This is a genomic window from Streptomyces sp. RKAG293 (assembly GCF_023701745.1).
Lineage (GTDB): Bacteria > Actinomycetota > Actinomycetes > Streptomycetales > Streptomycetaceae > Actinacidiphila.
This window is the reverse complement of record NZ_JAJOZB010000001.1, coordinates 6366498-6424168: the sequence shown is the minus strand read 5'-3', so window position 1 is coordinate 6424168 and position 57671 is coordinate 6366498. Positions and strand designations below refer to the sequence as shown.

The 57671-nt window shown below is 71.2% G+C and carries 51 protein-coding genes, 1 pseudogene and 1 riboswitch (2 of these 53 cut by a window edge); of the genes and pseudogenes, 13 read left to right on the top strand and 39 right to left on the bottom strand.

Annotated features, from left to right (window positions below; genetic code table 11):
• On the bottom strand, positions 1-179 hold the beginning of the coding sequence (locus LNW72_RS28625) for a DUF4190 domain-containing protein (RefSeq protein ID WP_250977984.1). It extends 847 nt beyond the left edge of the window; 179 of the gene's 1026 nt are visible here — the first part of the coding sequence; the start codon lies at positions 177-179; its stop codon lies off the left edge, out of view.
• A gap of 121 nt (positions 180-300) precedes the next feature.
• Between LNW72_RS28625 and LNW72_RS28620 the strand changes: the two genes are divergently transcribed.
• Together LNW72_RS28620 and LNW72_RS28615 are read left to right on the top strand one after the other, a co-directional pair.
• Positions 301-1344, top strand: a complete 1044-nt coding sequence (locus tag LNW72_RS28620) for an adenosine deaminase (protein WP_250977983.1) — start codon at positions 301-303, stop codon at positions 1342-1344.
• Positions 1335-2093: a glycerophosphodiester phosphodiesterase gene (locus tag LNW72_RS28615; RefSeq protein ID WP_250977982.1), complete on the top strand. Its 759-nt coding sequence runs from the start codon at positions 1335-1337 to the stop codon at positions 2091-2093. The genes LNW72_RS28620 and LNW72_RS28615 overlap by 10 nt, the downstream gene beginning before the upstream one ends.
• Here LNW72_RS28615 and LNW72_RS28610 read toward each other — a convergent pair.
• Both LNW72_RS28610 and LNW72_RS28605 read right to left on the bottom strand, forming a co-directional pair.
• Entirely contained in the window at positions 2035-3207 is a 1173-nt protein-coding gene (locus LNW72_RS28610; RefSeq protein WP_250977981.1) for a spermidine/putrescine ABC transporter substrate-binding protein, read from the bottom strand. The genes LNW72_RS28615 and LNW72_RS28610 overlap by 59 nt on opposite strands.
• 158 nt (positions 3208-3365) lie before the next feature.
• A complete protein-coding gene (locus LNW72_RS28605; protein ID WP_250977980.1) occupies positions 3366-4802 on the bottom strand; it encodes a gamma-aminobutyraldehyde dehydrogenase in 1437 nt (478 codons plus the stop codon).
• Between the two features lie 189 nt (positions 4803-4991).
• On the opposite strand from LNW72_RS28605, the gene LNW72_RS28600 reads away from it, so the two are divergent.
• The 5 genes from LNW72_RS28600 to LNW72_RS28580 all read left to right on the top strand — a co-directional run bounded on the left by LNW72_RS28600 (position 4992) and on the right by LNW72_RS28580 (position 10155).
• Positions 4992-5480 (top strand): Lrp/AsnC family transcriptional regulator, encoded by a 489-nt coding sequence (locus LNW72_RS28600; RefSeq protein ID WP_250977979.1) that lies wholly within the window; start codon positions 4992-4994, stop codon positions 5478-5480.
• A gap of 2 nt (positions 5481-5482) precedes the next feature.
• Positions 5483-6844, top strand: coding sequence for an aspartate aminotransferase family protein (locus LNW72_RS28595; protein ID WP_138356727.1), 1362 nt, complete (start codon positions 5483-5485; stop codon positions 6842-6844).
• 242 nt (positions 6845-7086) lie between these two features.
• Entirely contained in the window at positions 7087-7815 is a 729-nt protein-coding gene (locus LNW72_RS28590) for an ABC transporter ATP-binding protein (protein WP_250977978.1), read from the top strand.
• A complete protein-coding gene (locus LNW72_RS28585; RefSeq protein WP_250977977.1) occupies positions 7797-8948 on the top strand; it encodes a hypothetical protein in 1152 nt (383 codons plus the stop codon). Before LNW72_RS28590 ends, LNW72_RS28585 begins: the two co-directional genes overlap by 19 nt.
• 73 nt (positions 8949-9021) lie before the next feature.
• Complete coding sequence (locus LNW72_RS28580; RefSeq protein WP_250977976.1) at positions 9022-10155, top strand: LOG family protein; 1134 nt, start codon at positions 9022-9024, stop codon at positions 10153-10155.
• 6 nt (positions 10156-10161) lie between these two features.
• Here the strand turns inward: LNW72_RS28580 and LNW72_RS28575 are convergent, their stop codons facing one another.
• From LNW72_RS28575 to rpsB, 9 genes are all read right to left on the bottom strand, one after another.
• Positions 10162-11202, bottom strand: a complete 1041-nt coding sequence (locus tag LNW72_RS28575; RefSeq protein ID WP_250977975.1) for an ABC transporter ATP-binding protein — start codon at positions 11200-11202, stop codon at positions 10162-10164.
• Entirely contained in the window at positions 11203-12816 is a 1614-nt protein-coding gene (locus LNW72_RS28570; protein WP_250980349.1) for an iron ABC transporter permease, read from the bottom strand.
• A gap of 95 nt (positions 12817-12911) precedes the next feature.
• A complete protein-coding gene (locus LNW72_RS28565; RefSeq protein ID WP_250977974.1) occupies positions 12912-14009 on the bottom strand; it encodes a thiamine ABC transporter substrate-binding protein in 1098 nt (365 codons plus the stop codon).
• A riboswitch (TPP riboswitch) is annotated at positions 14004-14123 on the bottom strand. It overlaps the preceding gene by 6 nt.
• A 63-nt stretch (positions 14124-14186) precedes the next feature.
• The gene (gene rlmN / locus LNW72_RS28560; RefSeq protein ID WP_138356734.1) at positions 14187-15293 is read right to left on the bottom strand and encodes a 23S rRNA (adenine(2503)-C(2))-methyltransferase RlmN; all 1107 of its coding nucleotides are present in this window, start codon (positions 15291-15293) and stop codon (positions 14187-14189) included.
• Between the two features lie 30 nt (positions 15294-15323).
• Entirely contained in the window at positions 15324-16304 is a 981-nt protein-coding gene (locus LNW72_RS28555) for a phosphatidate cytidylyltransferase (protein WP_250977973.1), read from the bottom strand.
• Between the two features lie 118 nt (positions 16305-16422).
• Positions 16423-16980 carry a ribosome recycling factor gene (gene frr / locus LNW72_RS28550; protein WP_250980348.1) on the bottom strand — a complete coding sequence of 186 codons (558 nt, stop codon included), beginning with the start codon at positions 16978-16980 and terminating at the stop codon, positions 16423-16425.
• Between the two features lie 102 nt (positions 16981-17082).
• Entirely contained in the window at positions 17083-17880 is a 798-nt protein-coding gene (gene pyrH, locus LNW72_RS28545; RefSeq protein WP_250977972.1) for a UMP kinase, read from the bottom strand.
• Between the two features lie 154 nt (positions 17881-18034).
• On the bottom strand, positions 18035-18871 hold the full coding sequence (gene tsf / locus LNW72_RS28540) for a translation elongation factor Ts (protein ID WP_250977971.1): 837 nt from the start codon (positions 18869-18871) through the stop codon (positions 18035-18037).
• A 98-nt stretch (positions 18872-18969) separates the two neighbouring features.
• Positions 18970-19914 (bottom strand): 30S ribosomal protein S2, encoded by a 945-nt coding sequence (gene rpsB / locus LNW72_RS28535; RefSeq protein ID WP_250977970.1) that lies wholly within the window; start codon positions 19912-19914, stop codon positions 18970-18972.
• Positions 19915-20187: 273 nt separating this feature from the next.
• Between rpsB and LNW72_RS28530 the strand changes: the two are divergent.
• A pseudogene (locus tag LNW72_RS28530) lies at positions 20188-20802 on the top strand (M23 family metallopeptidase); the annotation flags it as partial.
• 103 nt (positions 20803-20905) lie between these two features.
• Here the strand turns inward: LNW72_RS28530 and LNW72_RS28525 are convergent.
• From LNW72_RS28525 to proS, 18 genes are all read right to left on the bottom strand, one after another.
• A complete protein-coding gene (locus tag LNW72_RS28525; protein ID WP_250980347.1) occupies positions 20906-21529 on the bottom strand; it encodes a TetR/AcrR family transcriptional regulator in 624 nt (207 codons plus the stop codon).
• 50 nt (positions 21530-21579) lie between these two features.
• Positions 21580-22416 (bottom strand): RNA polymerase sigma factor WhiG, encoded by an 837-nt coding sequence (gene whiG / locus LNW72_RS28520; RefSeq protein ID WP_250977969.1) that lies wholly within the window; start codon positions 22414-22416, stop codon positions 21580-21582.
• A gap of 267 nt (positions 22417-22683) precedes the next feature.
• Entirely contained in the window at positions 22684-23829 is a 1146-nt protein-coding gene (dprA, locus tag LNW72_RS28515; protein WP_250977968.1) for a DNA-processing protein DprA, read from the bottom strand.
• Positions 23829-25439: a YifB family Mg chelatase-like AAA ATPase gene (locus LNW72_RS28510; RefSeq protein ID WP_250977967.1), complete on the bottom strand. Its 1611-nt coding sequence runs from the start codon at positions 25437-25439 to the stop codon at positions 23829-23831. Before LNW72_RS28510 ends, dprA begins: the two co-directional genes overlap by 1 nt.
• Positions 25439-25798 carry a YraN family protein gene (locus LNW72_RS28505; protein WP_250977966.1) on the bottom strand — a complete coding sequence of 120 codons (360 nt, stop codon included), beginning with the start codon at positions 25796-25798 and terminating at the stop codon, positions 25439-25441. Before LNW72_RS28505 ends, LNW72_RS28510 begins: the two co-directional genes overlap by 1 nt.
• Positions 25799-25915: 117 nt before the next feature.
• On the bottom strand, positions 25916-26242 hold the full coding sequence (locus LNW72_RS28500; protein ID WP_250977965.1) for a DUF2469 domain-containing protein: 327 nt from the start codon (positions 26240-26242) through the stop codon (positions 25916-25918).
• Positions 26243-26281: 39 nt separating this feature from the next.
• Positions 26282-26761, bottom strand: coding sequence for an NUDIX hydrolase (locus LNW72_RS28495; RefSeq protein WP_250980346.1), 480 nt, complete (start codon positions 26759-26761; stop codon positions 26282-26284).
• Positions 26761-27492 carry a signal peptidase I gene (gene lepB / locus LNW72_RS28490; protein WP_250977964.1) on the bottom strand — a complete coding sequence of 244 codons (732 nt, stop codon included), beginning with the start codon at positions 27490-27492 and terminating at the stop codon, positions 26761-26763. Before lepB (LNW72_RS28490) ends, LNW72_RS28495 begins: the two co-directional genes overlap by 1 nt.
• A gap of 65 nt (positions 27493-27557) precedes the next feature.
• Positions 27558-28280, bottom strand: a complete 723-nt coding sequence (gene lepB / locus LNW72_RS28485) for a signal peptidase I (protein WP_250977963.1) — start codon at positions 28278-28280, stop codon at positions 27558-27560.
• A gap of 73 nt (positions 28281-28353) precedes the next feature.
• Positions 28354-29628, bottom strand: a complete 1275-nt coding sequence (gene lepB, locus LNW72_RS28480; protein WP_250977962.1) for a signal peptidase I — start codon at positions 29626-29628, stop codon at positions 28354-28356.
• Positions 29621-30331: a signal peptidase I gene (lepB, locus tag LNW72_RS28475; RefSeq protein WP_250977961.1), complete on the bottom strand. Its 711-nt coding sequence runs from the start codon at positions 30329-30331 to the stop codon at positions 29621-29623. Before lepB (LNW72_RS28475) ends, lepB (LNW72_RS28480) begins: the two co-directional genes overlap by 8 nt.
• 33 nt (positions 30332-30364) lie before the next feature.
• The gene (gene rplS, locus LNW72_RS28470) at positions 30365-30712 is read right to left on the bottom strand and encodes a 50S ribosomal protein L19 (RefSeq protein WP_138356441.1); all 348 of its coding nucleotides are present in this window, start codon (positions 30710-30712) and stop codon (positions 30365-30367) included.
• 134 nt (positions 30713-30846) lie between these two features.
• The gene (gene trmD / locus LNW72_RS28465) at positions 30847-31659 is read right to left on the bottom strand and encodes a tRNA (guanosine(37)-N1)-methyltransferase TrmD (protein WP_250977960.1); all 813 of its coding nucleotides are present in this window, start codon (positions 31657-31659) and stop codon (positions 30847-30849) included.
• Positions 31659-32237, bottom strand: coding sequence for a ribosome maturation factor RimM (rimM, locus tag LNW72_RS28460; RefSeq protein WP_250977959.1), 579 nt, complete (start codon positions 32235-32237; stop codon positions 31659-31661). The genes trmD and rimM overlap by 1 nt, the downstream gene beginning before the upstream one ends.
• A gap of 147 nt (positions 32238-32384) precedes the next feature.
• Positions 32385-32624, bottom strand: coding sequence for an RNA-binding protein (locus LNW72_RS28455; protein WP_138356444.1), 240 nt, complete (start codon positions 32622-32624; stop codon positions 32385-32387).
• Positions 32625-32626: 2 nt separating this feature from the next.
• Entirely contained in the window at positions 32627-33085 is a 459-nt protein-coding gene (rpsP, locus tag LNW72_RS28450) for a 30S ribosomal protein S16 (RefSeq protein ID WP_250977958.1), read from the bottom strand.
• A 195-nt stretch (positions 33086-33280) separates the two neighbouring features.
• Complete coding sequence (locus LNW72_RS28445) at positions 33281-33877, bottom strand: hypothetical protein (RefSeq protein ID WP_250977957.1); 597 nt, start codon at positions 33875-33877, stop codon at positions 33281-33283.
• A gap of 296 nt (positions 33878-34173) precedes the next feature.
• Complete coding sequence (gene proS, locus LNW72_RS28440) at positions 34174-35586, bottom strand: proline--tRNA ligase (protein ID WP_250977956.1); 1413 nt, start codon at positions 35584-35586, stop codon at positions 34174-34176.
• A gap of 152 nt (positions 35587-35738) precedes the next feature.
• Here proS and LNW72_RS28435 point away from each other — a divergent pair, with 152 nt between their 5' ends.
• The 3 genes from LNW72_RS28435 (at position 35739) to LNW72_RS28425 (ending at position 41536) form a co-directional block, all read left to right on the top strand.
• Positions 35739-36563 (top strand): SAM-dependent methyltransferase, encoded by an 825-nt coding sequence (locus LNW72_RS28435; RefSeq protein WP_250977955.1) that lies wholly within the window; start codon positions 35739-35741, stop codon positions 36561-36563.
• Positions 36564-36992: 429 nt separating this feature from the next.
• Positions 36993-39470: an excinuclease ABC subunit UvrA gene (locus tag LNW72_RS28430; RefSeq protein ID WP_250977954.1), complete on the top strand. Its 2478-nt coding sequence runs from the start codon at positions 36993-36995 to the stop codon at positions 39468-39470.
• 119 nt (positions 39471-39589) lie between these two features.
• On the top strand, positions 39590-41536 hold the full coding sequence (locus tag LNW72_RS28425; RefSeq protein WP_250977953.1) for a family 20 glycosylhydrolase: 1947 nt from the start codon (positions 39590-39592) through the stop codon (positions 41534-41536).
• A 32-nt stretch (positions 41537-41568) separates the two neighbouring features.
• Here LNW72_RS28425 and LNW72_RS28420 read toward each other — a convergent pair whose 3' ends face one another.
• The 6 genes from LNW72_RS28420 to LNW72_RS28395 all read right to left on the bottom strand — a co-directional run bounded on the left by LNW72_RS28420 (position 41569) and on the right by LNW72_RS28395 (position 49853).
• On the bottom strand, positions 41569-42084 hold the full coding sequence (locus LNW72_RS28420; protein WP_250977952.1) for a GNAT family N-acetyltransferase: 516 nt from the start codon (positions 42082-42084) through the stop codon (positions 41569-41571).
• A gap of 71 nt (positions 42085-42155) precedes the next feature.
• Complete coding sequence (ffh, locus tag LNW72_RS28415) at positions 42156-43697, bottom strand: signal recognition particle protein (RefSeq protein ID WP_250977951.1); 1542 nt, start codon at positions 43695-43697, stop codon at positions 42156-42158.
• 121 nt (positions 43698-43818) lie between these two features.
• A complete protein-coding gene (locus LNW72_RS28410; RefSeq protein ID WP_250977950.1) occupies positions 43819-46299 on the bottom strand; it encodes a [protein-PII] uridylyltransferase in 2481 nt (826 codons plus the stop codon).
• A 59-nt stretch (positions 46300-46358) separates the two neighbouring features.
• Complete coding sequence (locus LNW72_RS28405; RefSeq protein WP_138356455.1) at positions 46359-46697, bottom strand: P-II family nitrogen regulator; 339 nt, start codon at positions 46695-46697, stop codon at positions 46359-46361.
• Entirely contained in the window at positions 46694-48046 is a 1353-nt protein-coding gene (locus LNW72_RS28400) for an ammonium transporter (protein WP_250977949.1), read from the bottom strand. The genes LNW72_RS28405 and LNW72_RS28400 overlap by 4 nt, the downstream gene beginning before the upstream one ends.
• A 280-nt stretch (positions 48047-48326) precedes the next feature.
• Positions 48327-49853 (bottom strand): hypothetical protein, encoded by a 1527-nt coding sequence (locus LNW72_RS28395; protein WP_374117343.1) that lies wholly within the window; start codon positions 49851-49853, stop codon positions 48327-48329.
• A gap of 213 nt (positions 49854-50066) precedes the next feature.
• Here LNW72_RS28395 and LNW72_RS28390 point away from each other — a divergent pair, with 213 nt between their 5' ends.
• Positions 50067-50750 (top strand): bifunctional DNA primase/polymerase, encoded by a 684-nt coding sequence (locus tag LNW72_RS28390; protein ID WP_250977947.1) that lies wholly within the window; start codon positions 50067-50069, stop codon positions 50748-50750.
• Positions 50751-50860: 110 nt separating this feature from the next.
• Here the strand turns inward: LNW72_RS28390 and ftsY are convergent, their stop codons facing one another.
• The gene (ftsY, locus tag LNW72_RS28385; protein WP_250977946.1) at positions 50861-52066 is read right to left on the bottom strand and encodes a signal recognition particle-docking protein FtsY; all 1206 of its coding nucleotides are present in this window, start codon (positions 52064-52066) and stop codon (positions 50861-50863) included.
• Positions 52067-52405: 339 nt separating this feature from the next.
• On the opposite strand from ftsY, the gene LNW72_RS28380 reads away from it, so the two are divergent.
• The gene (locus tag LNW72_RS28380; protein WP_250977945.1) at positions 52406-53389 is read left to right on the top strand and encodes an LLM class flavin-dependent oxidoreductase; all 984 of its coding nucleotides are present in this window, start codon (positions 52406-52408) and stop codon (positions 53387-53389) included.
• Positions 53390-53398: 9 nt separating this feature from the next.
• Here LNW72_RS28380 and LNW72_RS28375 read toward each other — a convergent pair whose 3' ends face one another.
• Positions 53399-54817, bottom strand: a complete 1419-nt coding sequence (locus LNW72_RS28375; RefSeq protein WP_250977944.1) for a sugar porter family MFS transporter — start codon at positions 54815-54817, stop codon at positions 53399-53401.
• A gap of 214 nt (positions 54818-55031) precedes the next feature.
• A protein-coding gene (locus tag LNW72_RS28370; RefSeq protein WP_250977943.1) for an AAA family ATPase crosses the window boundary here: on the bottom strand, positions 55032-57671 show its 3' portion. It continues 1050 nt past the right edge of the window; 2640 of the gene's 3690 nt are visible here — the last part of the coding sequence; its start codon lies off the right edge, out of view — the gene reads right to left on this strand; the stop codon is at positions 55032-55034.

Below are 57671 nucleotides of genomic sequence, written 5' to 3'. Positions count from 1 at the left end.
GGGTGGGGACCCTGTTGGCCGTACGGCGGACCAGCGGCGTAATGGTCCGTTCCCGGTGCCAGCGGCGGCAGCGGCGGGCCGGTGTCCGCCGGGCTCGGCCCCGGTCCGGCCTGCGGCGGGACGTCCGCGGGCGGCGCCCAGGGGTTGCGGGGCGCGGGGCTGTCGGGCTGGTCGGACATTGCTGCCTTCCTCTGACTACGTCCGGCAATGCTATGGCCTGCGTACGGCGGGGGAAGGCCCTCGTGCGACCCGGGGCGCCGTCTACGATGGCTCCACCGCTGACTTGCCTGGAGGATCCGCATGACCGACACCGCACCCGGACGCGTACCCGGCCTCGACACCTTCATCGCCGGGCTGCCCAAGGCCGAGCTGCACGTCCACCATGTCGGATCCGCTTCGCCGAGGATCGTCGCAGAACTGGCGGCCCGGCACCGGGACTCCCGGGTTCCCAGCGATCCCGCCGAGCTGGCCGAGTACTTCACCTTCCGTGACTTCGCGCACTTCATCGACGTGTACCTGTCCGTCGTCGACCTGATCCGCGACGCCGAGGACGTGCGGCTGCTGACCTTCGAGGTCGCCCGCGACATGGCCCGGCAGAACATCCGCTACGCCGAGCTGACCGTCACCCCGTACTCCTCGACCAACCGCGGCATCCCGGACCGCGCCTTCGTCGAGGCGATCGAGGACGCCCGCAAGGCCGCCGAGTCCGAGCTCGGGGTCGTGCTGCGCTGGTGCTTCGACATTCCCGGCGAGGCGGGTCTGGCCTCCGCCGAGGAGACCGCCCGGATCGCGACCGAGCTGCGGCCGGAGGGGCTGGTCAGCTTCGGGCTCGGCGGCCCCGAGATCGGTGTGCCGCGCCCGCAGTTCAAGCCGTACTTCGACCGGGCCCGCGCGATCGGCCTGCACAGCGTGCCGCACGCCGGCGAGACCACCGGCCCGGAGACCGTCTGGGACGCGATCAACCTGCTCGGCGCCGAGCGGATCGGGCACGGCACCAGCTCGGTCCAGGACCCGCGGCTGCTGGAGCACCTGGCCGAGCACCGCATCGCGCTGGAGGTCTGCCCGACCTCCAACATCGCCACCCGCGCGGTCCGCACCCTCGACGAGCACCCGCTGCGGCAGATGGTCGAGGCCGGGGTGCTCGTCACCATCAACAGCGACGACCCGCCCATGTTCAGCACCGACCTGAACAACGAGTACGCCATCGCCGCCCGTCTGCTGGACCTGGACGCGGCCGGCGTCGCCGGGCTGGCGAAGAACGCCGTCGAGGCGTCGTTCCTCGACACGCCGGGCAAGGCGCGGCTCACCGCCGAGATCGACGCCTACACGGCGGCGTGGCGCTAGCCGTCGCCCATCGCGGCGACCCGTTCCAGCACAGAGAGAACACGCTGCCGTCGCTGCGCTCCGCCCTGCGGGCGGGCGCCGACGCGGTGGAGATCGACGTCCGCCTCACCCGCGACGGCGTCCCGGTGCTCCTGCACGACCCGACGCTGACGCGGCTGTGGGGGCACCGGGACGCCGTCGCGGATCTCACCGCCGAGCAGGTCCGGCGGCTCACCACCGGCGGTGTACCGGCGCTGCACGACGCGCTGACCGCCGTCACCGGGCACGGGTCCGGCCGGGCGCTGCTCGACCTGACCGCCGTGGAGCAGGCCGGGCCCTCGGTGGCCGCCGTGCGGGACGCGGGGGCGGAGTCCCGGGCGTACTACTGCGGCGAGGCCGCCGCCATGCTCGCCGTGCGGCGGCACGACCCGGCCGCCGAGATCGCCCTGACCTGGAAGACCTCGGCGCTGCCGCCGCGGGCGCTGCTCGACGCCGTCCGGCCGCGCTGGATCAATCTGCGGTTCGGCCTGATCGATCCCCCGCTGGTCCGCTGGGCGCACCAGCGGGAGCTGCTCGTGGCGGCCTGGACCGCCGACCTGCGCCGCACCATGACGCGGCTGCTCGGCCTCGGCGTCGACTCGGTCACCACCAACCGCCTCGACGTCCTGCGCGGACTCCTCGACGGCCCGCCCGGGTCACCGGAGGACGGGATCACAGGCCGACGATCAGATTCCACCGGTTCTCGAACTCCGGGCGCTCCTCCGGCGTGATGTCGCGGGCCACCACGAGCCGCTTGCGCATCTCGTCGTCCGGGAAGATCAACGGGTCCTCGGCCAGGGCGGCGGTGTCCTCGTCCTTGGAGGAGGCGAGCACCTCGCGGGCGGCCGGGACCGGGCAGACGTAGTTGACGTAGGCGGCGAGTTCGGCCGCGACCTCGGGGTCGTAGTAGTAGTCGACGAGCGCCTCGGCGTTGCTCTTGTGCTCGGCCAGGTTCGGGATCATCAGGCTCTCGGCCCACAGTTCCGCGCCCTCCTGGGGCACCACGAACTCGATGTCCGGGTTGTCGGACTGCAGCTGGACGACATCGCCCGAGTACGCCTGGCAGGCCAGCACATCGCCGGACGACAGGTCCTTGGTGTAGTCGTTGCCGGTGAAGCGCCGGATCTGCTTGCTGTGCACCAGGGAGGCCACCTGGTCCGTCATCCGGTGGAAGTCGTCCGCCGTCCACTTGGCGACGTCGACGCCCTGTCCCTGCATGAGCAGCGCGAACGCCTCGTCCATCCCGGACAGCAGGGTCACCTTCCCCTTGAGGTCCGGGGCCCACAGGTCCGACACGTGCTTGATCTCGCGGCCCAGCGCCTTCTTGTTGTAGGCGATGCCGGTGATCCCGGACTGCCACGGCACGGCGGACCTGCGGCCCCGGTCGAAGGCGGGGTTCCGCAGCAGCGGGTCGAGGTACTTGGTGACGTTGGGCTGCCGGGAGCGGTCCATCTCCTGCACCCAGCCCAGCCGTACGTACCGCGCGGCCATCCAGTCGCTGACGACGATCAGGTCGCGGCCGATGTCCTGGTGGTTCATCAGGGCGGGGCTGATCTTCCCGAAGAACTCGTCGTTGTCGTTGATCTCCTCGGTGTACTGGACCTTGATCCCGCTGTGCGCGGTGAACGCGTCGAGTGTCGGACGCTTCTGCGCGTTCTTCTCGTCGACGTCGATGTAGAGCGGCCAGTTCGCGAAGTTCAGCTTCTTGTCCTGCGCCGAGCGGTCGCGGGCCGCCCGGTCCGCCGCGTCTATGTGTGCCGGCGGTACACCGCATGCCGAGGCGGCTGCCAGCAGCCCTGCCAGCCCGAATCCACGCAGCACCGAACGACGGGAGAGATCACTCATGCGGCACACCCTCCCTTCCACCGGATGCCCGGGGCAACGAGCGATCCGTCAGCCGTACCCCCCAACTGCCTGACACTGTGTCTCGCGGCCGGGACGTGCGACGGCCCCGGACGCGGCGTGCGCGTCCGGGGCCGGGGGCCGCTGGGGCCGGGAGCGGGTCAGCCGTCCAGGGACGTCATGACGTGCTTGATGCGGGTGTAGTCCTCGAAGCCGTAGGCGGAGAGGTCCTTGCCGTAGCCGGACTTCTTGAAGCCGCCGTGCGGCATCTCGGCGACCAGCGGGATGTGGGTGTTGATCCACACGCAGCCGAAGTCGAGACGCTTGGACATCCGCATGGCGCGGCCGTGGTCCTTGGTCCACACCGAGGAGGCGAGGGCGAAGTCGACGCCGTTGGCGTACTCGACGGCCTGCTCCTCGTCGGTGAAGGGCTGGATGGTGATGACCGGTCCGAAGACCTCGTTCTGGATGATCTCGTCGTCCTGCTTGAGGCCGGAGACGACGGTCGGGGCGTAGAAGTAGCCCTTGTCGCCGACACGGTGGCCACCCGCCTCGACCTTGGCGTGCGCCGGCAGCCGCTCGATGAAGCCGCTGACCTGGGCGAGCTGGTTGGCATTGTTCAGCGGGCCGTAGAGCACGTCCTCGTCGTCCGCGGCGCCGGTCTTGGTGTCGGCGGCGGCCTTGGCGAGCGCGGTGGTGAACTCGTCGTGGATCGACTCGTGGACGAGCACGCGGGTGGCGGCCGTACAGTCCTGGCCGGCGTTGAAGAAGCCCGCGACCGAGATGTCCTCGACGGCCTTGGCGATGTCGGCGTCGCCGAAGACCACGACGGGCGCCTTGCCGCCGAGCTCCAGGTGGACGCGCTTGACGTCCTTGGCGGCGCTCTCGGCGACCTGCATGCCGGCCCGGACGGAACCGGTGATGGAGGCCATCGCCGGGACCTTGTGCTCGACCATGGCGCGGCCGGTCTCGCGGTCGCCGCAGACGACGTTGAAGACGCCCTTGGGCAGCACCTCGCCGAGGATCTCGGCGAGCAGCACCGTCGAGGCGGGGGTGGTGTCCGACGGCTTGAGGACGACGGTGTTGCCCGCGGCGATCGCCGGGGCGAACTTCCAGACGGCCATCATCATCGGGTAGTTCCACGGCGCGACCTGCGCGCAGACGCCGACCGGCTCGCGGCGGACGATGGAGGTCATGCCCTCCATGTACTCGCCGGCGGAGCGGCCTTCGAGCAGCCGGGCCGCACCCGCGAAGAAGCGGATCTGGTCGACCATCGGCGGCAGTTCCTCGCTGGCGGTGAGGCCGAGCGGCTTGCCGGTGTTCTCGCTCTCCACGGCGACCAGCTCGTCCGCCCGTGCCTCGATCGCGTCGGCGACCTTCAGCAGGGCCCGCTGGCGTACCGAGGGAGTGGCGTCGCGCCAGGCCGGGAACGCCGCCTCGGCGGCGGCCATCGCGGCGTCGACGTCGGCGGCGGCGGACAGCGGCGCGGTGGCGTAGACCTCACCGGTGGCCGGATTGACCACATCCGTGGTCCGCCCGTCGGCGGCGTCGCGGAACTCTCCATTGATGTAGTTGCGCAGACGCTTGAGCTCGCTCACTGCACCTCTCCTGTCCTGTGTCCGATGGGTGAGACGCTTCCAGAGTAATCGAGCCTAGTCGTATCACTGCCGTGTTCGACATACCCAGATCCCCAGAACGATGGAATCAGTGAGATTCGAGCACCAGAACTACGAATTTCATCGTTCAGGGGTTGCGGGACCGTCGACCTCTCCTGCACAGTGGTGCCCGTGGCCACTCGTAGTACGGATCCGAAGAGCACCAACGGCTCCGGAGTGCTCGACTCCGTCTCCAAGGCGATCATCGAGCAGCTCCAGGAGGACGGGCGCAGGCCCTACGCCGCGATCGGCAAGGCCGTAGGCCTCTCCGAGGCGGCCGTGCGGCAGCGCGTCCAGAAACTGCAGGACCAGGGCGTCATGCAGATCGTCGCCGTGACCGACCCGCTCACCGTCGGATTCCGTCGGCAGGCGATGGTCGGCATCAACGTCGAGGGCGACATAGAGCCGGTCGCCGACGCCCTCGCCGAGATGGGCGAGGTCGAGTACGTCGTCATCACGGCGGGTTCCTTCGATCTGCTGATCGAGATCGTCTGCGAGGACGACGACCACCTGCTGGAAATGATCAACAAGCGGATCCGCGCGCTGCCCGGCGTGCGGACCACCGAGAGTTTCGTTTACCTGAAGCTCCGGAAGCAGACCTACACCTGGGGAACCAGATAGCCATGAACGCGGACCTCTCGAAGACCGCGTACGACCACCTGTGGATGCACTTCACCCGCATGTCGTCGTACGAGAACGCCCCTGTGCCGACCATCGTGCGCGGCGAGGGCACGTACATCTACGACGACAAGGGCAAGAAGTACCTCGACGGCCTCTCCGGGCTGTTCGTGGTCAACGCCGGTCACGGCCGCCACGAGCTCGCCGAGACCGCGTACAAGCAGGCGCAGGAACTGGCCTTCTTCCCCATCTGGTCGTACGCCCACCCCAAGGCCGTGGAACTGGCCGAGCGGCTGGCGAACTACGCCCCCGGCGACCTGAACAAGGTCTTCTTCACCACGGGTGGCGGTGAGGCGGTCGAGACCGCCTGGAAGCTCGCCAAGCAGTACTTCAAGCTCACGGGTGAGCCGACCAAGTACAAGGTCATCTCCCGCGCGGTGGCCTACCACGGCACCCCGCAGGGCGCCCTGTCGATCACCGGCCTGCCGGCCCTCAAGGCTCCCTTCGAGCCGCTGGTCCCCGGTGCGCACAAGGTGGTCAACACCAACATCTACCGCTCCCCGATCTTCGGCGACGACCCGGAGGCCTACGGCCGGTACTGCGCCGACCAGATCGAGCAGGAGATCCTGTTCGAGGGCCCGGAGACCGTCGCCTGTGTCTTCCTGGAGCCGGTACAGAACGCCGGCGGCTGCTTCCCGCCGCCGCCCGGGTACTTCCAGCGGGTCCGCGAGATCTGCGACAAGTACAACGTGCTGCTCGTCTCCGACGAGGTCATCTGCGCCTTCGGCCGCCTCGGCACCATGTTCGCGTGCGACAAGTTCGACTACATCCCGGACATGATCACCTGCGCCAAGGGCATGACCTCGGGTTACTCCCCGATCGGTGCCTGCATCATCTCCGACAAGCTGGCGGAGCCGTTCTACAAGGGTGACAACACCTTCCTGCACGGCTACACGTTCGGCGGCCACCCGGTCTCCGCGGCGGTCGGCATCGCGAACCTCGACATCTTCGAGCGCGAGGGCCTCAACCAGCACGTGCTCGACAACGAGGACGCGTTCTTCAACACGCTGAAGAAGCTGCACGACCTGCCGATCGTCGGTGACGTCCGCGGCAACGGCTTCTTCTACGGCATCGAGCTCGTCAAGGACAAGGTCACCAAGGAGTCCTTCACGGACGAGGAGACCGAGCGCGTCCTGTACGGCTTCCTGTCGAAGGCGCTCTTCGAGAACGGTCTGTACTGCCGGGCCGACGACCGAGGCGACCCGGTCGTCCAGCTCGCTCCGCCGCTGATCTCCACCCAGGAGACCTTCGACGAGATCGAGGGCATCCTCCGCGCCGTCCTCACCGAGGCGTGGACCAAGCTCTGACCGCTCCGCGGTGATCCACCCCCGGCGCGCCGGGCGGCCCTTCCGGGGGTCCGCCCGGCGCGCCGCGCCGTTTCCGGGGCCGGGCTCCTGGGATGAGACGTCATATGCGGCCGTTCGGGCGACCCGGGCGCCGTGGCTCACCCGATCGGGTCCGGGAAATCCTTAGCCTGCCAACGCAGTGACCGGTCTCCCCCGCATTCGTTGACCGAGCCAGGGGGAACGACTCGCGGAGGTAATCGGCAATGGTGGCCCCGCCCGACAACGATGTGCTCTGGGCCCGCGCCCTGCGCCACTCCTTCCAGGGCTCTCCCGCGCTGCTCGGCGTCTCGCTGGGTGTGCGCGAGGGCGAGATCCTCGGTCTGCTGGGGCCGCGCGGCTCCGGCAAGACCACCCTGCTGCGCTGCCTGGCCGGGCAGTTGCTGCCCGACCAGGGCGAGGTGTGGTTCAACAGCGCACCGGTGCACACCCTCCCGCTGGCCGCGCGCGAGCGGCTGCGCCGCGAACGCTTCGGCTGGATCGGCGGCACCCCGCAGCTGCTGCCGGAACTCACCGCCCGGGAGAACGCCGCCCTGCCGCTGCTGCTCTGCGGCGCTCCGCACCGCACGGCCAAGACCACCGCGCAGGAGTGGCTGGACCGGCTCGACGTCGGCTCGGTGGCCCGCAAACGGCCCGCCGAGCTGCTCCAGGCGCAGCGCCAGCGGGTGGCCATCGCCCGCGCCCTGGTCACCCTCCCCGAGGTGGTCTTCGCCGACGAGCCCACCGCGCCGCTGCACCGCGCGGACCGCGCCCAGGTCCTGCGAATGCTGACCAGCGCCGCGCGTTCGCACGGCATCACCGTGGTGCTCGCCACCATCGATCCCGAGGTGGCGGCCGCGGCCGACCGGGTCATCACCCTGGTCGACGGGCGGCCTGCGGCCGCCATGCCCGCCCAGGACCGGGAGGGTGCCGCGTCGTGCTCAGCCTCCGTGTAGCCCGCGGATCCGCCCCCACGGTCCTGCTCCGCCGGCTCCTGGTCGCCGCCGCGTCCGCGGGCACCGGCTTTCTGCTGCTGGCCGCGCTCGGCTACGCCATGGGGCACCCGGGGAACCCGCCGGCGGCCGGCGCCCGGCTCGCCTGGTGCGTGGTCCCGTTCGCCGCCGCCCTGCAGCTCTCGGTGGCCGTCAGCCGGTCCGAGCCCAGCGGGCGGCTGCACTCGGGGCTCGCCGCGGCCGGGCTCGGCCGTGGCGGGGTGCCGCTGCTGGCCGCCGCGACCACCGCGCTGACGTGCGCGCTGGGCAGCGTCGTCGCCCTGCTGGTCTTCCTTCAGGTACGCGGCGGAACCGCGCTCGGCTCGGACCGCCCGCTGCCCGTCGCGGGCGCGCTGACGCTGCTCGCCGCCGTACCGCTGCTCGCCGCGGCGGCCAGCGCCGCCAGTCTGTGGCCGCGCCGGGCCGCCCCCGCGGCTCCGGCGTCGGCCGACGCGGACGACCCGGGCGCGCTCTCCGCGGTGACCGCCCCCGCCGGCCTGCCGTGGGGCGCCGCGCTCACCGCCATCGGCCTCGCCATCGAGGTGACCGCCGACAACCTGAGCCGCTCGACCGCCACGGACCTGCTGCCGCTGCCCGGCGGCCTCGGCAGCGCCGCCCCGACCGTGCTGGCCGGCTGGGCGCTGACCGCGGCCGGCATGGTCCTGGCCGGTCCCGGCCTGGTCCACGCCTGCGGACGGCTGCTGAGCCTCCACCGCCCCGGCGCCCTGCGGCTGCTCGCGGGCCGCACCCTCCAGGAGGAGTCGCGCCGGATCGGCCGCCCGATCGGCGTGCTGTGCGCCGTCACGGCCGGAGCGCTGGCCGCGCTGGAGCTCTACGGCACCGGCGACCGTGAACTCGGCCCGCTCACCGGCTTCGCCGCCGCCCTGATCACGGTCTGCGCGCTCGGGACCGTGCTCACCGCCGCGCTCGAAGCCCGCCGCACCCGCGAGCACTCCACCACCGCCCTCGTCCAGCTCGGCGTCCCCGCGAGCCTGCTGCGCGCCGCCGCCGGACTGCGCTGCGCGGTGGTGCTGGTGGTCGTCATCCCGCTGACCGTCCTCATCGCGCAGCTCGCGTCGTCGCCGCTGGCGGTCTAGGTCGGGTCGTCGAACTCCCGTCCGCCCTTCCAGCACCCGTCGCACGTGCGGTCCCTGCCGCTAGGGTGCAGCGGTGCTGACCGACTCCACGCCGCACAGCGGCGCCCCTGACCACGAGATCGAATCACCCGCGGAGTTCGACCGGGTGGCCGCCACCGGCTCGCTCGCCGGATACCGCCTGCAGGCCGTCGATCTGACGGACCGTACGGCCGCGCTGCTGGCCCTGGACGCGGCGGGGGCGGTGTTCCTGGGCTGCCCCATGGAGCCCGCCGCGCTCGCCCACGTCCGGGCGCACGGGGCGATGGTGTTCCCGCCGGTCCCGTACCTTCCCTTCGATCCGTACCGGGGCACGCTGTACACACCCGAGGCGCTCTACGAAGGGCTGCCCGCGGGGTATGAGACGACTCCGGACGCCCGCGCCTACGAGTGGTTCCAGCGGACCCGGGCCGGCGGCGACATACTCGCGTCGATGCTGCGCAGCATCCACGACGACGCCGTCTCGGACGCGCTCGACGAACTGCTCGCCGGCGAGCGGGTGGTCGGCGTCATGGGCGGTCACGCGATGGCGCGCGGCAAGGACGCGTACGCGGGCGCCGCACTCCTCGGCCGGACGCTGGCCCGCTCGGGGCTGACCGTCGCCACCGGGGGCGGCCCGGGCGCCATGGAGGCGGCGAACCTGGGCGCCTACACGGCCCCGTTCGGGGACGAGGTGCTCGGCGAGGCGCTGCGGACGGTGGCCAGGGCGCCGTTGTTCACCCCGTCGATCGGCGACTGGGCGTCGGCCGCGTTCGCCGTCCGGGAGCGCTGGCCGGACGGCGGCCCGTCCGTCGGCATCCCGACCTGGTTCTACGGCCATGAGCCGCCGAACGCCTTCGCCTCGCACATCGCCAAGTACTTCGCCAACGCGGTGCGCGAGGACGGGCTGCTGGCCCGCTGCACCGCCGGCGTGATCTTCCTGCCGGGCGCGGCCGGCACCGTCCAGGAGATCTTCGACAACGCGACGCCGAACTACTACGGTTCCCGGGGCGTCCCGACCCCGATGGTGCTGGTGAACCGCGAGCACTGGACCCGCGACCTGCCCACCTGGCCGCTGCTCGAAGCACTGGCGAAGGACCGCCCCATGGCGGCCCGTATCGCCCTGGTCGACTCCGTCGACGAGGCACCGGAGGCGCTGGCCCGGCTCACCGCCTCCGCCACCGGTCGATGAGCGCGGCTAGACGCTGAGGACCACGACGTCCTGAGCGGTGAAGGCGACGCCCACCTCGGTGCCGGCCTCCGGCGCGTCCCGCAGCGAGCAGGCCGCCTCCAGCGGCGGCCCGTCCACCGGGCGCAGCAGCAGGGTGACCAGGTCACCGCGGAACGTCCTGGCCGTCACCGTGCAGGGCAGCCCGTCGCGGACGCCGGTCAGCCGCACCCCGGCGGGGCGGACCAGCAGCCGGCACGGCCCCTGGGGTGCGCCGGGCTGCACCGGCACCTTGCCCCACGGGGTGTCGGCCGCCTCGCCGTGCACGGTCGCCTCGACGACGTTGTCGAAGCCGAGGAAGCGGGCCACGAACTCGGAGGCGGGCCGCTGCCACACCTCCAGCGGGGTGCCGGTCTGCGCGATCAGACCGTCGCGCATGACCACGACCCGGTCGGCGAGCGCGAACGCCTCGCCCTGGTCGTGGGTGACGGCCAGCACCGTCGTGCCGAGCCGGCCGAACAGCTGGCGCAGTTCGACGACGAGCCGCTCCCGCAGACCGCGGTCGAGCTGACCGAGCGGCTCGTCCAGCATCAGCAGCTTCGGCTCGGGGGCCAGCGCGCGGGCCAGCGCGACGCGCTGCTGCTCACCGCCGGACAGCGCGGCGATGGCCCGCCGCTGCGCGCCGGGCAGGCCCACCATGTCGAGCAGTCCGGCGACCGTGCGGTCCGCCTCGTCGCGGCGGGTCCCGCGCATCCGCAGTCCGAAGGCGACGTTGCCGCCGACGTCCCGCTGCGGGAAGAGCTGGTGGTCCTGGAACATCAGGCCGAGACCGCGCCGGTGGGTGGGAACGCCCGCCTGGTCGCGGCCGTCCAGCAGCACCCGCCCGGCGTCCACCTCCTGCAGCCCGGCCACCGCGCGCAGCAGGGTGGACTTGCCGCTGCCGCTGGGGCCCAGGACGCACACCGTCTCGTGCGCGGCGACCTCCAGGTCCACGGCGTCGAGCGCCGCGCGCTCCCCGAACCGGACCGTCACACCGTCGAGCCGCAGCAGCGGAGTGGAGGACTGGGTCATCTAGAACTCTCCTGAACGGTCGGTGCGCAGCCGCTCCAGTGCCAGCAGCGCGCCCGCGCACACCAGCATCAGAACGGTGCTCAGGGCCATCGCCTGCCCGTAGTTGAGCTCCCCGGCGCGCCCGAGGAGCCGGGCCACCGCCACCGGCAGGGTCGGGTTGTCGGGCCGCGCGATGAAGACGGTCGCGCCGAACTCGCCGAGCGAGACGGCGAACGCGAAGCCCGCCGCGATCAGCAGCGCCCGCCGCACCAGCGGCAGGTCCACCTCGCGCCAGGCCCGCCACGGCGAGGCGCCCAGCACCGCCGCCGCCTCCCGCAGCCGTTCGTCGACGGCGCGCAGCACGGGCAGCATCGTGCGGACCACGAACGGCACACCGACCAGCGCCTGCGCCAGCGGCACCAGCAGCCACGTCGACCGCAGATCCAGCGGGGGCTCGTCGAGGGTGATGAGGAAGCCGAAGCCGACGGTCACCGCCGAGGTGCCCAGCGGCAGCATCAGCAGCGCGTCGAAGCCCCGCACCAGCCTGCCGGCGCGCCGGGTCAGCGCGGCGGCGGCGAGGCCGCCCACCAGCAGCGCGATGAGCGTGGCCACCGCCGCGTACTGCAGGGAGTTCCAGACCGCCTCGATGGGCGCGACGACGAAGGTGCCGCCGGTCTCCGGGACCGAGAGCAGCGCCCGGTAGAAGGTGAGCCCGTAGCCGTCGGGCCCGTCCAGCGACCGCGCCACCAGGACGCCGAGCGGCACCAGGATCAGCAGGACGATCACGGCCAGCACCGCCCACAGCAGCGCCCACTGGGCCGCGCCGCGCGGCCGCCGCGAGGTGTGCGCGGCATCGACGAGCTTCAGGGTGCTCTCCCGGCGGCGCACCGTCCAGGCGTGCAGCGCGAGGATCGTGGCGACCGCCGCGAACTGCACGAGGGTGAGCACGGCGGCCGTCGGCAGGTCGAGGAACTGCGCGGTCTGCTGGTAGATCTCCACTTCCAGCGTGGAGTACTTCGGCCCGCCGAGGATCTGGATCACGCCGAAGGACGTGAAGGTGAAGAGGAAGACCATCAGCGCGGCGGCTGCCACGGCAGGCCCCAGCGCCGGCAGCGTCACCCGGCGCCACGCCTCGAAGCGGCCGGCGCCCAGCACCCGGGCGGCCTCCTCCTGGCGCGGGTCGAGCTGCGACCACAGCCCGCCGACGGACCGGACGACGACACCGAAGTTGAAGAAGACGTGCGCGAGCAGGATCGCCCACACGGTGGTGTCCAGCCGGACGCCCCACAGGTCGTCGAGCATGCCGCCGCGGCCCAGCAGCGCCAGGAACGCCGAGCCGACCACCACCGTGGGCAGCACGAACGGCACCGCCACCACCGCCCGCAGCAGCCGCTTGCCGGGGAACTCGAAGCGGGCGAAGACATACGCCGCCGGGAGCGCGATCAGCAGCGTCAGCCCGGTCGAGACGACCGCCTGCCACGCGGTGAACCACAGCACCCGCAGGATCTCCGGGTCGGTCAGCACCTCGCCGATCCGGCCGAACCGCCACCGGCCGCCCTCGCGCAGCCCCCGGGTGACGATGGCGGCCACCGGATAGGCGAAGAAGACCGCGAAGAACGCGGTGGGCACGGCCATCAGACCGAGCCGCACCGCGGCGGCCCGCGGGGCGCGCCGCCGGACCCTCACCGGGGTCCCGCGGCGCGGCTCCCCGGGAGCCGCTTCCGGAGTCCCTACTTCAGGACGAGCGAGGACCATGTCTTGACCCACTGGTCACGGTTCTTGGCGATCTCGTCGGGTGCCACGGTCGGCGGGGTGTCGATCTTCACGCCGTACTTGGTGAACTCGGCGGGCAGCGCCGCGTCCTGGCGGGCCGGGTTCACGAACATCTGCAGCGGCATGTCCTGCTGGAACGTCTTGCTCAGCAGGAAGTCCAGCAGCGCCTTGCCGCCCGCGTCGTTCTTGCCGCCCTTGAGCAGCCCGGCGAACTCGATCTGCCGGAAGCACGTACCGGTCGCGACGCCGGTCGGCCCCTGCGCCGGCTGCGGCTTGACGCCCAGCACCTCGGCGGGCGGGCTGGAGGCGTACGAGACGACGAGCGGCTTGTCGCCCTTGCCCTTGCCGCCGGCCGAGCCGGAGAAGCGGTCGTTGTACGCCTGCTCCCAGCCGTCGACGACCTCGACGCCGTTGGCCTTGAGCTTCTTCCAGTAGTCCTGCCAGCCGTCGGCGCCGTACTTCGCGATCGTGCCGAGCTGGAAGGCCAGCCCCGGCGAGGACGTCGCGGAGTTCTCGGTGACCAGCAGGTTCTTGTACTCCGGCTTGATCAGGTCGTCGAAGGTCGCCGGAACGGCCAGTTTGTGCGCGTCGAAGTACTTGCGGTCGTAGTTGACGCAGACGTCGCCGGAGTCGATCGGGGTGACCCGGTGCTTGTCCTTGTCGAGCTGCAGCGCCGCCGGGACCTGGTCCAGGCCCTTGGCCTCGTACGGCGTGAACAGGTCGTTGTCGAGGGCCCTCGACAGCAGCGTGTTGTCGACACCGAAGAAGACATCGCCCTGCGGGTGCCCCTTCGACAGGATCGCCTGGTTCACGGCCGCGCCCGCGTCACCGCCGGCCAGCACCTTGACGGTGTAGCCGGTCTCCTTGGTGAACTCCTTCAGCACCGCGGGCGAGGCGGCGAAGGAGTCATGGCTGACGAGGGTGACGGTCTTCGACGGCGTCGCCGTCTTCGAGCCGTCGGCCTTGTCGCCGGAGCCGCCACAGGCGGCCAGCGCCGTGGCGCCGAGGGCGGTGGCCACGACCGCTGTCGCGGCGCGCCGAAGGTTGGTGTTCATGAGCGGTTGACTCCCTACGCCGGCATTACCCGGATCAGGTCCGAGGGTCTGCGGCCGCACCGGCTTCGCCGGTGGCCGCACTCTCAGCGCTGGTGCGCTCCCCTGTCGGAAATGTTCATTTGTACGAATCTACGAGCGCCACGATAGCAGCGGGCCCGCTGACGCCCGGCAGGCGTCTCAGCCTTCGGAGGCCGCCAGCTGCCCGCACGCTCCGTCGATCTCACTGCCACGCGTGTCACGGACGGTCACCGGCACCCCGTGCGACTCCAGCATCCGCACGAACGCCCGCTCGTCCTCCGGCCGCGAGGCCGTCCACTTGGACCCCGGGGTGGGGTTGAGCGGGATGAGGTTCACATGCACGCGCTTGCCCTTGAGCAGCCGCCCGAGCAGGTCCGCCCGCCACGCCTGGTCGTTGATGTCCTTGATCAGCGCGTACTCGATGGAGATCCGGCGGCCGGACACCTCCGCGTAGTGCCACGCGGCGTCCAGCACCTCGCGCACCTTCCAGCGGGTGTTGACCGGCACCAGGGTGTCGCGCAGCTCGTCGTCCGGGGCGTGCAGCGACACCGCGAGCCGGCACTTGAAGCCCTCGTCGGCGAACCGCAGCATCGCCGGCACCAGCCCGACCGTCGACACGGTGATCCCGCGCTGCGACAGTCCGAGCCCGTCCGGCTCCGGGTCCGTCAGCCGGCGGATCGAGCCGATGACACGGTTGTAGTTGGCCAGCGGCTCGCCCATGCCCATGAACACGATGTTGCTCAGCCGGGCCGGCCCACCGGGGATCTCGCCGTCCCGCAGCGACTTCATCCCGGCCACGATCTGGTGCACGATCTCGGCGGTCGACAGATTACGGTCGAGACCCGCCTGCCCCGTCGCACAGAACGGGCAGTTCATCCCGCACCCGGCCTGCGAACTGATGCACATGGTGACCCGGTCCGGGTACCGCATCAGCACCGACTCGACGAGCGTCCCGTCGAACAGCCGCCACAGCGTCTTGCGCGTCGTGTCGTCGTCACAGCTGATGTGCCGCACGACCGACATCATCTCGGGCAGCAACCCGTCCGCGAGCTTGTCGCGCGACGCCGCCGGAATATCCGTCCAGGCGGCCCGGTCGTCGTCGTACCGCGCGAAGTAGTGCTGCGACAGCTGCTTGGCACGGAACGGCTTCTCGCCCAGCTCGACAACCGCCTCCCGTCGCTCGGCAGGGGTCAGGTCGGCGAGGTGCCGCGGGGGCTTCTTGGCCCCACGCGGCACGGCAAAGGTGAGTTCTCCGGGTACAGGCATGGTGCTACCAGTGTCGCAGACGCGCGGAGGTCAGCCGGTCCCGACGAAGACGACCAGGAGCAGCCAGACCACCGGGGCGGTGGGGAGGAGGGAGTCGAGGCGGTCCATGATGCCGCCGTGACCGGGGAGGAGGGTGCCCATGTCCTTGATGCCGAGGTCGCGCTTGATCATGGATTCGCCGAGGTCGCCGAGGGTGGCGCTGACCGCCGCGACCAGGCCCAGGATCAGGCCCTGCCACCATTTGCCGTCGTCGATCAGGTACTGCATCGACAGGGCGCCGGCCGTCATGGCGAAGGCGATGGCGCCGAAGAGGCCGGCGCGGGTCTTGCCGGGGCTGATGCGCGGGGCGAGGAGGCGGCGGCCGAAGCGCCAGCCGACGGCGTAGGCGCCTGTGTCGCTGATCACGGTGAGCAACAGGAAGACGAGGACCCGCCAGGGGCCGTCGTCCGCGGCGAGCATCATCGACACGAAGGTGGCGAGGAAGGGCACGTAGAAGGCGGCGAAGATGCCGGCGGTGACGTCCCGCAGGTAGTTCTCCGGCGGCTCGGTCATCCGCCAGACGAGGATGGCGAGCGAGGTGAGGGCCATGGCGATCCAGGCGCCCTCGGCGCCGCGCGCGTAGCCCGCGACGACCATGGCGACCCCGCCGACCGCGAGCGGTACGAGCGGGATGCGGATGGACTTCTTCTCCGCGAGCCGGGAGGTGAGCTCCCACAGGCCGACGACGACGGCGAGCGCCACCACACCGACGAAGGCGGCCTTGACGATGAACAGCGAGGCGACGATGACCGCGCCCATGCCGACGCCGACCCCTATCGCGGCCCGCAGGTTGCGACCTGCGGACTTCTTCACGGGCGGGACGGGTTCCGGTGACGGCTCAGGCGGCATACGACGAGTCTGCGCTGCGTCGAGCGCATCCTGCGCGAAACCCGCCGAGCCGTCGCCCGGTCCCCCCGCCGGCGTTTCCCAGTGGCCGGAGCGCGGCGTGGCACTCCAGGAGGAGTCGTTCACTGAGTTTCGCCTCGCGTTGTTGTTCCGGACCAGGCGTCCGGCCTGGTGTTCTGGCGGGGGGTGCGGGGGTCACCCCCCGGGAGAACGAACGGTCGTACCGCCGTGTGGCAGCGGTCCGTCAGACCTCGAGCAGCTCGGCTTCCTTGTGCTTGAGCAGCTCGTCGATCTGGGCCGTGTACTTGCTCGTCGTGTCGTCGAGCTCCTTCTCGGCGCGACGCACGTCGTCCTCACCGGACTCGCCGTCCTTGACCAGCTTGTCCAGGGTCTCCTTGGCCTTGCGGCGGATCGCGCGGATCGAGATCTTCGCGTCCTCCGACTTGCTGCGGGCGACCTTGATGTAGTCCTTGCGGCGCTCCTCGGTCAGCTGCGGGAACACCACCCGGATGATGCGGCCGTCGTTGCTCGGGTTGACGCCGAGGTCCGAGTTGCGGATCGCCTCTTCGATGTTGCGCAGCGCGCTGACGTCGAACGGGGAGACCACGGCCATCCGGGGCTCCGGCACCGAGAAGGAGGCGAGCTGGTTGATCGGCGTGATGGCGCCGTAGTACTCGGCCACGATCTTGTTGAACATCGCGGGGTGCGCACGGCCGGTGCGGATCGCGGCGAAGTCGTCCTTCGCGACGATGACGGCCTTCTCCATCTTCTCCTCGGCCTCGAGGAGGGTCTCTTCAATCACCATGTGCTCCTGGTTTTCAGAAGGCAGAGCCTGGCCCCTGCGCGCGTCTTTCCTGCACGGTGTCCGACCGGCAGCCTGTTGTCCATCCCCGGGTGCGGGCGGTTAGCCCCGCGTGCCCTGGTCGTTGACGAGCGTGCCGATCTTCTCACCCTTTACGGCTCGCGAGATGTTTCCCTCGGCGAGCAGCTCGAAGACGAGGATCGGCAGCTTGTTGTCACGGCACAGGGTGATCGCGGTGGCGTCGGCGACCTTGAGGTCCCGCGAGATGACCTCGCTGTACTCCAAGGCGTCGTACTTGACCGCGTCCGGGTTGTGCTTGGGGTCGGAGTCGTAGACCCCGTCGACCCCGTTCTTGCCCATGAGCAGCGCCTGGGCGTCGATCTCCAGGGCGCGCTGGGCGGCGGTGGTGTCGGTGGAGAAGTACGGCATGCCCATACCGGCGCCGAAGATGACGACGCGGCCCTTCTCCAGGTGCCGCACCGCGCGCAGCGGGATGTACGGCTCGGCGACCTGGCCCATCGTGATGGCGGTCTGCACGCGGGTCTCGATGCCTTCCTTCTCCAGGAAGTCCTGGAGGGCGAGGCAGTTCATGACGGTGCCGAGCATGCCCATGTAGTCCGAGCGGGCCCGGTCCATGCCGCGCTGCTGGAGCTCCGCGCCACGGAAGAAGTTGCCGCCGCCGATGACGATGGCGATCTCGTAGCCCTCTTGGACGACGGCTGCGATCTCGCGGGCGATCGCGTGGACGACGTCCGGGTCGACGCCCAGTCCGCCGCCTCCGGCGAAGGCCTCGCCGGACAGCTTCAGCAGGTACCGGCTCCGCGGAACCCCGGTGCCGGACGTGGTGCCGGTTCCGGAGTCGCTGGCCTTGTCGGCGGCCTTGTCGGCGCCCTCATCCATGGAGATCTCCTCATGCGCGTACGAAGAAGGCCATTGCCGTGGGTCCACGTGGGTTCCCTCTACGGCAATGGCCTCCTCGTCACTACTGCGGTCGGCCGGCGGGCGGCCGACCGCGTCCGACCCTAGCGGGGTCGTCGGTCATTCGCTGGCTGGCTCAGACACCGACGCGGAAGCGCGCGAAACGCTTCAGCGTGACACCGGCCTCGTCCAGAACCTTCTGGACGGTCTTCTTGCTGTCCTTCGCGAAGGACTGCTCGAGAACGGAGTTCTCCTTGACGTAGCCCGTCACACGGCCCTCGACGATACGGGCGAGCGCGGCCTCCGGCTTGCCCTCCTCGCGCGCGGTGGCCTCGGCCACGCGGCGCTCGTTCTCGAGCACCTCGGCGGGGATGTCCTCGCGGGACAGGAAGAGCGGCGAGAACGCGGCGATGTGCTGCGCGACGTCCTTCGCGACCTCGGCGTTCTCCTTGTCCAGCTCGACCAGCACGCCGACCTGCGGGGGCAGGTCCGGGCTGGTGCGGTGCAGGTAGGAGGCGACGTAGCCGTCGGTGAACTGCGCGAAGCGGCTCAGCACGATCTTCTCGCCGAGGGTGGCGTTGGCCTCGTCGACGAACGCCTGGACGGTCTGGCCGTCCTTGATCTCGGAGGCGAGCAGCGCCTCGACGTCGGCGGGCTTGCTGGCGGCGACGTGCGCGGCCAGCGCGTCGGCGACGGTGACGAACTTGTCACCCTTCGCGACGAAGTCGGTCTCGCAGTTGAGCTCGAGGAGTACGCCCTCGGAAGCGCCCTCGGCGATCAGGGAGACGACGGCACCGTTGGAGGCCGAACGGCCTTCGCGCTTGGTGACGCCCTTCTGGCCCTTGACACGGAGGATCTCGACGGCCTTGTCCAGGTCGCCTTCGGCCTCTACGAGAGCGTTCTTGCAGTCCATCATGCCGGCGGCGGTCAGCTCGCGGAGCTTCTTGACGTCAGCGGCGGTGTAGTTCGCCATGGTCGTTGCGTCTCTTCCCGATGAGAGTCGGTTGATCTACGGCTGGACGGCGGGGGCCGGAGCCCCCGCCGTCGTCACACGTACTGGAAGGCGGAGCCTCAGGCCTTGTCAGCCTCAGCGTCGGCGGCCGGGGCCTCGACGGTCTCGGCGGCGTCGGCCACCGGGGCCTCGGCGTCGGCGACGGCCTCGACGACGGTCTCGGCGGCGGCGTCGGCGACGGCCTCGGTCTCAGCACCGGTCTCGACCGGAGCCTCGGTCTCGTCCTTGGCCTTCTCGCCCTCGAGGAGCTCGCGCTCCCACTCGGCGAGCGGCTCGGCGGCGCCTTCGGCCTTCTTGTCACCGGTGGCGGCACCGGAGCGGGCGATGAGGCCCTCGGCGACGGCGTCGGCGATCACACGGGTGAGCAGGGTGACGGAGCGGATCGCGTCGTCGTTGCCCGGGATCTTGTAGTCGACCTCGTCGGGGTCGCAGTTGGTGTCGAGGATCGCGACGACCGGGATGCGCAGCTTGCGCGCCTCACCGACGGCGATGTGCTCCTTCTTGGTGTCCACGATCCAGACGGCGCTGGGCACCTTCTGCATCTCGCGGATACCACCGAGGGTCTTCTCGAGCTTGTCCTTCTCGCGGGAGAGGACCAGGAGCTCCTTCTTGGTGAGGCCGGAGGCGGCCACATCCGTGAAGTCGATCTCCTCGAGCTCCTTCAGGCGCTGCAGGCGCTTGTAGACGGTCGAGAAGTTCGTGAGCATGCCGCCCAGCCACCGCTGGTTGACGTAGGGCATGCCGACGCGCGAGGCCTGCTCGGCGATGGCTTCCTGCGCCTGCTTCTTGGTGCCGATGAACATGATGGAGCCGCCGTGGGCGACGGTCTCGCGGACGAACTCGTAGGCGCGGTCGATGTACGACAGCGACTGGAGCAGGTCGATGATGTAGATGCCGTTGCGCTCCGTGAAGATGAAACGCTTCATCTTCGGGTTCCAACGACGGGTCTGGTGACCGAAGTGGACGCCGCTTTCCAGCAGCTCCCGCATCGTGACGACGGCCATGGCCGCGCTCCTTGAGGACTCGGTTATCGCGGCGGCCGGACGGCCGTCGCGCCTGACGCCCCGACGCGCCGTGCCACGAGGGACCGAGGGGCGCGGCCACCCTTCACGAGGAAGTCGGTGGCGGGGCGTGCGAAGTCGACCCGGTGACCCGGATCGCCAGAGAAAGTGTACGTGACCGGCGGAGTGCGGAACGACAGCTTCTTCGGCCACCGGGTTATCCACAGGCCGCATTCATGATCGTCTTGCGGGGCCGGAATACGGGACCGTCGGAGCATGGTCGCTTCCCCGGTTCTTCCCCTCGCCCTGCCCCTGTGGTTCTCGCTCCTCGCCGCGCTGGCCTTCGCCGTACCGCTGCCGGTCGCGGGCTACGGCGGGCCCGCGGGGGTGCCTTCGAACGCGTCGTCCGGGGTGCCTTCACCCGGAGTGCCTTCCCTCGGGGTGCCTTCCCCTGGCCCCCGGAGCTGGCCGGTCGGCGGCGGCGCGGGTGGGGCGGGAGGTGGGGCTGGGGCTGGGGGTGGGGGTGGGACGACGGGTGGGGGTGGGACGACGGGTGGGACGTTGGGTGGGCGGCCGGTGGTGGAGCGTGGTTTTGAGCCACCCGCGACTCCGTGGGGCCGCGGGCACCGAGGAGTGGATCTCCGGGCCGGACCGGGCACTCCGGTGCGGTCGGCCGCGCCGGGGAGGGTGTCGTTCGCCGGCCGGGTCGCCGGCGTGGATGTGGTCTCGGTCCTGCTGCCGGACGGGCTGCGCACTACCTATGAGCCGGTACGGGCCCAGGTCGCGGTGGGTGACGAGGTGGCCGCGGGCCAGGTGGTGGGGGTGCTGGAGCGCGGGCCGTGGCACTGCCCCGCGGGCTGTCTGCACTGGGGGCTGCTGCGCGGGGACGTCTACCTCGACCCGCTGACCCTGCTGCCCGACTGGATGAAGCACGGCGGCCGGTCCCGGCTGCTGCCGGTGTTCGGCGTTCCCGAGCCGGCGGCCGGAGCTGGAACTACGGCTGTTCGACGAGCGCAGCCGGGTCCGAATCCAATACCGGGTCCGGGGCCGCGGTGGTGGCCGGGCTCTGCACTCCGCGCAGGGCCATGGCCACCGCGGCGTCGACGATCCGCTCCGGGACCTCGGCGGCACCCAGCTCGATCCGGCGCACCGCGGCGTCCACGACGCCCTGCAGCAGCATGGCCGTCAGCCGCGGCTCCTCGTGCCCGAGGTCGCCCAGCGCCTCGACCACCATGGCGACCAGACCACCGTGCGCCGCGCGGATCTTCTCGCGGGCCCCGGCGTCCAGCTCGCCCGCCGAGATCGCCACCACGGCCCGGTGCCGCCGGTCGCCGACCAGGGTGAGCTGACTGCGCACATACGCCTCGATCTTGGCGGCGGCGCCGTCGGCGGCCTCCATCGCCGCCTCGACCTCGGCGGCCCAGACCGGGAAGTCGACGGAACACAGTTCCTCGACGACGGCCGCCCGGGAGCGGAAGTACTCATAGACGGACGACCGCGCGAGGCCGGTGCGTTCGGCCAGGGCGGGGAAGGTCAGCGCCTCTGTGCCGCCCTCGGTCAGGAGGGATCGGGCGGCGTCCAGCAGGGCGTCGCGCTGCATCGTCCGGTGCTCGGCCACCGAGGCCGCTCGAATCCTGGGCACCCGTCCACTGTAGGCGGTGACCGGCGTCAGCGGCCGACGTCCGCCAGCTTCGCGCGCAACTGCAGCACCGATTTGGTGTGGATCTGGCTGACCCGGCTCTCGGTGACACCGAGCACCTGGCCGATCTCGGCGAGCGTGAGCCCCTCGTAGTAGTAGAGCGTCACCACGGTCTTCTCGCGCTCCGGAAGCGTGTTCACCGCGCGGGCCAGCAGCCGGCGCAACTCGCGGTCCTCCGCGACCTCGACCGGGTTGTCGGCGCCGGTGTCCTCCAGGGTGTCGACCAGGCTGAGCCGGTCGCCGCTGTCACCGCCGACGTGCAGCAGTTCCTCCAGCGCCACCACGTTGGCCAGCGACAGGGCGCTGAACACACCGTGCAGTTCCTCCAGGCCGACGCCCATCTCGGCGGCGACCTCGGACTCGCTGGGGGTTCGCCGGAGCGAGGCCTCCAGGGTGGCGTAGGCGCGCTCCACCGCGCGCGCCTTCTGCCGTACGGAGCGCGGGATCCAGTCCAGCGCCCGCAGCTCGTCGATCATGGCGCCGCGGATCCGGGTGATCGCGTACGTCTCGAACTTGATCGCCCGTTCCGGGTCGAACTTCTCGATGGCGTCGATGAGCCCGAAGACCCCCGAGGACACGAAGTCCGCCTGCTCGACGTTGGCCGGCAGGCCGACGCTGACCCGTCCCGCCACGTACTTCACCAGCGGTGAGTAGTGCAGGATGAGCTGCTCCCGGAGCTTCGCGTCCGCCGTGGACTTGTAGGTCCGCCACAGCGCGTCGAGCGAGGTGGGGGCGGCGGGACGGGGGGCACTGCGCGCGGCGGTGGCCGCCGTGGCCCGGTCCGGCCCGGGGGTGTGCTGGGGCATGCGTCGTCTTGTGCCGTTCTGCCGAGACGTGGGCTGAAAATGGGGTCAATGGGAGCGTAGCGTGACCATAGTGTCGCTTATTGCTACGACTTCCGTGTGGGGCATGCGCAGATACGTTCCGCTGAGGGGTTCGGGGCTGCGAGTCCACCGCGAGTCTCCCGCGAGGGAATGTTGAGCAATCATGCATTCCCCACGCCGACTCCAAACCTCTTCACCCGATTGCCCCAGGTCAACCACCTTCCCCCGAGGTGCTCCGTGTTGACCGGGTCACTCTGCCCGGGGAACCGTCCCGTCCTGGGTGAATCGGGTCAACTTCCATCGTTCGCCGTCCCGTTCCACGAAGCCGAGTGCCTGCAATTCGTAGAGGCGTCCGAGCGTGTCGTCCTTTCCGGTGGCCGAGGCGCGGGCGATCTGCTCGACGCCGGCGCCGCCTTGGGCGGGCAGCGCCTCCAGCACCCGCGTGGCGGCGGCCTCCAGCAGATCCCTGGGCAGTACCGGACCGCGTCGCTCGGGCGCTAGGTCCCCGCCGATCCGGCCGACCATCTCGACGACCTCCGCCGCGTCGGTGACCAGCGCCGCCTCATTGCGCAGCAGTTCATGCACACCGGCCGACAGGCCCGAGGTGCACGGGCCCGGCACGCCCATCGTCAGCCGCCCCAGTTCCCGGGCGCACCGCGCGGTGATCAGCGAGCCGCTGCGGTGCTGTGCCTCTACCACCACGGTGCCGCGCGTGAGGGCGGCGATGACGCGGTTGCGGAGCACGAACCTGCTGCGGGTCGGATGGGAGCCCGGTGGCAACTCGCCGATGACGAGGCCCTGTTCCGCGATCCGGGAGATCAAGTCGGCGTGCCCCGGCGGATAGGGCACGTCCGCTCCGCAGGCCAGCACCGCGATGGTCGCCCCGGCCGCCGACAGCGCGCCCCGGTGGGCCGCGCCGTCCACGCCGTACGCCGCGCCCGAGACCACCACCCAGCCGGCTTCGGCCAGCCCCGCGCCCAGCCGGGCCGCCATATGGGCGCCGTAGTCGGTACAGGCCCGGGCGCCCACCACGGCGACCGACCGCAGGGCCCACATCCGCAGCTTCGGCCGCCCCCGCACCCACAGGCCGTAGGGCCGTGCGGCGCCGAGATCGTCCAGTTGCGCGGGCCAGTCGGCGTCGCCCGGGCAGACGAAGCGCCCGCCGAGCGCCGCCACCGCGGCCAGATCCGCGGCGGGGTCCAGCGCTCCGGCGCGTATCCGGTAGCCGGCCATCCGCCGCTCGCTCGCCCCCGGCAGCGGCGCACCGGCCAGGATCTCCCGCACCACGTCCCGTGGCTCGCACTCCCGCAGCCATCCGCCGACGGTCTCGTCACCGGGATCGGCGATCCGGGTCAGCGCGGCGCGGGCGAGCCGCTCTTCCTCACCGACGTCCATCAGCCACCGCCCACGACGGCCGGTACACCGCGGGCGATGCCGGTGCGCAGTTGCAGGGCCTCCGCCATCTCCTGTGGACCGGGCCGTTCGACCCCGGCGAGATCGGCGATCGTCCAGGCCACTCGCAGGACGCGGTCCAGACCCCGGGCGGTGAGCAGTCCGCGCTCCATGTCCCTTTCGGCCTCCCGCAGTCCGGCCGGGCCCACCTGCCAGCGGGTGCGCAGCTCATGGCCTGGCACCTCGCTGTTGGTCCGCCACGGGGTCTCCGCGTACCGGACCGCCGCCCGTTCCCTCGCCAGCCGCACCCGGTCCGCGACCCGCGCGCTGGGCTCGGCGCCCGAGGCGCCCTCGATCAATTCCGTACGGGTCACCGCCTCGACCTGGACGCGGAGGTCCACCCGGTCCAGGAGCGGCCCGGACAGTCTCGCCTGGTACCGGCGGACCGCGGCCGGTGAGCAGTCGCACCCCAGCCCCAGCAGCGAATGCCGTCCGCACGGACAGGGGTTCGCGGCGAGGACGAGCAGGAAGCGCGCGGGCAGCCGCATCACTCCGGCGGAACGGGCCACCACGACGTGTCCGGACTCCAGGGGCTGCCGCATCGCGTCGAGCACCCGGCCGCTGAACTCCGGTGCCTCGTCCAGGAAGAGCACACCGCGATGGGCCAGGGAGACCGCGCCCGGCCTGGGCAGGCCGCTGCCGCCGCCGATGATGGAGGGCATGGTCGCCGAGTGGTGCGGGGAGCAGTACGGCGGGGTGTCGATCAGCGGTTTGCCGGGAGGGAGGATCCCGGCGACCGAGTGCACCGCGGTGACCTCCAGGGACTCCTGTGCGGTGAGCCGCGGCAGGAGCCCGGCCAGCCGCTCGGCCAGCATCGTCTTGCCGGCGCCCGGCGGGCCCTTCAAGTACAGGTGATGGCCGCCGGCCGCGGAGATCTCCAGGGCGCGCCGGGCGGTGTGCTGGCCCGCGACGTCCGCGAGGTCGGGGAGCACCTCCCGGTCGGAGACTCCGGTGCCCATGCCGGCCCCGGGCACCGCGAGCCCGGCGAGCAGCGGGTCGGGGCGCCCCTCGTCCCGGTCCTCCTCCTCTTCCGGGACCGTCTCGTCGTTGAGGATCGCGACGAGCTGGCGCAGCGTGCGGATGCCGAGCACCGAGACTCCCGGGACGAGCGAGGCCTCGGCCGCGGTGCGTTCCGGAACGACGACGTGCCGGTACCCGGCGTCGGCCGCGGCCAGGACGGCGGGCAGCACCCCGCGGACCGGCCGCACCCGGCCGTCGAGGCCCAGCTCGCCGATCATCATCAGATCGGCGATGGCCCGGGGCGCGATCCGTTCGTTGGCGGCGAGGACCGCGCACGCGACCCCGAGATCGAAGCCGCTGCCGCTCTTGGGGACCGAGGCGGGGCTGAGGCCCACGGTGAGTTTCTTCTGCGGCCAGGTCTCGCCGCTGTTCACGATCGCCGCGCGGACGCGGTCGCGGCTCTCGCTCAGGCTCTTGTCGGGCAGTCCGACGAGGGTGAAGGCGGCGAGCCCCGGTTCGAGGTCGGCCTGGACCTCGACGACCACGCCCTCCACCCCGACCAGGGCCACCGAGCAGGTGCGGGCGAAGCCCATCAGGCCACCCCCCGGACATGCTCGACCCGGGCCGCGCCGCGGCCGGGCAGGACCACCCCGACCAGGTCGATCCGCACCCCGCCGGAGGGCGGGCCGCCGTGCTCGCTGAGCCAGCACTCGGCGAGCAGCCGCAGCCGCTCCGCCTTGCGCGGGGTGACGGCCGCCATGGGGTGCTCGTAGTCACCGCCGGTGCGGGTCTTCACCTCGCACATCACCAGCGCGTCGCCCTCGGACGCGACGATGTCCACCTCGCCGCCGCGGCACCGCCAGTTCCGTTCCAGCACTCTCAGGCCGGCCGTGGCCAGCCAGCGGGCCGCCAGTTCCTCGCCGTACCTGCCACGGGCTGCTCGTGCGTTCACGCACACCACCTCCGCCACTCACTGTGACGGAGGTGGTGCACTAGAGATGATCTTGAACTCAGCTGTGGATAACCCGGTCGGAGAGGCCGGTCGGCGGGCCGTCATCCCCACCCGGGGTCAGCTGTTGAAGCCCGCTTCGTCGGACGCCAGATCGAGATCGGCCTTGTTCAGCTCTTCGATGTTCACGTCCTTGAATGTGAGGACCCTGACCTGCTTCACGAAGCGGGCCGGCCGGTACATGTCCCACACCCAGGCGTCAGCCATGGACACCTCGAAGAAAACCTCACCCTGAACCGAGTGCACCTGCATCTCGTAATCGTTGGTGAGGTAGAAACGCCGCTCGGTCTCGATCACATATTTGAACAACCCGACGACATCGCGGTACTCCCGGTAGAGCTTCAGCTCCATCTCGGTCTCGTACTTCTCGAGGTCCTCGGCGCTCATCGCATGTTCCCCTTCAGCCGTACGTCCCCCCATTGTGCGTCAGTCACGCTCCGTCCCCAGCGGGATCGGGAATTGTGGGGGTCCTTCGTCGAGCAGCGTACGCAGCAGCCCGGCGAGCCTGATCGGGTACACCGTCTCACGAGAGGACAGAAGTTCCTCGCAGGTCCACCACCGGAGCCCGGCGACGCTGCGCCGCTCCAGTTCGGTGTGCCCACCGGTGTCGAAGTCCGTGGTCCTGGTGCGTGCCAGGTAGTACCACTCGTCCTGCTCCCACCGGCGCCCGTCGAACGCGAACGAACACGTCCGCTCCCACAGCACCGGCCCCAGCTCCACCGAGGTCATCCCGGTCTCCTCGGCCAGTTCCCGGCGGGCCGCCGCGTCCAGGCTCTCGCCCTCCTCGACCCCGCCGCCCGGGGTGAACCACCAGGTCGTCGAAGGGTCGGCCGGTTCGAAGCCGTGCAGCAGCAGGATGCGGTCCGCGGGATCCAGCAGGACGACCCGGGCCGCGCGGCGCCTGATCACCGGCGGCGGCGCAGTCTGCGGGCGATCGGTCCGTACGCGGCGCCGCCGAGGATCAGCACCGCTCCGGCGAACACCGCGACGGTGATCCAGCGCAGCGGTCCCGGCTGGGAGACCCCGCCGGGCAGCGCGGTGAAGTTCTTGGCCCGGTCCACCATGCCGAGCCGCCCGAGCGGCCATGCCACGGCGTCCACCCGGGCCCGGACCGCGCCGCGCGGCACCGTACCGGTCTCGCCGCCGGTCATGTGCACACGGGAGTCCAGCGACTCGGCCCGGTTGTCGCCGAGGAGGAAGAGCTGCCCCTTGGGAACCGTGGTCTTGAAGGGCGTGATCGACGCCGGTCCGCCGTGCAGCAGATAGCTCTCCTCGACCGGTTTGCCGTTGACGAGCATCCGGCCCTGCTGGTCGCAGCAGGTGATGACGTCACCGTCCACCCCGACGACGCGCTTGACCAGCGTCGCGCTGCCCCACAGCTGATCCTGGAAGACCACGATGTCGCCGCGCCGGACCTCCGACCCGTCGACCCGCTGCGCCAGGATCCGGTCCCCCGGCTCCACGGTCGGCTGCATGGACTGACTCGGCACGGTGTAGGGCCGGTAGGTCACCGCTCCCCAGGCGAAGCCGCCCAGGAACAGCACACACCCCATGGCTACGGCCAGCCCGGACAGTACGTGTCCGAGCCGGCCGTCTTCCCTACGTATCGCACTGCTGCTCGTGGAACTGCTGCTCATGGATCCGCACCCTACCCGGCGGTACCCGCCGAGGTCAGCAGTCCCCGGCAGGCATTTGCGGCCGGTCAGCTCCCGGAGCCCCCGGCGGCATCCGCGCCCTTACGGGTCAGCCGGCGCCGGCGCATCAGCACCAGCGGAACCGCGCCCACCAGCCCCGCGGTGGCCGGCAGCGCGGCACCCGCCGCGTTGATCCCCGGCTGTTCGAAGGTGTCGGGGATGGGCAGCATGCCCCAGCGGGTGACGGGCCAGGCCTTCACGAAGGCACGGCCGACCACGTCGTCGAGCGGGACGTACCCGTTGCCCGGCTGGTCCATGTGGTAGCGGGAGTCCAGCGAGTTCTGGCGGTGATCGCCCATCACCCAGATGTGGTCCTTGGGCACCGTCACCTTGAACGGCTTGTCCATCGTGCACGGAGTGTTGTCCGGGTAGACGTACGGCTCGACGAGCGCCTTGCCGTTCACCTTCAGCGGACCGGTGCCGTTGCATTCGACGGTGTCCCCGCCCACGCCGATGACCCGCTTGATCAGGTCCTTCTCCTGCGCGGAGGGCATCAGACCGATGAAGCTGAGGGCCGACTGCAGCCCCCGCGACACCGCGTTGCCGCTGGGCGGCGGGTTCTCGGGCAGCCAGCCGCCCGGGTCGTGGAAGACGACGACCTCGCCGCGGTCGGGCTCGGAGCCGAACCACGGGGTCAGCTTGTCCACCAGGACCCGGTCGCCCTCCTGCAGGGTGTTCTGCATCGAGTCCGACGGGATGGAGAACGCCTGCACCATGAACGTCTTGATCAACAGCGCCAGTACCAGCGCGATGCCGATGAGCAGGGGCAGTTCCTTCCAGAACGACCGCTGCTTGCGCTCCGGCTTACGGCGCCGGCCCGCCGCCCCGCCGTCCTCGCCGCCGGCCGCACCGGGTTCCGGCGCGGGTTCGTGCCCGGACTCGTTCTCGTGCCCCGCATCGGGGGCCGAGCCGCCGTCCGCCGTCTTCTGGACAGAGCCCGCCGGGATGTCCCCGTCTTCGGGCTCGCCGGATCCGGATCGTGCGCCGACCGCCAGGTCCCCCACGTTCACTCCTCATTCCGCGCTGCCGCCTGCGCCATGACTGACGCAGGCCCACCACTCCGATAACGAGCGGGAGTTCCGCAGGAGTCGGGAGGGGGTTCGTTCCTTGCTCATTGTTGGCCGTGCCCACCTTAGTCGGCGGTTCCAGTGCACTTGCGCCGGTCGACCGCGCGTCGGGCACCGAGGCATACGTCCCCGGCTCCTCCAGTTTGCGCCAATGACCCAGCGGCCACGCGATGACGAACGCCCGGCCCACCACCAGATCCAGCGGCACCGTCCCCTGACCAGCCTGGTCCATGTGGAAACGGGAGTCGGCCGAGTTGGAGCGGTGGTCCCCCATCACCCACACCCGCCCCATGGGCACCTTCACACTGAACTGCGACTGCGAGGGGATGTCACCCGGATTGATGTACGGCTCGATCAACGGTGTGCCGTTGACGGTGATCCGGCCGTCCTTGTCGCAGCACTTCACGGTGTCACCGCCGACCGCGACCACCCGCTTGATCAGGTCCTGTTCGCCCGAGGCCGGCAGCAGCCCGATGAAGGTGAAGAACTCCTTCACCTGCTTGACCACCACGGGATCCGGCTTGGGCTTGGGCTCGTTCGCCAACCAGCCGCCCGGGTCCTTGAAGACCACGACATCGCCGCGCTGCGGCGTGCTGCCGAACCACGGAGTCAACTTGTCGACCAGCACCCGGTCGCTGATCCTGATGGTCTGCTCCATCGAACCGGACGGGATGACGAAGGCCTGCAGCAGGAACGTCTTCAGCACCAGGGCGATCAGCAGGGCCACGACGAGCAGCAGCGGCACCTCCCGCGCCGCCGACCGGCGCCGCTTGCGCTTGACCCTGCGGGCGAGCTTGCGCCGTTCCGCCCGGGTGGGGCCGCCGCGCGACACGGATCCGTAGCCGAAGCCGTCACCATCGCCGCCATCGCCGTTGCCGGAGCCGCCATCGACGTTGGCGGAATCGCGCCCCGGGCCCGTCCCGGCGTCCGAGCCGGCATGCGTACCCGCGCGGGCGGGCCGGACCGCGCCCGGCCGGTGGTGCCCGTACCGCGGCCTGCCGCGGTTACCCACGGCCCCGGCCCGGTTCGGGTATGGCGGCGAAGACGGCCGGACGGTCCAGGGAGCGCATACGCCCGATCGGCCAGCCGATCCAGTCGGCCCGCCCGATCACCTCGTCCAGCGGGACGGTACCGCCGCCGGGCTCGCCGAGATGATCCCGGGAATCCCGGGAGTCGCCACGGTGGTCACCCATCACCCACAGCCTCCCTGCCGGCACTTGGATGTCGAACGGTACCTGGGAGGGTGTATCGCCCGGATACAGATAGCCCTCGTCCAGCGGATGGCCGTTCACCATGAGCCGGCCCAGCGGATCGCAACAGGTGACCCGGTCCCCGCCGATACCGATCACCCGCTTCACATAGTCGGTCCCGCCGGTCCGGAGGAACGATCCGTCACCGTCGAAGACGACGATGTCGCCCCGCTCCGGCTCCCGGCCGAAACGGTACGCCAGCTTGTTCACCAGCACCCGGTCCCCGATCTGCAGCGTTCCCTCCATCGATCCGCTCGGAACGAGGAACGGCTGCACCAGGAAGGCGTTCGCCAGGAAGAGGGCGGCCACGCAGGCGACGGCGGGCAGCGCCGTACGCCACCAGCGGGCCACGGACCACCACGGGGGCACGGACGACGGGGACACAGCGAAGCGCGACCGCCGCTTCCCCTGCTGTTCAGCGGGGGAAGAGCGATCGCGCTCCGGGAGTTCTGCGTCCGTGTCCATCGAGCGGAGAGCCTATACGGCCCCGCGATGGGCTCAGTTGTCGCGCTTCTCCTTGATCTTCGCGGCCTTGCCGCGCAGCTCACGGAGGTAGTACAGCTTGGCGCGACGGACGTCACCGCGGGTCACGATCTCGATCTTCTCGAAGATCGGGCTGTGCACCGGGAAGGTACGCTCGACGCCGACGCTGAAGCTGACCTTGCGGACCGTGAAGGTCTCGCGGACGCCGGCGCCCTGGCGGCGGACGACTACGCCCTTGAACTGCTGCACACGCGAGCGGGTGCCTTCGATGACACGCACGTGGACGTTGATGGTGTCACCGGGGCGGAACGCCGGGACGTCGTCACGCTTGGACGCGTTGTCGACGGAGTCGAGAATATGCATGAAGATCTTCTGCTTCCTTCGCCCATGCCACAGGTCATCGGCGGAACTGTCGTGATGATGATTCGGAATGCCGCTCCGTCGGGCGAACGTCGGTCCCCCTGTGGCAGGGGCGCCGCCGGACGTACAGCAGGCGGCTATTCTTCCACGGCGGAGGCCGAGCGCCCAAATCGGCCGTCCGGCAGCTCTTCCCAGCCCAGCTCCGCCAGGAGTTTTCGGTCCAGCTTGTCGAGTGCGGCCGGGTCGCAGCGCTCGATCAGGTCCGGCCGGTTGGCGGTGGTGCGGCGGAACGCCTCGTCACGACGGAAGCGGGCGACCTTGCCGTGGTGGCCGCTCAGCAGCACCTCGGGCACCTCGCGCTCCCGCCACACCGGGGGCTTCGTGTAGACCGGCCCCTCCAGGAGGTCGGCCATCGCGCCGGGCGCGAAGGAGTCGTCGCGGTGCGACTCGGCGTTGCCGAGCACGCCGGGCAGCAGTCGGGCCACCGCCTCGACGATCACCAGGACCGGGGCCTCGCCGCCGGCGAGCACGTAGTCGCCGATGGAGACCTCGCGGACGTCGAAACGGTCGCCGTACTCCTCGATGACGCGGCGGTCGATGCCCTCGTAGCGGGCGGGCGTGAAGACCAGCCAGGGCCGCTCGGACAGTTCGACCGCCAGTTCCTGGGTGAACGGCAGACCGCTGGGCGTCGGGACGACCAGCACCGGCCGCTGCTCCGCGGCTTCCGCGGTCACCGCGTCCAGCGCCTCGCCCCACGGTTCCGGCTTCATCACCATGCCGGGGCCGCCGCCGAACGGACTGTCGTCCACGGTGTTGTGCCGGTCGTGGGTCCAGTCGCGCAGGTTGTGGATCCGCACATCGAGCTGCCCGCGGGCCCGCGCCTTGCCGACCAGCGACACGTTCAGCGGTTCCAGGTACTCAGGGAAGATCGTGATGACGTCGATGCGCATCAGGCGGTGCCGTCAGCGCCGTCAACGCCGTCGTCGGAGGGGGTGCGGGTGCTGGCGATCTCGGCCTCGGCCTCGTTGAGCAGGCCGGGCGGCGGGTCGATCACCGCGCGCTGGTTCTCCAGGTCGATCTCCGGGACGATCTCGCTGACGAACGGGATCATCACCTCGGTGCCGTCCGGGCGCTCGACGATCAGCAGGTCCTGGCCCGGCAGGTGCGAGATCTCCAGGATGCGGCCGACCTCCGTGCCGTCCACCGTCACCACGTCGAGGTCCACCAGCTGGTGGTCGTAGAACTCCTCAGGGTCCTCGGGCAGCTCCGCCGGGTCCACCTCGGCGATCAGCAGGACGTTGCGCAGCGCCTCGGCGCCGGTGCGGTCCCGTACGCCCTCGAAGCGCAGCAGCAGGCGGCCGCTGTGCACCTTCCCGGACTCGATGGTCAGCGGGCCGGCGGTGGCCGGGTCCGTGGCCAGTACCGCGCCCGGTCCGAGCCGCACCTCCGGCTCGTCGGTGCGCACCTCGACGGTGACCTCGCCCTTGATGCCGTGGGCGCGCCCGATCCGGCCGACTACCAGCTGCACTCTGCTTGCCCTTCGCTAAGAATCTGTCACTGCGAATCAGTCACTGCGAATCTGTTCGCCGGGAAGGCCGGGGATCCGTCCCGGAACACGACAACGGGCCGGGGCCGGCAATCGCCGCCCCCGGCCCGTGCCGGTACTGCATTGGTCTCAGCGGACCTGATCCACGTCGACGAGGTCGACACGGATGCCACGGCCACCGAGGGCGCCCACGACAGTACGCAAAGCGCGTGCGGTGCGGCCGTTGCGGCCGATCACCTTGCCGAGGTCGTCCGGGTGTACCCGGACTTCGAGGACGCTCCCGCGGCGCAGGGTCTTCGCAGACACCTGCACATCATCGGGATTGTCGACGATGCCTCTCACGAGGTGCTCGAGAGCCTCCTCGAGCATGCTCAGGCCTCGGTGGACTCGGCCGGGGCCTCAACAGCGGCCTCGACAGCGTCATCGGCCTTCTTCTCGGCCTTCTCCGCCTTCTTGGCCTTCGGGGTGATGGCCTCACCCTTGGGCTCGTTGCCGGCGTCCTTGGCAGCGGCCTCGAAGAGGATCCGCTTGTCGGCCTTCGGCTCGGCGACGAGCATCGGAGCCGGGGCCGGCAGGCCCTTGAACTTCTGCCAGTCGCCGGTGACCTTGAGGATGGCCATCACGGGCTCGGTCGGCTGTGCGCCGACACCCAGCCAGTACTGGACACGCTCGGTGTCGACCTCGATGCGCGACGGGTTCTGCACCGGGTGGTACAGGCCGATCTCCTCGATGGCCCGGCCGTCACGGCGGGTACGGGAGTCGGCGATGACGATGCGGTAGTGAGGCGAACGGATCTTGCCCAGACGCTTCAGCTTGATCTTGACTGCCACGGGAGTGGGTTCTCCTGGAATTGACGAGGTTGGGCACAGCGGACACCCACGTGGGGTTGTGGGATTCGTGCGCCCAGCGGACGCGTCAGCCGAAGGAGAGAGGGTTCCTGCACGGCTGTCGAGTTCTCAGCTGGCTATTCTGCCACACGGTGACACGCCCGGCTAATCCGAGCGGCCCAGCGGCTTCGGCTCACCTCACCCGACGCCGGCGCCGACGACCTCCGGGATCCGGAACGCCTGTCCGCAGGCCCCGCACATGATCGGCGCCTGGGCGAGGACCGACGGTACGACGCGGACGTTGCGCCCGCAGTCGCAGACGGCCTTGACCCGCACTCCCCCACCGGACGAGCCGTGCCGCGCCGCCGGACCACGGAAACTGCGTGCCGTGTCCGCGGTGGTCGCGACGCTGTGTGCCTTCAGGGCCCGGTGCAGCCGGTCCATGGTGGCTCGATAGCGCTTCTTGGTGTCGGGGCGCAGACCGACCAGGGAGAAGCCGCTGCTGGGATGCGGCTCCTCGGCATGGTCGAGGCCCAATTCATCGGCGATCGCCAGAAAACGGCGGTTGTGGTAGCGGCCGGCTCGCGACGTGTCACGGACGCCGCGTGCTGCGGCGACTCCGTGCACGGCCTCGTGGAGCAGCCTTTCGAAGGAGAGCTCGGTCCCGCAGGCGGACGAGGACTCTCCGATAAGGGACTCTGGCGCGGCCAGATCCGGCAGTTCGGGGTGGTGCCGTTGAATGTCGGCCCACGCGACTGCCAGCTCGGCGGCGAGAACTGGTGGTGTCGTGCTCACGCCGTGACAACGAGCCGGGGTGGCCCAGTGTTCCGATTCCGGGCCACCCCAAATAATTTGCACTCATCGGTCAGTTCCGGAGGATGCGTCCGGCGCGGGGCGGGAGCGGAGGATAGTGGAGAATCCGAACACCCGCCCCGAAGTCGGGACGTATCACCGAAAAATTACGACCGTTTCCGGCCAGCTACCTTCGGCTACCGCCGGAGAACCGTCAGCGACCAGCGGTCATGGCCCAGCCCGCGGGCGCCGCACGGAACTCCGTACAGAGCTCAGTACGTGGGATCGGTGCGCAGGACTCAGTACGCGCGGGCTACGACCGCGATCGTGCCCGGGGCGTCGTCGGAGTCCGGCACGGTGCCGTCCTCGGCGATCAGGCAGCGCACGGAGACGCTCTGCTCGGCCAGCTTGGCCTCGCCCTCCGGGCCGAGGTCGGCCCACGGGATGCGGGCCCAGCCGGTGGCGGCGGCCTCGGCCGCCTCCCCGATGGTCGCCACGTCCACGGTGCGCGACTCGCGGCGCTCCAGGCTCTCGCGCAGCAGCTGCGCCTGGTCCTCCTCGAGGATCCTGGGGATCAGGGCCTCCAGCGCGTCGAGCGCCACCGGCTCCTTGCCCCCGGGGATCCGGCGGGCCAGCATCGCGGTGCCGTTCTCCAGGTCGCGCGGACCGACCTCGACCCGCACCGGAACGCCCTTGAGCTCCCAGTCCACGGCCCGGCGGCCGAACGGGGTGTCGGTGCGGGCGTCCACCTGGACGCGGATCCCGGCCGCCTTGAGGCGGGCGCCGATCTCGTGCACCTTGGCGATGACGGTGTCGTCGCCCTTGATGGCCAGCACGACCACCTGGACCGCGGCGAGCCGCGGGGGGACGCGCAGGCCGTTGTCGTCGCCGTGCGACATGATCAGGCCGCCGACCATGCGGGTCGAGACGCCCCACGAGGTCTGCCAGACGTGCTCCTGCTTGCCCTCGCCCGACAGGTAGGAGGTGTTGAACGCCTTCGCGAAGTTCTGGCCCAGCTCATGGCTGGTGCCCATCTGCAGGGCCTTGCCGTCGCCCATCATGCCCTCGAGGGTGAGGGTGTTGATCGCGCCGGCGAAGCGCTCCTTGACGGTCTTACGGCCGAGCACCACATCGATGCCGAGGACGTTCACCATGAAATCGGCGTACACGTCCTGGTGGATCCGCGCGGCGTAGGCACGCGCGTCCTCGTAGGTGGCGTGGGCGGTGTGGCCCTCCTGCCAGAGGAACTCGGTGGTGCGCAGGAAGATGCGCGGACGCATCTCCCAGCGGACGACGTTCGCCCACTGGTTGATCAGCAGGGGCAGGTCCCGGTAGCTCTGCACCCACTTGGAGAAGTACTCGTTGATGATCGTCTCGGAGGTGGGGCGGACGACGATCGGCTCGTCCAGCTCCTTGCCGCCGCCGTGCGTGACGACCGCCAGCTCGGGGGCGAAGCCCTCCACGTGCTCGGCTTCGCGCGTCAGGTACGACTGCGGGATGAAGAGCGGGAAGTAGGCGTTCTGGGCACCCGCGTCCTTGATGCGCGCGTCCATCTCCTGCTGCATCCGCTCCCAGAGGGCGTATCCGTAGGGCCGGATCACCATCGTGCCGCGTACCGGGCCGTTGTCGGCCAGTTCGGCCTTGTTGACCAGGTCCTGGTACCAGCGGGGGAAGTCGACCGCCTGAGGCGTGAGAACGGGGGGCTTTGCCATGCCGCAGATGTTACGGGGCGATGACCGCCGGACGTGAATCGGGCCGCCCTCTGGACGCGAGCCCAAAACCGGAGTTGTCTGGCTTTCGGGGACATGCACAAAGCACCGGGGGGCACACGAGGACGGCGACTCGGCTGATTGGGGCGGCTCCGATGACACCCACGCTCGTTCGCGGATCCAGGACACGCGCCGATACCAGGGCGCGGGACTGGGCCGAGATCCAGGAGCGGATGCTGGTACCGCTCTACGAGGCCGTGTACGACCGGCTCGACGTCGGCCCGGCGACCCGGCTGCTCGGGCTCGGCTGCGGATCCGGCCTCGCACTGCTGATGGCCTCCGCCCGCGGCGCGGCCGTGACCGGCTGCGATCCCGACGAACGCCGGCTCGCGCTCGCCCGTGAGCGGCTGCTCCCCGAACCGCGGTGGGGTGCGCCGGCCCGGCGCAGGGCCCGCGCGGAGTTACGTTGCGGCGGTCCCGTACGCCCGGCGGACCGGGAGGGCACGCCGTTCACCATGGTGACGGCGCTGGATCCGGCGTCGCCCTGCGACGAACTGCGGCCGGACCTGACGGCGGCGGCCCGGCTCACGGAGCGCGGCAGTCCCGTGGTGCTGGCCGGCTGGGGTCCCTCCGAGCGGTGTGCCACCTTCCGCGTGCTGTGTGTCGCGGCCCGGCTGGCGGAGCCGCGCGGGCACACCGTCAGCGGCCGGCTCAGCGGTCGCGACGACCTGGAGGAGCTGGCCCGCGACGCCGGGCTGCGGCCGGACGGCTCCGGCCGGGTGGCCTGCCCCTTCGGCTATCCGGACATGGACAGCGCGGTCCGCGGGCTGCTCTCCACCGGCCTGTTCGACCCGGCGGCGGTGGCCACCGACCAGCCGCAGGTGGAGAAGGAGCTGGCGGAGGCGCTGCATCCGTACCGGCGGGCCGACGGGACGGTCCGGATGGAGAACGTCTTCCGGTACGTGGTCGCCCGCGTCTGACCCTGTACGTGATCACCCGCGTCCGACCCGGTACGTGATCACCCGCGTCCGACCCGGTACGTGATCACCCGCGTCCGACCCGGTACGTGATCACCCGCGTCCGACCCGGTACGTGGTCGCCCGCGTCCGACCTCCGTGCCGTTACGCCCGCGGACCGTGCCCCCGCGAGGGGCGGGCGCGCGGGCGTCGGCGCGTCCACCGGCCGGCCCCTCGCCCTGCCGGCGCCGCCGGCCGCCCCTGACCGCCCCGGGCGCCGGGCTTCTGACGGGGCGGCACCCGGTTCAGCTCTTCCGCGACAGCACCCTTGGCACCACTCATGGCACTCCGATGCCACTGCCACTCGCCCCAATTCCGGAGTAAATCGTACGATCAGGTCACAACCGGTACCTTCCTGCCGCCGCACCCCCCGATGGGACGGAGAGGAGCCCGATGACCGATCCGTACCTCCGGGTGCGCGGCGCGCGGGAGCACAATCTGCGCGGGGTCGATGTGGACCTGCCGCGGGACGCGCTGGTCGCCTTCACCGGGGTCTCCGGCTCCGGTAAGTCCTCGCTCGCCTTCGGCACGATCTACGCCGAGGCGCAGCGCCGCTACTTCGAGTCCGTGGCCCCGTACGCGCGGCGGCTGATTCACCAGATCGGCGCACCCAAGGTCGACGAGATCACCGGTCTGCCGCCCGCCATCGCCCTGGAGCAGCGGCGGTCCGCGCCGGGTTCGCGCTCCTCGGTGGGCACGGTCACCACGCTGTCGAACTCGCTGCGCATGCTGTACTCACGCGCCGGCAGCTATCCGCCGGGCGTCACCGAGCGGCTGGATTCCGACGCCTTCTCCCCCAACACCCCGGCGGGCGCCTGCCCGGAGTGCCACGGGCTGGGCACGGTGCACCGGGTCAGCGAGGACTCGCTCGTCCCCGATCCGTCGCTGAGCATCCGCGAGGGCGCGGTCACCGCCTGGCCGGGGGCCTGGCAGGGCAAGAACCTCCGCGACATCCTCGACGCGCTCGGCCACGACATCGACGCGCCCTGGCACCGGCTGCCGAGGGAGGCGCGCGACTGGATCCTGTTCACACCGGAGCAGCCGGTCGTCACCGTCCACCCGGTGCGGGACGCCGGCCGCATCCAACGCCCCTACCAGGGCACGTACATGAGCGCCGAGCGCTATGTGCTGCACACCTTCGCCGACTCCCGGAGCGAGGCGCTGCGCAAACGGGTCCGGCGGTTCATGACGAGCGCGCCCTGTCCGGTGTGCGGCGGGCGGCGGCTGCGCCCGGAGTCGCTGGCGGTCACCTTCGCCGGCCGGGACATCGCCGCCCTGGCCGCCCTGCCCCTCACGGAACTGGCCCGGCTGCTGCGGGAGACGCCCCATGAGGCGGGTTCCGTGGCCGGCACGATCGCCGGGGACCTCGTGTCCCGGATCGAGGCGCTCGGCGAGCTGGGCCTGGGCTATCTGAGCATGGACCGGCCGACGCCGACGCTCTCGGCGGGCGAACTGCAGCGGCTGCGGCTCGCCACCCAGCTGCGCTCGGGTCTGTTCGGCGTCGTCTACGTCCTCGACGAGCCCTCGGCCGGGCTGCACCCGGCCGACACCGAGGCACTGCTGACGGTGCTCGACCGGCTCAGGGCGGCCGGGAACTCGATCTTCGTGGTCGAGCACGACATGGCGGTGGTGGCGCGCGCCGACTGGGTCGTCGATGTCGGGCCGCTGGCGGGCGAGCTAGGCGGCCGGGTGCTGCACAGCGGTCCGGTGGCCGGGCTGGCGTCGGTCGCCGAATCGGCGACCCGCCGGTTCCTGTTCCCCGAGGGGCCGCCGGCCGCCGCACGCGTACCGCGCGAACCGTCCGGCCTGCTGCGGCTGCACGGTGTCACCCGGCACAATCTGCGCGGCCTGGACGCGGTGGTGCCGCTCGGTGTCCTCACGGTGGTGACCGGCGTCTCGGGGTCGGGGAAGTCGACGCTGGTCAGCCAGGTGCTGGCCGATGTCCTGACGGAGCACCTGGGGACGTCCGCCGAGGAGGAGCCGGAGGAGGACGGCGCGGACGAGGTCCCGGTGGGCGGGGGAAGCGCCGCCTCGTACGCCACCTCGGTGACGGGGCTCGAGGCCGTCGGCCGGCTGGTGCGGGTCGACCAGCGGCCCATCGGCCGCACACCCCGGTCCAACCTGGCGACGTACACGGGTCTGTTCGACGCCGTGCGCAAGCTCTTCGCGGCCACCGACGAGGCCCGCAGGCGCGGCTACAACGCCGGGCGCTTCTCGTTCAACGTCGCCACCGGCCGCTGCGAGACCTGCCAGGGCGAGGGGTTCATCGCCGTCGAACTCCTCTTCCTGCCCGGCAGTTACGCCCCCTGCCCGACCTGCCACGGCGCCCGCTACCGGCCGGAGACCCTGGAGATCACCTACCGCGGCGCGAGCGTCGCCGACGTCCTGGCGATGACGGTCGACGCGGCCTGCGACTTCCTGGCCGACGTGCCCGCCGCCGCCCGGCCGCTGCGGACCCTGCGACAGGTCGGGCTCGGCTATCTGCGGCTCGGACAGCCGGCCACCGAGCTGTCCGGCGGCGAGGCCCAGCGGATCAAGCTGGCGGCCGAACTGCAGCGCACGGGCCGCGGGGCGCGCTCGCACACCGTCTATCTGCTGGACGAGCCGACCACCGGGCTGCACCCGGCCGACACCGAACTGCTCATGCGCCGGCTGCACGGGCTCGTCGACGCGGGGAACTCGGTCGTCGTGGTCGAGCACGACATGGATGTGGCGGCCGGTGCCGACTGGATCATCGACATGGGTCCGGGCGGCGGCGACCAGGGCGGGCGGATCGTCGCGGAAGGGGTCCCCGCGCTCGTCGCCCGGTCGCCGCTCAGCGTCACCGCGCACTACCTGACGCCGAAGATCCCCGGCAATCCGCCGGTCTGACCGCCGACGGCCCACCGGTCGGGGGCCGCCGACCCGCACCGACGGTCCCGCCGCGCCGGTGAGGGCCCAGCCGACCGGACCGTTCCCGCACCATCCCCTCCAGGCAGGAGTACTCGACCATGCGGTTCTCCCCCCACGCCCGCGTCTCCCGCGGACCAGGCGCCGTGCTCGGCGTGCTGCTCGGCCTGCTGCTCGCCCTGGTCATGCCGCTCGCGCAGGGGCCGGCGCACGCCGCCGACGCCGCCGCGCCGCGCACCGTTCCCGCCCTTCAGCAGTGGACCGCGGGCAGCGGTTCGTACACGTTCGGCCCCGCCAGCCGGGTCGTGACCGACAGCGCCTACGGGTCCGCGCTCGGCACCACGGGCCAGGTCTTCGCCGACGACCTGACGCAGCTCGCCGGAAGGACCGTCGGCCATGTCAGCGGCCCGGCCTCCGCCGTGCAGCCCGGAGACGTGTTCCTCACGCTCGGCTCGACGGACACGGAGCTCGGCGCCGAGGGATACGCCCTCACCGTCGCCCCGTCCGTCACCGTCCGGGCGCGGACCGACGCCGGGGCCTTCTACGGCACCCGCTCGGTGCTCCAGCTCCTCAAGCAGTCCCCCACCATCGCCGCCGGGACGGCACGCGACTGGCCCGCCAAGCCCGAGCGCGGGCTGATGGTCGACGTCGGGCGCAAGTACTTCACCCTGCCCTGGCTGCAGGGCCAGATCAGGGACCTCGCCTATCTGAAGATGAACTACTTCCACCTGCACCTGTCCGACACCTACGGCTTCCGGCTGGAGAGCACCAGCCACCCCGAGATCACCTCCGCCGCGCACTACACGAAGCAGGAGATCACCGATCTCATCGCGCTCGGCGCCCGGTACCACGTCACCGTCGTGCCCGAGATCGACATGCCGGGCCATATGAACACGACGCTGGCCGCCCACCCCGAACTGCGGCTCGTCAACAGTGCGGGCACCCCGAGCAACCAGTACATCGACCTGTCCAACCCGGCGGCCTACCGCCTCATCCAGGATCTGATCACCGAGTACCTGCCGCTGTTCCCCGCCAAGTACTGGCACCTGGGCGCGGACGAGTACGTCACCAACTACGCCAACTACCCGCAGCTCCTCAGCTACGCCCGCGACCACTACGGGGCGGACGCCACCGCCAAGGACGCCTACTACGGCTTCGTCAACTGGGCCGACGCCATCGTCCGGGGCGCCGGCAAGACGATGCGGATGTGGAACGACGGCATCAAGCCGGGCGACGGCACGATCGTCCCGAACGCGGACATCACCGTCGACTACTTCAACACCTACGGCCTCACCCCGCAGCAGCTCGTCGAGGCGGGCCACATCGTCAACAACTCCAGCTGGAACCCGACCTACTACGTGTTCGGCGGCGGCCGGCCCAACACCCCGTACATGTACGAGACCTGGAACCCCGACGTCTTCCAGGGCGGCGCGACCCTCACCGACCCGTCCCGCAACCGGGGTTCGAAGCTGCACGTCTGGTGCGACAACCCGGACGCCGAGACCGAGCAGCAGACGGCGGCCGGCATCATGACCCCGATGCGCGCGCTGGCCCAGCGGACCTGGGGATCTCCCCCACTGGTGCCGACGCTGGCGGAGTTCCAGCCGATCGTCACCGCCGTCGGCCGGCCGCCCGGCTGGCCCGCCGACACCGCCGCCGGCGACCTGGTCCTCGGCCGCCCGGTGACCGTCTCCAGCACCGAGACGCCCGCCTTCCCCGCGCAGAGCGCGGTGGACGGCAACCAGGGCAGCCGCTGGTCCAGCGCCTTCGCGGATCCGCAGTGGCTGCTGGTCGACCTGGGCGGCAGCCAGGCCGTCAACCGCGTCAAGCTCACCTGGGAGGCGGCCTACGCCACGGCGTTCCAGATCCAGCTGTCGGACGACGGCACGGCCTGGAACACGGTCTACTCCACCACCAGCGGCTCCGGCGGCACCCAGAACCTGACCGGGCTCACCGGCTCCGGACGGTATCTGCGGATCTATCTGACCGGGCGCGGCACCGACTACGGCTACTCGCTGTGGGAGGTCGAGGCGTACCACGACGCGTAGGCCGACGAGCCGGCCCGGAGCGGCGGGACGGGTCAGGCGCCGGGCCACTCCTCGGCGGTGAGCGCGAAGCGCTCGTGGTCGCGCCAGTCGTCGTTCAGATAGAGCATGCGCGGCGAGAAGCCCTCGTGGCGGAAGCCGAGCCGCTTGGCCATGGCGAGGGAGCGGTCGTTGTCCGGCTGCACGTTGATCTCCAGCCGGTGCAGCCCGAGCCCGTCGGGATAGCTGCTGAAGCAGCGGTCGACGACCTGCCGCAGGCCCTCGGTCATCCGGCCGGTGGCCGCGTACGGGAGGTAGCTGTCGTAGCCGAGAACACCGTTGCGGAACCGGGCCCGGACGATGTTCGCGACATTGACCTTGCCGACGATGCCGCCGTCCTCGTCGTTGATGATCAGAAAGGTGCGCAACGACGGGCCCTGGCGGCGCAGCAGCTCGTGGAAACCGTCCGGGTCGACCGGGTTCCACGGGCTCAGATGGTCGGCGGACCGCAGGACGGCCGTGGCGTACGCGTCGGCGTCGCCCGGTCGTGGTTCTCGGATGGATACGCGCATGGCGCCATCATGCCCCGGACGCGAAGAGCGCCCCCTGCTGGGGGCGCTCTTCTGCTGCGGTGCGGGAGGCGTCAGCCCATGAACTTCTTGAACTCGTCGGGGAGTTCGAAGTTCTGCGGCTCCGGGGCGGCTGCCACGCCGAAGGGGTTGTCGGCCTGCTCGGCACGGCGGGCGGCCTCCGCCGCCTCGTCCGCCTTGCGCTTCATGGGGTTGCCGCTGCGCTGCTTGCCCTTGGCCTGCTTGACCTGCTTCTTCTTCTTGTTGCCGCCGCCCATGCCGGGCATTCCCGGCATCCCGGGCATGCCACCGCCCTGGGCCATCCGCGACATCATCTTGCGGGCCTCGAAGAACCGCTCGACCAGGCTCTTGACCGCGCTGACCTCGGTGCCGGAGCCCTTGGCGACGCGGACCCGGCGCGAACCGTTGAGAATCGTCGGGTCCTGGCGCTCGGCCGGGGTCATCGACTTGATGATCGCAGCGGTGCGGTCCACGTCGCGCTCGTCCAGGTTGGCGATCTGGTCCTTGATCTGCCCCATGCCGGGCAGCATGCCGAGCAGCTTGGAGATGGAGCCCATCTTGCGGACCTGCTCCATCTGGGACAGGAAGTCGTCGAGCGTGAACTCCTTCGGACCCTTGGCCAGCTTCTCGGCCATCTTCTGGGCCTCGGCCTGCGAGAAGGTCTGTTCGGCCTTCTCGATCAGGCTGAGCATGTCGCCCATGCCGAGGATGCGGGACGCCATCCGGTCCGGGTGGAAGGTGTCGAACTCGTCGAGCTTCTCGCCGTTGGAGGCGAACATGATCTGCTTGCCGGTCACATGCGCGATGGAGAGCGCGGCACCACCGCGGGCGTCACCGTCGAGCTTGGAGAGCACCACACCGTCGAAGCCGACGCCGTCGCGGAACGCCTCGGCGGTGTTGACCGCGTCCTGGCCGATCATCGCGTCGACGACGAAGAGGATCTCGTCCGGGCTGACGGCGTCGCGGATGTCGGCGGCCTGCCGCATCAGCTCCTCGTCGACGCCCAGCCGGCCGGCGGTGTCGACGACGACCACGTCGTACTGCTTGGACTTCGCGAACTCGATGGAGTCCTTGGCGACCTTGACCGGGTCACCGACGCCGTTGCCCGCCTCGGGCGCGAAGACCGCGACACCCGCGCGCTCCGCGACGACGGAGAGCTGGGTCACGGCGTTCGGGCGCTGGAGGTCACAGGCGACGAGCAGCGGGGCATGGCCCTGGCTCTTCAGCCAGTGGCCGAGCTTTCCGGCCAGGGTGGTCTTACCGGCACCCTGCAGACCCGCGAGCATGATCACGGTCGGCGGCTGCTTGGAGAACCGCAGCCGGCGGGTCTCACCGCCGAGGATGCCGACGAGCTCCTCGTTGACGATCTTGATGACCTGCTGCGCCGGGTTCAGCGCCTGCGAGACCTCGAGGCCGGAGGCCCGCTCCTTGACCTGCTTGATGAACGCACGGACCACCGGGAGCGCGACATCCGCTTCCAGCAGGGCGATACGGATCTCGCGCGCGGTGGCGTCGATGTCCGCCTCGGAGAGGCGGCCCTTGCCCCGGAGGTTCTTGAACGTCGCTGCAAGGCGATCGGAGAGGGTATCGAACACGGTGGTTGCGGGTCCTCGCGTCAGGGGTTGGCGGTGGTCGTCCCCCAGGGTATCCGCTGGTGTGCCCTCCATCGCCGGGCAGGCGGGATTGAGCCTGCCCGGCGACGGACGGCCGCGGCGCTCAGCGCAGCGCCCGCTCCACCTCGCGGGCGACCTCCGCCGCCCGCACCTCGCCCAGCGGAGCGCCGTCCGCGCCGACGACGTAGAACGCGTCGACCGCGTTCGCGCCGAGGGTGCTGATGCGGGCGGAGCGCACGTTCACCCCGGTCGCGGCCAGGGCGTAGCCGATCCGGTGCAGCAGTCCCGGTGCGTCCTGGGCGCGGACCTCGATCACCGTGGCGACCTGGGAGCTGCCGGCGGCGACAGTCACCCGGGGCGGCGGCGCGGCGAGCGCGCGGCGGCGCGGATAGGCCGCCTCGCGTTCGGCGAGACGTGCCTCGATGTCGAGCGAACCGTCGAAGGCCCGCCCCAGGTCGGCTCGGAGCCGGGCGGCCTCCGGCAGCGCCCCGTACTCGGCGGCGACCCGCCAGCTGAGCAGCGTCACCGGCCCCTCCCCGATCGGGTCGACGGACCGCAGGTCGGCGGCGCGCACGGTGAGCCGGTGCAGGGCGAGCACCCCGGCGGCCTGCGCGAGCAGTCCCGGCCGGTCCGGGACGGCGAGCAGCAGCTCGACGCCCAGCCCCTCGGGGGTGTTCTCGTCGCCGCCCTCGGGGTCGGGTTCGGCGTGGGCGTGCAGGGCGAGCACCGGGCCGCCGGTGCGGGCGGCCTCGACGGCGAGGCGTTCCTCCTCGGCCGTCGGCTCGGCGGCGGCGGGCTCCGGCACCTCGCCGCCCGCGAGCAGTTCCGCGACCCGCTTGACGAGGTCGGCCAGGAGCGAGGCGCGCCAGTTGCTCCACGCGGCGGGGCCGGTGGCGAGCGCGTCGGCCTCGGTCAGCGCGTGCAGCAGCTCCAGCGTGCCGTTGTCGCGCACCACGTCGGCGACGCCCTTCACGGTCACCGGGTCGTCGAGGTCGCGGCGGGTCGCGGTCTCGATGAGCAGCAGGTGGTGGCGGACGAGCAGCGCCAGCGTCTCCACGTCGGCGGGGTCGAACCCGATGCGGGTGGCGACATCGCGGGCGATGACTTCACCGGCCTCGCTGTGGTCGCCCGGCCAGCCCTTGCCGATGTCGTGCAGCAGGGCCGCCATCAGCAGCAGGTCGGGGCGCCCGACGCGGCGGGTGAGGCCGGAGGCGCGGACCGCCGTCTCGACGAGGTGCCGGTCGACGGTCCAGCGGTGGACGGCGTTGCGCTGCGGGCGGCAGCGGACCCGTTCCCAGTCCGGCAGCAGCCGGGTGATGAGCCCTTCGGCCTCCAGCGCCTCCCAGACCTGGACGGTGGCCTCGCCCGCGCCGAGCAGCGTGAGCAGCTGCTCACGGGCCTCGGCCGGCCAGGGCACCGGCAGCGGGCGGGCGGCGGCCGCCAGCCGGCGCACCGCGTGCAGGCTGAGCGGCAGCCCGGCCTGGGCGGCCGCGGCGGCGGCGCGCAGCGGCAGTACGGGGTCGCGTTCCGGCTTCGCGGCCAGTGCCAGGACGGCCTCGCCCTCGTGCTCGACGACGCCTTCGGCTAGCGGGGTGCGCTCGGCGGGGGCGGCGGCCGGGCCGGAGCGGCCGATGCCGAGCAGACCGCGGCGGCGCGGGCGCGCCTCGCGGGACCGCAGGACGCGGCCGACCTCGCGCCAGGTGACGTCGGCGGCGTAGCCGATGGTGCGGGCGGCCTCGTAGACCTGGCGCAGCAGCGCGTCGGCGTCGAGCAGGCCGAGGGCTTCGGCGACCTGGTCCTGTTCCTGGAGGGCGAGCCGGTCGGTGGCCCGGCCGGTGACCAGGTGCAGGGCGTCGCGGGCGTCGAGCAGCCGGGTGCGGGCCTCCTCCAGACCGTCGCGGGGGGCGTCGGCGAGCCAGGACGCGGCGACGGCGCGCAGCGCGGTGGCGTCGCGCAGCCCGCCCCTGGCCTCCTTGAGGTCGGGTTCGAGCAGGTAGGAGAGCTCTCCCTGGCGTTCGGCCCGTTCCTGGCACAGCTCGTGCAGGGCGGGCAGCCGCTTGGGGGCCTGGTTGCGCCAGTCGGCCAGCGTGGCCGTCCGCAGGGACGCGGTGAGGGCCGGATCGCCCGCGATGTGCCGGGCGTCGAGCAGCCCGAGCTGGACCTTGAGGTCCTCGGCGGCGGTCTCGCGGGCCTCGGCGGCGGTGCGGACCGAGTGGTCCAGGTCCAGGCCCAGGTCCCAGACCGGGTACCAGATCCGGTCGGCGAGCGCGGAGATCCGGTCCTTGGCGACGGAGCCGTCGTAGAGCAGCAGCAGGTCGAGGTCGCTGCGCGGGGAGAGCTCGCCGCGCCCGTAGCCGCCGACGGCGACCAGGGCGTATCCGGCGACGCCGGTCTCCCCCGCGGCGCCCGCGGCCAGCCCCGCCAGCCATCTGTCGGTGAGTCCCGACAGGGCGGAACGGCGCGGCGGCCCGGACCGCGCCTCCTCGTTGAGGAGACGCAGCCGGGCCGCCGCGTAGCCGCTGGGACCCTCAGGGGTTCCGGCGGCGGATCCGTCGTCCGCTTTCGCTTCGACGCTTTCCGTCACTTGTGCTCCAGCGCTGGGCGCTTGTTGCCAGATCCGGTCCGAATGAGCAGGGACCAGGTCTAGAGGGCGTCCGGGCCGCGTTCGCCGGTGCGTACGCGGACCGCTGTCTCGACCGGGATACTCCACACCTTGCCATCACCGATCTTGCCGGTGCGGGCGGCCTTGACGATGACTTCGATCAGCTGATCGGCGTCACTGTCCTCGACCAGGACCTCTATCCGGATCTTCGGCACGAGGTCGACGGTGTACTCGGCGCCACGGTAGACCTCGGTGTGGCCGCGCTGCCGGCCGTAGCCGCTGGCCTCGGTGACCGTCAGGCCGTGCACCCCGAAGGCCGACAGGGCTTCCTTGATCTCGTCCAGCCGGTGCGGCTTCACAACTGCCGTGATGAGCTTCACGCGTCCACCTTCTTGTCCGAGGCGCCGGCCTCGCTGCTCGTGCTGCCGTGGACGGGTACCGCGGTGGTGCGGACCGTGCCGCCGCCCGCTCCCGCGAAGTCGTACGCCGTCTCGGCGTGTTCGATCTGGTCGATGCCGGTGATCTCGTCGTCCTCGGTGACCCGGAAGCCCATGACCAGGTCGATGAGCTTGGCGAGGATCGCGGAGGCGACCAGGGAGTACCCCAGGACCGCGCCGACGCCGACCGCCTGCTTGCCGAGCTGGTCGAGGCCGCCGCCGTAGAACAGGCCCTTGGCGGTCTGGCCGACGCCGCCGGTGGCGAAGAGGCCGATGAGCAGGGAGCCGACGATGCCGCCGACCATGTGGACACCGACGACGTCCAGCGAGTCGTCGTAGCCGAACTTGTACTTCAGGCCGACCGCGGCGGCGCAGAGCACACCGGCGATCACGCCGACGGCGATCGCGCCGAGCGGGGAGACGGAACCGCAGGCGGGGGTGATGGCGACCAGTCCGGAGACCGCGCCGGAGGCGGCGCCCAGGGTGGTGAAGGAGCCGTGCCGGATCTTCTCGTAGGCGAGCCAGCCGAGCATCGCGGCGGCGGTGGCGACCTGGGTGTTGGTGAACGCGACGGCGGCGACGCCGTCGGCACCGAGCCAGGAGCCGGCGTTGAAGCCGAACCAGCCGAACCACAGGAGGCCCGCGCCGAGCATGACCAGCGGCAGGCTGTGCGGCCGCATCGGGTCCCGCTTGAAGCCGACCCGCTTGCCGATCACCAGGATCACCCCGAGGGCGGCGGCACCGGCGTTGATGTGGACCGCGGTACCACCGGCGAAGTCGATCACGCCGTACTTGAAGAGCCAGCCGTCCGAGCCCCAGACCCAGTGCGCGACCGGGAAGTACACGATCGTCGCCCACAGGGTGATGAAGAGCGCCCAGGCGGTGAACTTCACGCGGTCCGCGAGCGCACCGCTTATCAGCGCCGGGGTGATGATCGCGAACATCAGCTGGAAGACGGCGAAGACGTAGACCGGGATCCCGTATCCGGGCCACAGCTCGGCGATGCCGATGTTGCGCATCCCGAGCCAGTCGGTGCCGCCCATGAATCCGTTGCCGGAGTCGAAGGCGAAACTGAATCCGTAGAGCGTCCACAGGATGGTGATGATGCCGAGGCTGATGAAGCTCATCATCAACATGTTCAGCGCACTCTTGACGCGGACCATGCCCCCGTAGAAGAAGGCCAGGCCCGGTGTCATCACCATGACCAGGGCGGCGCTGAGCAGCATGAACGCCGTATTTCCGGTATCGAGCTTGGGCGCATCAGCGGCAAGCGTCAGGATGGCTGGTGCCATCGGCGTCTCCTCGTCATCCGAGCGGCCCTGCGGGACGGTGCTGGGTGGGCCGGTTATCGCCCAGAGGTTGTCCCAGCCGGGTTTCGCCCGATGCCGCAGGGTGTTTCGACGCGGTGACGAAGAAGTCCTATGTGTTACGTGAAGATGAACCGCTCCCGGCAGGCGCGGGCGCCGTATACGGGACCGGCCGCGGAAGGCACCCGGTTGACCAGGCGTGGGGGAGCCGAGTCGGGCTGATCGGGTGGCCTGCCGCGGCCGGGGTTCTGGAGGGATCCGCCGGTCAGGCGGTTTCGGCCACTTCCGGGAGCTCGACCGCCAGCCGCTCGGAGAGGTCGATGACCTCCGCGATGTCCCCGAAGTCGCGCATCGCGGTGTCGGCGGTCTTGCGGATCCGGGTGTTCACCCGCTCGGAGCGCACTTTTCTGGCCACGGAGATGGCCTTGTGCGTCATGTCGGCGGCCTGTTCCGGGTTCCGCTCCAGGAGGTGGACGGTGGCCATGCCGATGAGGTTGAGGGCGTACGCCCGCTGGTGGACGGAGTCCTGGCCGAACAGCTCGACGGCCCGCTCCATCACGGGGTGGGCGAGCGAGGCGTAGGTGGAGCTGCGGCCGGCGACATAGGCGAGGTCACGGTAGGAGTGGGCGTTCTCCGCGTTCAGCTCGGCCTCGTTGAAGAAGCTGATCCAGTCCGGGTCCTCGCCCTTGCGGGCGTCGGTGAAGGAGTCCTCGGCCATCCGCACGGCCCGGTGGCACTTGCTGACCTGGCCCATGTTGGCGTAGGCGCGCGCCTCGACGGCGTGCAGCATCGCCTGGGTGGTGGCGGTGGCCGAGTCCCGGCTGCCGTACTGGGCGAGGTGGATGAGCTCCAGCGCGTCGTCCGGCCGGTTCAGGTGGATCATCTGGCGGCTCATGCTGGAGAGGATGAACGCGCCCAGCGGCCGGTCGGCGGCCTCCTTGGCGGCGTGCAGCGCGAGCACGAAGTACTTCTGCGCGGTGGGCTGCAGACCGACGTCGTAGCTCATCCAGCCGGCCAGCGCCGCGAGGTCGCCGGTGACCCGGTAGAGCCGCTTGGCGACCGCTTCCGGGTGCGACTCCTGGAGCAGGTCGGTCACCTCGTGCAGCTGGCCGACGACCGCCTTGCGGCGCAGGCCGCCACCGCACTGGCTGTCCCAGGTGCGGAACATCACCGTGGTGGTCTCCAGCAGCTGCAGCTCCGGCTCGGACAGCCGGTTCGGCCGGTTGCCGGTGTCCCGGGGCACACTGGCGGCCGGCGTCGGGAAGCCGCCGAGCGAGGGGGGCACCAGCCACCGCTGCATCGGCTCGACGAGGGCGGGTCCCGCCGAGAGGGCCAACGAGGCTCCGAGGAAGCCGCGGCGGCCGAGCATCAGGTCGCTGCGGGAGAACTCGTTGATCAGCTGGACCGTCTGGGGGCCCGCCCAGGGCAGGTCCACGCCCGATTCCGACGGTGACTGGTGCGCTGACCGCAGCCCCAGGTCCTCGACCGGGACCACGCAGCCGAACCGCTCGGAGAACAGCTCGGACATGATGCGCGGGATCGGCTCACGCGGCTGCTCGCCGTCGAGCCAGCGCCGCACCCGGGAGGTGTCGGTGCTGATGTGGTGGGCGCCCATCTGACGCGCCCTGCGGTTGACCTGACGGGCCAACTCGCCCTTCGACCAGCCGCTGCGCACGAACCACGAGTTCAACTGCGCGTTGGGCTGCTTGTCCTGTGTGCCGCCCACCGGTAGGCCCCCATCCGAGTCGCCCAACGCCCTTACGGCCAAGGCCCGCTGAGTCCAGGACCTCATGCCTTGCCTCCGGCATACCCGGAAGGGACACATGTCTGGCGCTCACGAACCGAAAGTAATCCTACGATCACCCATCCGGCGAGTGCCACAGCGGAAACGCCACCATTCGCCACCCCTTCGAATGAACTCGTCTGCGGCTGTACACGATTCACTTGACACACCCCGGTCAGGCAGGGGCGTAACCATCGGCGACTGCGATCCGTTGGGGGTGTCATGGGTTTCACGATCGGCGGCATTCGGGATATCCGGGCCGGCTCGCGCCGCCGGGAACGCGCCACGGCGTGCACCACGGTGGCGGAGTACACGGGGTTGTGCGGATGGGCGGTCACGCCGGGAGCGCGCGCCGTCCGGGGCGGTGGAGCCTGCTCGTGCGGTGACCCCGGCTGCAAGGAACCGGGGGCGCATCCCCTGGTGTTCGCCGACGAGATCCCGGCCGGCGCGACCCTGGAGCAGGCCGCCGAGGCATGGGCCCAGGTGCCGGGCGCGGCCGTACTGCTGCCGGCGGGCCGGACGTTCGACGTCATCGACGTGGCGGAGCAGTCCGGACGGCGCGCCCTGGTGCGGCTGGAGCGGATGGGGCTGCGGCTCGGCCCGGTGCTCGTCACCCCCACCGGCCGCGCGCAGTTCTTCGTCGCGCCGGGCGCCGCGGCCGAACTCCCGCACCTGCTCTACCGGATGGGCTGGGACGACGCCGACCTCGACCTGCGCTGCCTGGGGCTCGGCGACCACGTCACCGCCCCGCCGTCCGACCTGGGCGGGCTCGGCCCGGTGCGCTGGCTGAGGTCACCGCTGCTCGACTCGGTGCATCAGCCGCCCGAGGCGCGGTTACTGCTCGGCACCCTGGCGTACGTCTGCCACCGCGACCGCACGCCCGGCCCCTGGCTCGTACGGACCTGAGCCCGCACCGCACCCGGCACGGAGAAAAGCCATCACCCGGGGAGGTGCGTAAGGGGCGCCCTCCAGGGAAGGGCGCCCCTTACGTATACAACCGTTCGCGTCAGTGCGGGTCAGTCGCCGATCAGGGCGTCGACGAACGCCTCCGGCTCGAAGGGCGCCAGATCGTCCGGGCCCTCGCCCAGCCCGATCAGCTTCACCGGAACGCCCAGCTCGCGCTGGACCGCGATCACGATGCCGCCCTTGGCGGTGCCGTCCAGCTTGGTCAGCACGATGCCGGTGATGTCGACGACCTCGGCGAAGACCCGGGCCTGGACCAGCCCGTTCTGCCCGGTGGTCGCGTCGAGCACCAGCAGCACCTCGTCGACCGGGCCGTGCTTCTCGATGACCCGCTTGACCTTGCCCAGCTCGTCCATCAGACCGGTCTTGGTGTGCAGCCGGCCCGCGGTGTCGATCAGGACGGTGTCCGCGCCCTCGGCGATACCTTCCTTCACGGCGTCGAAGGCGATCGACGCCGGGTCGCCGCCCTCGGGACCGCGCACCGTACGGGCGCCCACCCGCTCGCCCCAGGTCTGCAGCTGGTCGGCGGCGGCGGCACGGAAGGTGTCCGCCGCGCCGAGCACCACACTGCGGCCGTCGGCCACCAGGACGCGGGCGAGCTTGCCGGTGGTCGTGGTCTTGCCGGTGCCGTTGACACCGACGACCAGCACGACGGCCGGGGTCGTCTCGTGGCTCTCGGTCTTCAGCTCGCGGTCCAGCGAGGGGTCGACCAGGGTCAGCAGCTCCTCGCGGAGCAGGGCGCGCAGATCGGCGGGGGTGCGGGTGCCGAGCACCTTCACCCGGGTGCGCAGCCGGTCCACCAGCTCCTGGGTCGGAGCGACACCCACATCGGCGGTGATGAGGATGTCCTCGATCTCCTCCCAGGTGTCCTCGTCGAGGTGCTCGCGGGAGAGCAGCGCGAGCAGCCCCTTACCGAGCGTGTTCTGCGAGCGGGACAGCCGGGAGCGCAGCCGCACCAGGCGGCCGGCGCTGGGTTCCGGCTGTTCGAGTTCGGGAGCCGCGGGTACCGGCAGCTCCTCCACGGCGACCGGCGCGCCAGGCGTCTCGGGGAGGACGACCTCTTCGATCGTCCGGCGCGGCTCGTCCCGGGGGACCTCCGCTTCGTCCCCGACGCGTGGCTCGGCGGGCGGCGCGGTGATGGTCGGCGTGCTCGGCGGCGCGGGCGGCAGCTGCTTCTTGCGGCGGCTGCCGACCACCAGTCCGCCGGCGGCGACGACCGCGACCAGGGCGATGACTACAGCAAGGATGACGGTTTCCATATCTTCCCCAGTATCGGTCACGTGCGCGGGTGGCCGCGACAACGTGGCCCTCCGGGCCGGTACGTGGTGCCGGCCGGGGCGGGCCGGTGCCGGTCCCTGCCGGCCGGTGCGGGGTCGGGGCCGGGCTCTCCGGCGCGGGGGTCCGAAATCGACTATTCAGGGCCTGGCGGCCCACAAATGGATCGGCAGCATTTCGGACCCCCGCGCCTGCGATCCCGGCCCCTTGCGTCCGAACCCGTTCGTGGCCGGCCCGGTAGCCCGCGTGCAGAACTCTGGATATCTGACGCCATGTCAGTTAGCGTCCGCGTGGTCCATCACCGGCGAAGGGAAGCGTCCGCCATGCCCGTCACGGTCATCCGTTTCAACCTCGTCGATCCCGCCGCCGAGCCGGCGTCACTGAGTGCCCGCTACAAGGCGGCCCTGGAGATGGCCGCCTACGCGGACGACCGCGGCGTAGGAACCGTCCAGACCGAGGAGCACCACGGCGCGGCCAACGGGTGGCTGCCCTCGCCGCTCACCTTCGCGGGCGCGGTCTTCGGTGCCACCCGGCGGATCGCGGTCACCGTCTCCGCCCTGATCGGGCCGCTCTACGATCCGCTGCGGCTGGCCGAGGACATCGCCGTACTGGACCTGCTCAGCGGCGGCCGGCTCGTCACCGTGGCGGGGATCGGCTACCGGCAGGCGGAGTACGACGCGCACGGCCGGGACTGGACGCACCGCGGCAAGCTCCAGGACGAGGTGCTGGAGACTCTTCTCACCGCGTGGACCGGCGAGCCCTTCGCCTACCGCGGCAGGACCGTACAGGTCACCCCGCGACCGTTCACCCAGCCGCATCCGCTGCTGCTGGTCGGCGGCAGCTCGAAGGCGGCCGCCCGTCGCGCCGCCCGGCTCGGTCTGCCGCTCTTCCCCAGCGCGTACCTGCCGGAGCTGGAGGCGTACTACCAGGAGCGGCTCGCCGAGTACGGCACCGAGGGCTGGTGCATGATGCCGCCGGCGAAGGTCCCGCTGCTGCACATCGCCGAGGACCCCGACCGCGCCTGGGCGCAGTACGGCGAGCACCTGCTGCACGAGGCGCGGATGTACGCCTCCTGGCAGTCGGCGGACATCCGCTCCGCCGTGCGCTCGGCCGCCACCGGTGTCGAGGAGCTGCGCCGCGAGGGGGTCTACCGGATCGTCACGCCCGACGAATGCGTCGCCCTCGCCGAGGCCGGCGGGGACCAGGCGAGCCTGGTCCTGCACCCCCTGTGCGGGGGCATGCCGGTCGACGAGGGCTGGCGCAGTCTGCATCTGCTAGCGGAGCAGGTGCTGCCGCGTTTGAAGTGAGGACGCGAGCTAGCCCATCTCCTCCAGCGTCTTGCCCTTGGTCTCCTTCACGAAGATGAGCACGAAGGGGATCGAGAGCAGCGCGAAGCAGGCGTAGATGACGTACGTCCCGGACAGGTTCCAGTCCGCCAGGCTCGGGAAACTCGCGGTGATCGCCCAGTTGGCGATCCACTGCGCGGAGGCCGCGACGCCGAGCGCCGCCGCGCGGATCCGGTTCGGGAACATCTCGCCGAGGAAGACCCAGACCACGACACCCCACGAGAGGGCGAAGAAGAGCACGAAGACGTGGGCGGCGATGAGCGCCACGGTGCCCTCGGTGTTCGGGAGCGTCCCCTCGGCGGTCTTGGCGGAAAAGGCCCAGGCCTCCAGCGCCAGGGAGACGGCCATACCCGCGGAACCGATCAGCGCGAGCGGCCTGCGGCCGATCCGGTCGACCAGGAGCATCGCGATCACGGTGCCGATGATGTTCACGATCGAGGTGGTGAACGAGTACAGGAAGGAGCTGCTCGGGTCGATGCCCACCGACTGCCACAGCGTGGACGAGTAGTAGAACGCCACGTTGATGCCGACGAGCTGCTGGAAGACCGAGAGGCCGATGCCGACCCAGACGATCGGCAGGAAGCCCATCCGGCTGCCGAGCAGGTCCCGGAAGGTCGACTTGTGCTCACTGCGCATGGCGTGTTCGATCTCGGCCACCCGTGCGTCGAGGTCGATGTGCTTGCCCTCGACTTCTTCGAGCACCTTCTTGGCGTGGGCGGTCCTGCCCGCGGAGATCAGGAAGCGCGGCGACTCGGGGATCGCGAAGGAGAGCAGCCCGTAGAGGACGGCCGGGACGACCATCACGCCGAGCATGACCTGCCAGACCTCCAGGCCCATCAGCTTTCCGCGCTGGTCACCGCCGGCCGCGTTCAGCAGGCCCCAGTTGACGAGCTGCGAGATGGCGATGCCGATGACGATGGCGGCCTGCTGGAAGGAGCCGAGCCGGCCGCGGTAGGCGGGCGGGGAGACCTCGGCGATGTACGCCGGGCCGATCACCGAGGCCATACCGATGGCGATACCGCCGAGCACCCGCCACATGGCGAGGTCCCAGAGGGCGAACGGCAGCGCGGAGCCCACGGCGCTGACCGTGAAGAGGGTGGCCGCGATCTGCATGACGCGGATGCGGCCGATGCGGTCGGCGATCCGGCCGGCGGTGGCGGCGCCGATGGCGCAGCCGATCAGGGCGATGGCGATGACCTGGGCGAGGGTGCCGGAGCCGATGTCGTACTTGCCGCGGATGCCCTCGACCGCGCCGTTGATCACGGCACTGTCGTAGCCGAACAGGAAGCCGCCCATGGCGGCCGCCGCGGTGATGAAGATGACATGGCCGAGGTGATCCGGATGGGCCAGACGGCCTTCCCGACCGGCCACAGGTTCGGTACTGGTCAACGTGGACTCCTGGGGCTCGGCGGTGAGCCCTCACATGAGGGGCTGGATCCTCCAGTGTCAGCCGCCCCCTGGGCGGCCACCACTCGAAGGTAAAAGTGACGTTGCAGAGACTATGCCTTCAAGTTTCGAAGTCAACAGGGGGTCCATTGGCTTATCCGATATGGATGGGCACAGCGCTCACCCGCTTGAGTTCACCAATTGAATGCATACGGGCTCAGGCAGTCTTGCGCTTGCCCTCACGCAGCCGCTGGCTGATCACTTTGGAGACCCCATCGCCCTGCATCGATACGCCGTACAGGGCATCGGCGACCTCCATCGTCCGCTTCTGGTGCGTGATGACGACAAGCTGTGAACTCTCCTGAAGCTCCTCCATGAGCCCGATCAGCCGCTGCAGATTGGTGTCGTCCAACGCCGCCTCGACCTCGTCCATCACATAGAACGGACTCGGCCGGGCCTTGAAGATCGACACCAGCAGCGCCACCGCGGTCAGCGAGCGCTCACCACCCGACAGCAGCGACAACCGCTTGACCTTCTTCCCGGGCGGCCGCGCTTCAACCTCCACACCTGTGGTGAGCATGTTGTCCGGATCCGTCAGCATCAGCCGGCCCTCACCGCCGGGGAAGAGCCGGGAGAACACTCCCTCGAACTCACGCGCCGTGTCGTGGTACGCCGCCGAGAAGACCTGCTCGACGCGCTCGTCGACCTCCTTGACGACCTGCAGCAGATCCAGCCGGGTCTTCTTCAGGTCCTCCAGCTGCTCGGTCAGGAACTTGTGGCGCTCCTCCAGCGCGGAGAACTCCTCCAGCGCCAGCGGGTTGACCTTCCCCAGCTGCTGGTACGCCTTCTCCGCGGACTTCAGCCGCTTCTCCTGCTCCGCGCGCACGAACGGCTTCGGCCGGTTGCGGGGGTGCTCCGGATCCTCGGGCAGCTCCTCGCCCTCGGCGGGCAGCGACGGCGGCACCGGATGGTGCGGGCCGTACTCGTCGACCAGCCCGGACGGCTCGATGCCGTGCTCCTCCAGCGACCTGGTCTCCAACTGCTCGATGCGCAGCCGCTTCTCGGCGCCCAGCACCTCGCCCTTGTGGACGAAGTCGGTCAGCTTGTCCAGTTCCGCCTTGAGCTCCCGGCCCTGCCGGCGCTCCTCCCCCAGCTGCGCCTCGCGCTCCGAGCGGGCCCGCTCGGCCGCCCCGCGCTCCTCGTCCGCGCGGCCGAGGGACACCGTCACGTACTCCAGCAGGGCGCGCGCACCGGCCAGCACCGCGGCGGCCACCCGGGCCTCGTACTCCAGCCGGGCCCGGCGCTGCTCGGCGCGGGCCCGGGTCTCCCGCTCGATACGGGCCGCGCGGTCCAGTCCGTCCGCCCGCCCGGCCAGCCCCTTCACCCGCTCCTCGTGGGTCCGCAGCTGAAGCCGCGCCTCCATCTCGGTCTGCCGCGCATTGGCCCCGTCGGCGGACAGCCGGTCCCGTACGGAGGTGTCCGGCTCCTCCTCGCCGGGTGCCTCCACGGCCTCCCCCAGCCGTACCGACAGCTCTTCGAACTCCTCCATCGCCGCGGCCAGCGACTCCTCGGCCCGCCCCACGGCGGCGGCGCTGCGCTCGGCCTCTCCCCCGGCGGCGCGCGCCTGGCCGGCCAGCCGCCCCAGCTGCTGGGCGACCGACGACTTCTCCTTCTCCGCCGCCCGCCGCGCCTGCGCCAGCGAGTCCACGGTCCGTGCGCACGCCGAGCGCCGCTCCTTCGTGTCCCGCTGCTCCTCCGCCAGCGACTCGCACAGCGCCGCCAGCCGCTCCAGCTCACGGGCCGCCTCGTCCACGGCGGCCCGCACCTCCAGCAGGCTCGGCACGCCCGCCGACCCGCCGTGCGCGAAGTGCGCGGCGAGCACATCGCCCTCGGCGGTGACGGCGGTGAGTTCCGGGTGCGCGGCCACGAGGGCCTCCGCGTCGTCGAGGCTCTCCACGACGACCGTGTCGCGCAGCAGACGGCGGACGGCGGGGAGCAGATCCTCGGGCCCGCCGACCAGGCCGGCCGCCTGCCTCGCCCCCGCGGGCAGCGGGGCGGTTTCGGCGCGCGCGTGCGGCACGGAGGCGGCGGCCACGGCGGCCTGCGGCAGCGTCGCCGACTGGGGGCCGGTGGCCGGCTGGTGGGCGGGAGTGCCGCCGGGACCGCCGGACCACACCCCGGACGACGTTCCGTCCGCCAGCAGCAGGGCCGCACGGCCGGCGTCGTCCTTGCGCAGCAGCCGCAGCGCGTCGGCGGCCGCCGCGGGGCCCGATACGGCGATGGCGTCGGCCGCCGCACCGAGGGCGGCGGCGACGGGGATCTCGAAGCCGGGCGCCACGGTGAGCAGTTCGGCGGCGGGGCCGAGCAGCCCGGTGAGCCGGTCGCCCGCGGCGAGCAGCGCGCCGGTGCCGTCCTTGCGGCGCAGGCCGAGCGCCAGCGCGTCGCGCCGGGCGGTGAGGGCGGCGCGCTCGCGCTCGGCCGCGGTGGCGGCGTCGCGGACGGCCGAGAACGCCTCCTCGGCCGCCGCCTGTTCCGCTGTCGCGGCCGCCAGGCGCTCCTCCAGTTCGGAGTCGTCCGCCTCCAGGCCGTCCACCCGTTCCTTGAGCTCCTCGTACTCCTCCTGCGCGGATTCGGCGCGGTCCCGTGCCTCGTCGCGGGCCGTGGCGAGCCGGCCGATCTCCGCCTCGGCGGAACCGGCCCGGCCGCGCGCCGCGTTGACCTGGCCCTGCAGCCGCGCCAGCCCCTCCCGGCGGTCCGCGATGGCCCGCGCCACGGTCCGCAGCCGCTGCTCCTCGGCCGCGAGCTCCTGCTCCAGGGCGGCACGGTGGCCGACGGTGTCGTCCAGTGCCCGCCGCGC

Excerpts from the sequence above, each read along its gene's own strand:
- LNW72_RS28390 (WP_250977947.1), top strand. The coding sequence starts at position 50,067 with ATGGGTTTCACGATCGGCGGCATTCGGGATATCCGGGCCGGCTCGCGC.
- LNW72_RS28425 (WP_250977953.1), top strand. The coding sequence starts at position 39,590 with ATGCGGTTCTCCCCCCACGCCCGCGTCTCCCGCGGACCAGGCGCCGTG.
- proS (WP_250977956.1), bottom strand. The coding sequence starts at position 35,586 with ATGGCAAAGCCCCCCGTTCTCACGCCTCAGGCGGTCGACTTCCCCCGC.
- LNW72_RS28420 (WP_250977952.1), bottom strand. The coding sequence starts at position 42,084 with ATGCGCGTATCCATCCGAGAACCACGACCGGGCGACGCCGACGCGTAC.
- trmD (WP_250977960.1), bottom strand. The coding sequence starts at position 31,659 with ATGCGCATCGACGTCATCACGATCTTCCCTGAGTACCTGGAACCGCTG.
- rlmN (WP_138356734.1), bottom strand. The coding sequence starts at position 15,293 with ATGCCTGTACCCGGAGAACTCACCTTTGCCGTGCCGCGTGGGGCCAAG.
- LNW72_RS28595 (WP_138356727.1), top strand. The coding sequence starts at position 5,483 with ATGAACGCGGACCTCTCGAAGACCGCGTACGACCACCTGTGGATGCAC.
- LNW72_RS28400 (WP_250977949.1), bottom strand. The coding sequence starts at position 48,046 with ATGGCACCAGCCATCCTGACGCTTGCCGCTGATGCGCCCAAGCTCGAT.
- pyrH (WP_250977972.1), bottom strand. The coding sequence starts at position 17,880 with ATGGATGAGGGCGCCGACAAGGCCGCCGACAAGGCCAGCGACTCCGGA.
- LNW72_RS28565 (WP_250977974.1), bottom strand. The coding sequence starts at position 14,009 with ATGAACACCAACCTTCGGCGCGCCGCGACAGCGGTCGTGGCCACCGCC.
- dprA (WP_250977968.1), bottom strand. The coding sequence starts at position 23,829 with ATGGACGTCGGTGAGGAAGAGCGGCTCGCCCGCGCCGCGCTGACCCGG.
- whiG (WP_250977969.1), bottom strand. The coding sequence starts at position 22,416 with ATGCCCCAGCACACCCCCGGGCCGGACCGGGCCACGGCGGCCACCGCC.
- LNW72_RS28500 (WP_250977965.1), bottom strand. The coding sequence starts at position 26,242 with ATGAGCGCCGAGGACCTCGAGAAGTACGAGACCGAGATGGAGCTGAAG.
- lepB (WP_250977961.1), bottom strand. The coding sequence starts at position 30,331 with ATGGACACGGACGCAGAACTCCCGGAGCGCGATCGCTCTTCCCCCGCT.
- ftsY (WP_250977946.1), bottom strand. The coding sequence starts at position 52,066 with ATGGAAACCGTCATCCTTGCTGTAGTCATCGCCCTGGTCGCGGTCGTC.
- rpsB (WP_250977970.1), bottom strand. The coding sequence starts at position 19,914 with ATGGCCGTCGTCACGATGCGGGAGCTGCTGGAAAGCGGCGTCCACTTC.
- LNW72_RS28455 (WP_138356444.1), bottom strand. The coding sequence starts at position 32,624 with ATGCTCGAGGAGGCTCTCGAGCACCTCGTGAGAGGCATCGTCGACAAT.
- LNW72_RS28510 (WP_250977967.1), bottom strand. The coding sequence starts at position 25,439 with ATGGGCTTCGCCCGCACCTGCTCGGTGGCCCTGGTCGGGGTGGAGGGC.
- LNW72_RS28435 (WP_250977955.1), top strand. The coding sequence starts at position 35,739 with ATGACACCCACGCTCGTTCGCGGATCCAGGACACGCGCCGATACCAGG.
- LNW72_RS28575 (WP_250977975.1), bottom strand. The coding sequence starts at position 11,202 with ATGACCCAGTCCTCCACTCCGCTGCTGCGGCTCGACGGTGTGACGGTC.
- LNW72_RS28395 (WP_374117343.1), bottom strand. The coding sequence starts at position 49,853 with ATGAGGTCCTGGACTCAGCGGGCCTTGGCCGTAAGGGCGTTGGGCGAC.
- lepB (WP_250977964.1), bottom strand. The coding sequence starts at position 27,492 with ATGAGCAGCAGTTCCACGAGCAGCAGTGCGATACGTAGGGAAGACGGC.
- LNW72_RS28620 (WP_250977983.1), top strand. The coding sequence starts at position 301 with ATGACCGACACCGCACCCGGACGCGTACCCGGCCTCGACACCTTCATC.
- LNW72_RS28380 (WP_250977945.1), top strand. The coding sequence starts at position 52,406 with ATGCCCGTCACGGTCATCCGTTTCAACCTCGTCGATCCCGCCGCCGAG.
- LNW72_RS28430 (WP_250977954.1), top strand. The coding sequence starts at position 36,993 with ATGACCGATCCGTACCTCCGGGTGCGCGGCGCGCGGGAGCACAATCTG.
- LNW72_RS28590 (WP_250977978.1), top strand. The coding sequence starts at position 7,087 with ATGGTGGCCCCGCCCGACAACGATGTGCTCTGGGCCCGCGCCCTGCGC.
- LNW72_RS28570 (WP_250980349.1), bottom strand. The coding sequence starts at position 12,816 with ATGGCCGTGCCCACCGCGTTCTTCGCGGTCTTCTTCGCCTATCCGGTG.
- LNW72_RS28610 (WP_250977981.1), bottom strand. The coding sequence starts at position 3,207 with ATGAGTGATCTCTCCCGTCGTTCGGTGCTGCGTGGATTCGGGCTGGCA.
- rplS (WP_138356441.1), bottom strand. The coding sequence starts at position 30,712 with ATGCATATTCTCGACTCCGTCGACAACGCGTCCAAGCGTGACGACGTC.
- tsf (WP_250977971.1), bottom strand. The coding sequence starts at position 18,871 with ATGGCGAACTACACCGCCGCTGACGTCAAGAAGCTCCGCGAGCTGACC.